This is a genomic window from Pseudomonas sp. GW823-FHT01D03 (assembly GCF_058798255.1).
Window position 1 is genome coordinate 171,574 of the sequence record NZ_JBXAKK010000001.1, and the last position, 57,671, is coordinate 229,244.

50 protein-coding genes (2 of these 50 only partly in view) are annotated in these 57,671 nt (G+C 60.4%); 17 read left to right on the forward strand and 33 right to left on the reverse strand.

What is annotated here, in order from left to right; all coding sequences use genetic code 11:
* The 3 genes in view from AC1RBR_RS00745 to AC1RBR_RS00755 are tightly spaced (at most 3 nt apart) and all read left to right on the forward strand, a layout consistent with a single transcriptional unit that may run on beyond the window.
* Nucleotides 1–421 carry the end of a metal ABC transporter substrate-binding protein gene (locus AC1RBR_RS00745; protein WP_492562514.1) on the forward strand. The gene continues 455 nt to the left of window position 1, outside the view, so only the last 421 of its 876 coding nucleotides appear in the window; the start codon falls outside the window, past its left edge; it ends in the stop codon at nucleotides 419–421.
* Nucleotides 418–978 (forward strand): gamma carbonic anhydrase family protein, encoded by a 561-nt coding sequence (locus AC1RBR_RS00750; protein ID WP_115986409.1) that lies wholly within the window; start codon nucleotides 418–420, stop codon nucleotides 976–978. The genes AC1RBR_RS00745 and AC1RBR_RS00750 overlap by 4 nt, the downstream gene beginning before the upstream one ends.
* Before the next feature lie 3 nt (nucleotides 979–981).
* Nucleotides 982–2,313: a dihydroorotase gene (locus AC1RBR_RS00755; RefSeq protein ID WP_492562516.1), complete on the forward strand. Its 1,332-nt coding sequence runs from the start codon at nucleotides 982–984 to the stop codon at nucleotides 2,311–2,313.
* A gap of 82 nt (nucleotides 2,314–2,395) precedes the next feature.
* On the opposite strand, the gene AC1RBR_RS00760 is transcribed toward AC1RBR_RS00755, so the two are convergent.
* The gene (locus tag AC1RBR_RS00760) at nucleotides 2,396–2,914 is read right to left on the reverse strand and encodes a DUF3617 domain-containing protein (protein ID WP_492562518.1); all 519 of its coding nucleotides are present in this window, start codon (nucleotides 2,912–2,914) and stop codon (nucleotides 2,396–2,398) included.
* Between the two features lie 131 nt (nucleotides 2,915–3,045).
* Here AC1RBR_RS00760 and cls point away from each other — a divergent pair, with 131 nt between their 5' ends.
* On the forward strand, nucleotides 3,046–4,485 hold the full coding sequence (gene cls, locus AC1RBR_RS00765; RefSeq protein ID WP_492562520.1) for a cardiolipin synthase: 1,440 nt from the start codon (nucleotides 3,046–3,048) through the stop codon (nucleotides 4,483–4,485).
* A gap of 38 nt (nucleotides 4,486–4,523) precedes the next feature.
* On the opposite strand, the gene cfaB is transcribed toward cls, so the two are convergent.
* The 5 genes from cfaB to hflK (AC1RBR_RS00790) form a co-directional block, all read right to left on the reverse strand.
* Nucleotides 4,524–5,711, reverse strand: coding sequence for a C17 cyclopropane fatty acid synthase CfaB (gene cfaB / locus AC1RBR_RS00770; protein ID WP_166495168.1), 1,188 nt, complete (start codon nucleotides 5,709–5,711; stop codon nucleotides 4,524–4,526).
* A gap of 210 nt (nucleotides 5,712–5,921) precedes the next feature.
* Nucleotides 5,922–7,829, reverse strand: coding sequence for a heavy metal translocating P-type ATPase (locus tag AC1RBR_RS00775; RefSeq protein ID WP_492562522.1), 1,908 nt, complete (start codon nucleotides 7,827–7,829; stop codon nucleotides 5,922–5,924).
* Nucleotides 7,826–8,887 (reverse strand): protease modulator HflK, encoded by a 1,062-nt coding sequence (hflK, locus tag AC1RBR_RS00780; protein WP_492562523.1) that lies wholly within the window; start codon nucleotides 8,885–8,887, stop codon nucleotides 7,826–7,828. The genes AC1RBR_RS00775 and hflK (AC1RBR_RS00780) overlap by 4 nt, the downstream gene beginning before the upstream one ends.
* Nucleotides 8,884–9,924, reverse strand: a complete 1,041-nt coding sequence (gene hflC, locus AC1RBR_RS00785) for a protease modulator HflC (protein WP_492562525.1) — start codon at nucleotides 9,922–9,924, stop codon at nucleotides 8,884–8,886. Before hflC ends, hflK (AC1RBR_RS00780) begins: the two co-directional genes overlap by 4 nt.
* Nucleotides 9,921–11,882, reverse strand: coding sequence for a protease modulator HflK (gene hflK / locus AC1RBR_RS00790; protein WP_492562527.1), 1,962 nt, complete (start codon nucleotides 11,880–11,882; stop codon nucleotides 9,921–9,923). Before hflK (AC1RBR_RS00790) ends, hflC begins: the two co-directional genes overlap by 4 nt.
* A gap of 210 nt (nucleotides 11,883–12,092) precedes the next feature.
* Between hflK (AC1RBR_RS00790) and lpdA the strand changes: the two genes are divergently transcribed.
* On the forward strand, nucleotides 12,093–13,493 hold the full coding sequence (gene lpdA, locus AC1RBR_RS00795) for a dihydrolipoyl dehydrogenase (protein ID WP_492562529.1): 1,401 nt from the start codon (nucleotides 12,093–12,095) through the stop codon (nucleotides 13,491–13,493).
* Between the two features lie 111 nt (nucleotides 13,494–13,604).
* On the opposite strand, the gene AC1RBR_RS00800 is transcribed toward lpdA, so the two are convergent.
* Nucleotides 13,605–14,078: an Lrp/AsnC family transcriptional regulator gene (locus tag AC1RBR_RS00800; RefSeq protein ID WP_492562530.1), complete on the reverse strand. Its 474-nt coding sequence runs from the start codon at nucleotides 14,076–14,078 to the stop codon at nucleotides 13,605–13,607.
* A gap of 144 nt (nucleotides 14,079–14,222) precedes the next feature.
* Here AC1RBR_RS00800 and AC1RBR_RS00805 point away from each other — a divergent pair, with 144 nt between their 5' ends.
* Nucleotides 14,223–14,852: a LysE family translocator gene (locus AC1RBR_RS00805; RefSeq protein WP_115986418.1), complete on the forward strand. Its 630-nt coding sequence runs from the start codon at nucleotides 14,223–14,225 to the stop codon at nucleotides 14,850–14,852.
* On the opposite strand, the gene AC1RBR_RS00810 is transcribed toward AC1RBR_RS00805, so the two are convergent.
* The 7 genes from AC1RBR_RS00810 to AC1RBR_RS00840 form a co-directional block, all read right to left on the reverse strand.
* Nucleotides 14,849–16,987, reverse strand: a complete 2,139-nt coding sequence (locus tag AC1RBR_RS00810) for a hypothetical protein (protein WP_492562532.1) — start codon at nucleotides 16,985–16,987, stop codon at nucleotides 14,849–14,851. The genes AC1RBR_RS00805 and AC1RBR_RS00810 overlap by 4 nt on opposite strands.
* Nucleotides 16,974–18,161 carry a DUF3142 domain-containing protein gene (locus tag AC1RBR_RS00815; protein WP_492562533.1) on the reverse strand — a complete coding sequence of 396 codons (1,188 nt, stop codon included), beginning with the start codon at nucleotides 18,159–18,161 and terminating at the stop codon, nucleotides 16,974–16,976. Before AC1RBR_RS00815 ends, AC1RBR_RS00810 begins: the two co-directional genes overlap by 14 nt.
* A 149-nt stretch (nucleotides 18,162–18,310) precedes the next feature.
* Nucleotides 18,311–19,138, reverse strand: a complete 828-nt coding sequence (locus AC1RBR_RS00820; protein ID WP_492562534.1) for a class I SAM-dependent methyltransferase — start codon at nucleotides 19,136–19,138, stop codon at nucleotides 18,311–18,313.
* Nucleotides 19,132–20,286: an acyltransferase family protein gene (locus tag AC1RBR_RS00825; protein WP_492562536.1), complete on the reverse strand. Its 1,155-nt coding sequence runs from the start codon at nucleotides 20,284–20,286 to the stop codon at nucleotides 19,132–19,134. The genes AC1RBR_RS00820 and AC1RBR_RS00825 overlap by 7 nt, the downstream gene beginning before the upstream one ends.
* Complete coding sequence (locus AC1RBR_RS00830; RefSeq protein ID WP_492562537.1) at nucleotides 20,283–21,161, reverse strand: class I SAM-dependent methyltransferase; 879 nt, start codon at nucleotides 21,159–21,161, stop codon at nucleotides 20,283–20,285. Before AC1RBR_RS00830 ends, AC1RBR_RS00825 begins: the two co-directional genes overlap by 4 nt.
* Nucleotides 21,158–22,462: a glycosyltransferase gene (locus tag AC1RBR_RS00835; protein WP_492562539.1), complete on the reverse strand. Its 1,305-nt coding sequence runs from the start codon at nucleotides 22,460–22,462 to the stop codon at nucleotides 21,158–21,160. The genes AC1RBR_RS00830 and AC1RBR_RS00835 overlap by 4 nt, the downstream gene beginning before the upstream one ends.
* The gene (locus tag AC1RBR_RS00840) at nucleotides 22,456–24,081 is read right to left on the reverse strand and encodes a glycosyltransferase (RefSeq protein ID WP_492562540.1); all 1,626 of its coding nucleotides are present in this window, start codon (nucleotides 24,079–24,081) and stop codon (nucleotides 22,456–22,458) included. The genes AC1RBR_RS00835 and AC1RBR_RS00840 overlap by 7 nt, the downstream gene beginning before the upstream one ends.
* Before the next feature lie 428 nt (nucleotides 24,082–24,509).
* On the opposite strand from AC1RBR_RS00840, the gene AC1RBR_RS00845 reads away from it, so the two are divergent.
* From AC1RBR_RS00845 to AC1RBR_RS00880, 8 genes are read left to right on the forward strand one after another with little or no spacing between them, the layout of a single operon-like run.
* Nucleotides 24,510–25,424: a GDP-mannose 4,6-dehydratase gene (locus AC1RBR_RS00845; RefSeq protein WP_492562541.1), complete on the forward strand. Its 915-nt coding sequence runs from the start codon at nucleotides 24,510–24,512 to the stop codon at nucleotides 25,422–25,424.
* Nucleotides 25,421–26,389, forward strand: coding sequence for a GDP-mannose 4,6-dehydratase (gmd, locus tag AC1RBR_RS00850; RefSeq protein WP_007960806.1), 969 nt, complete (start codon nucleotides 25,421–25,423; stop codon nucleotides 26,387–26,389). Before AC1RBR_RS00845 ends, gmd begins: the two co-directional genes overlap by 4 nt.
* A 3-nt stretch (nucleotides 26,390–26,392) precedes the next feature.
* On the forward strand, nucleotides 26,393–27,835 hold the full coding sequence (locus AC1RBR_RS00855; RefSeq protein ID WP_492562543.1) for a mannose-1-phosphate guanylyltransferase/mannose-6-phosphate isomerase: 1,443 nt from the start codon (nucleotides 26,393–26,395) through the stop codon (nucleotides 27,833–27,835).
* A complete protein-coding gene (locus AC1RBR_RS00860; protein ID WP_492562544.1) occupies nucleotides 27,835–28,632 on the forward strand; it encodes an ABC transporter permease in 798 nt (265 codons plus the stop codon). The genes AC1RBR_RS00855 and AC1RBR_RS00860 overlap by 1 nt, the downstream gene beginning before the upstream one ends.
* Nucleotides 28,632–29,897, forward strand: a complete 1,266-nt coding sequence (locus tag AC1RBR_RS00865) for an ABC transporter ATP-binding protein (protein WP_492562545.1) — start codon at nucleotides 28,632–28,634, stop codon at nucleotides 29,895–29,897. The genes AC1RBR_RS00860 and AC1RBR_RS00865 overlap by 1 nt, the downstream gene beginning before the upstream one ends.
* Entirely contained in the window at nucleotides 29,894–31,270 is a 1,377-nt protein-coding gene (locus AC1RBR_RS00870; protein ID WP_492562547.1) for a glycosyltransferase family 4 protein, read from the forward strand. The genes AC1RBR_RS00865 and AC1RBR_RS00870 overlap by 4 nt, the downstream gene beginning before the upstream one ends.
* Nucleotides 31,254–32,384, forward strand: a complete 1,131-nt coding sequence (locus tag AC1RBR_RS00875; protein WP_492562548.1) for a glycosyltransferase family 4 protein — start codon at nucleotides 31,254–31,256, stop codon at nucleotides 32,382–32,384. Before AC1RBR_RS00870 ends, AC1RBR_RS00875 begins: the two co-directional genes overlap by 17 nt.
* Nucleotides 32,385–33,515 carry a glycosyltransferase family 4 protein gene (locus AC1RBR_RS00880; RefSeq protein WP_492562550.1) on the forward strand — a complete coding sequence of 377 codons (1,131 nt, stop codon included), beginning with the start codon at nucleotides 32,385–32,387 and terminating at the stop codon, nucleotides 33,513–33,515.
* Nucleotides 33,516–33,659: 144 nt separating this feature from the next.
* On the opposite strand, the gene AC1RBR_RS00885 is transcribed toward AC1RBR_RS00880, so the two are convergent.
* The 19 genes from AC1RBR_RS00885 to mnmG form a co-directional block, all read right to left on the reverse strand.
* Nucleotides 33,660–35,690 (reverse strand): pyridoxamine 5'-phosphate oxidase family protein, encoded by a 2,031-nt coding sequence (locus AC1RBR_RS00885; protein ID WP_492562551.1) that lies wholly within the window; start codon nucleotides 35,688–35,690, stop codon nucleotides 33,660–33,662.
* A 60-nt stretch (nucleotides 35,691–35,750) separates the two neighbouring features.
* Nucleotides 35,751–36,377: a glutathione S-transferase family protein gene (locus AC1RBR_RS00890; protein WP_492562553.1), complete on the reverse strand. Its 627-nt coding sequence runs from the start codon at nucleotides 36,375–36,377 to the stop codon at nucleotides 35,751–35,753.
* 105 nt (nucleotides 36,378–36,482) lie between these two features.
* Nucleotides 36,483–37,409, reverse strand: a complete 927-nt coding sequence (locus AC1RBR_RS00895; protein WP_492562555.1) for a LysR family transcriptional regulator — start codon at nucleotides 37,407–37,409, stop codon at nucleotides 36,483–36,485.
* Nucleotides 37,410–37,484: 75 nt separating this feature from the next.
* Nucleotides 37,485–39,317: a glutamine--fructose-6-phosphate transaminase (isomerizing) gene (gene glmS / locus AC1RBR_RS00900; RefSeq protein WP_166495142.1), complete on the reverse strand. Its 1,833-nt coding sequence runs from the start codon at nucleotides 39,315–39,317 to the stop codon at nucleotides 37,485–37,487.
* A gap of 2 nt (nucleotides 39,318–39,319) precedes the next feature.
* On the reverse strand, nucleotides 39,320–40,096 hold the full coding sequence (locus AC1RBR_RS00905; protein WP_095137804.1) for a DeoR/GlpR family DNA-binding transcription regulator: 777 nt from the start codon (nucleotides 40,094–40,096) through the stop codon (nucleotides 39,320–39,322).
* Between the two features lie 228 nt (nucleotides 40,097–40,324).
* Nucleotides 40,325–41,692 carry a bifunctional UDP-N-acetylglucosamine diphosphorylase/glucosamine-1-phosphate N-acetyltransferase GlmU gene (gene glmU, locus AC1RBR_RS00910; protein ID WP_492562557.1) on the reverse strand — a complete coding sequence of 456 codons (1,368 nt, stop codon included), beginning with the start codon at nucleotides 41,690–41,692 and terminating at the stop codon, nucleotides 40,325–40,327.
* 117 nt (nucleotides 41,693–41,809) lie between these two features.
* Complete coding sequence (locus AC1RBR_RS00915; protein ID WP_007954164.1) at nucleotides 41,810–42,235, reverse strand: F0F1 ATP synthase subunit epsilon; 426 nt, start codon at nucleotides 42,233–42,235, stop codon at nucleotides 41,810–41,812.
* A 45-nt stretch (nucleotides 42,236–42,280) separates the two neighbouring features.
* A complete protein-coding gene (gene atpD, locus AC1RBR_RS00920) occupies nucleotides 42,281–43,660 on the reverse strand; it encodes a F0F1 ATP synthase subunit beta (protein WP_115986439.1) in 1,380 nt (459 codons plus the stop codon).
* 27 nt (nucleotides 43,661–43,687) lie between these two features.
* Nucleotides 43,688–44,548, reverse strand: a complete 861-nt coding sequence (gene atpG / locus AC1RBR_RS00925; protein WP_010565870.1) for a F0F1 ATP synthase subunit gamma — start codon at nucleotides 44,546–44,548, stop codon at nucleotides 43,688–43,690.
* Between the two features lie 50 nt (nucleotides 44,549–44,598).
* Entirely contained in the window at nucleotides 44,599–46,143 is a 1,545-nt protein-coding gene (gene atpA, locus AC1RBR_RS00930) for a F0F1 ATP synthase subunit alpha (RefSeq protein WP_047596971.1), read from the reverse strand.
* 21 nt (nucleotides 46,144–46,164) lie between these two features.
* A complete protein-coding gene (locus AC1RBR_RS00935) occupies nucleotides 46,165–46,701 on the reverse strand; it encodes a F0F1 ATP synthase subunit delta (RefSeq protein ID WP_007911956.1) in 537 nt (178 codons plus the stop codon).
* A gap of 12 nt (nucleotides 46,702–46,713) precedes the next feature.
* Nucleotides 46,714–47,184 (reverse strand): F0F1 ATP synthase subunit B, encoded by a 471-nt coding sequence (locus AC1RBR_RS00940; protein WP_011336718.1) that lies wholly within the window; start codon nucleotides 47,182–47,184, stop codon nucleotides 46,714–46,716.
* Nucleotides 47,185–47,243: 59 nt separating this feature from the next.
* Nucleotides 47,244–47,501 (reverse strand): F0F1 ATP synthase subunit C, encoded by a 258-nt coding sequence (gene atpE, locus AC1RBR_RS00945; RefSeq protein WP_003097235.1) that lies wholly within the window; start codon nucleotides 47,499–47,501, stop codon nucleotides 47,244–47,246.
* A gap of 133 nt (nucleotides 47,502–47,634) precedes the next feature.
* Nucleotides 47,635–48,504, reverse strand: coding sequence for a F0F1 ATP synthase subunit A (atpB, locus tag AC1RBR_RS00950; RefSeq protein ID WP_007960779.1), 870 nt, complete (start codon nucleotides 48,502–48,504; stop codon nucleotides 47,635–47,637).
* Between the two features lie 16 nt (nucleotides 48,505–48,520).
* Nucleotides 48,521–48,928, reverse strand: coding sequence for a F0F1 ATP synthase subunit I (locus tag AC1RBR_RS00955; RefSeq protein ID WP_003229783.1), 408 nt, complete (start codon nucleotides 48,926–48,928; stop codon nucleotides 48,521–48,523).
* Between the two features lie 148 nt (nucleotides 48,929–49,076).
* Complete coding sequence (locus AC1RBR_RS00960) at nucleotides 49,077–49,949, reverse strand: ParB/RepB/Spo0J family partition protein (RefSeq protein WP_007960777.1); 873 nt, start codon at nucleotides 49,947–49,949, stop codon at nucleotides 49,077–49,079.
* A gap of 9 nt (nucleotides 49,950–49,958) precedes the next feature.
* A complete protein-coding gene (locus AC1RBR_RS00965; protein ID WP_003229787.1) occupies nucleotides 49,959–50,756 on the reverse strand; it encodes a ParA family protein in 798 nt (265 codons plus the stop codon).
* A gap of 18 nt (nucleotides 50,757–50,774) precedes the next feature.
* Entirely contained in the window at nucleotides 50,775–51,419 is a 645-nt protein-coding gene (gene rsmG, locus AC1RBR_RS00970; protein WP_492562559.1) for a 16S rRNA (guanine(527)-N(7))-methyltransferase RsmG, read from the reverse strand.
* Nucleotides 51,416–53,314 carry a tRNA uridine-5-carboxymethylaminomethyl(34) synthesis enzyme MnmG gene (gene mnmG / locus AC1RBR_RS00975; RefSeq protein WP_492562561.1) on the reverse strand — a complete coding sequence of 633 codons (1,899 nt, stop codon included), beginning with the start codon at nucleotides 53,312–53,314 and terminating at the stop codon, nucleotides 51,416–51,418. The genes rsmG and mnmG overlap by 4 nt, the downstream gene beginning before the upstream one ends.
* Before the next feature lie 569 nt (nucleotides 53,315–53,883).
* On the opposite strand from mnmG, the gene AC1RBR_RS00980 reads away from it, so the two are divergent.
* From AC1RBR_RS00980 to AC1RBR_RS00990, 3 genes are all read left to right on the forward strand, one after another.
* On the forward strand, nucleotides 53,884–54,390 hold the full coding sequence (locus tag AC1RBR_RS00980; RefSeq protein WP_492562562.1) for a sigma-70 family RNA polymerase sigma factor: 507 nt from the start codon (nucleotides 53,884–53,886) through the stop codon (nucleotides 54,388–54,390).
* A complete protein-coding gene (locus tag AC1RBR_RS00985) occupies nucleotides 54,390–55,337 on the forward strand; it encodes a FecR domain-containing protein (protein WP_492562563.1) in 948 nt (315 codons plus the stop codon). Before AC1RBR_RS00980 ends, AC1RBR_RS00985 begins: the two co-directional genes overlap by 1 nt.
* Before the next feature lie 119 nt (nucleotides 55,338–55,456).
* Nucleotides 55,457–57,671, forward strand: partial view of a TonB-dependent siderophore receptor gene (locus tag AC1RBR_RS00990; RefSeq protein WP_492562564.1) — the 5' portion only. The gene runs 221 nt beyond the window's last position; 2,215 of the gene's 2,436 nt are visible here — the first part of the coding sequence; its start codon is at nucleotides 55,457–55,459; its stop codon lies off the right edge, out of view.

The window sequence follows — 57,671 nt, forward strand, 5'->3', positions numbered from 1 at the left end:
ACGCAACAGCCAGACCTACCTGAAACAGATCTACACCCTGCTCGCCGAAGCCAAGACCAAGCTCGGCTCGCTGCCACCGGGCAATCGCAAGATCGTCACCAGCCACGATGCTTTCGGTTATCTCGGCCAGGCCTACGGCATCGACTTCATGGCACCGCAAGGTCTGTCCACCGAGCGTGAACCTTCGGCTGCCGAAGTCGCCGCACTGATTACCCAGATCCGTCAGGCCAAGGTCAAAGCGGTGTTCATGGAAAACATCAAGGACGCACGCCTGCTCAAGCAGATCGCCGAGGAAAGCGGCGCACACATCGGCGGCACCTTGTACTCCGATGCCCTCGCCGCCAGTGGCCCGGCCAGCACCTTTACCGGACTGTTCGAATACAACCTCAACACCCTTTATGACGCACTGAGCCAGCCATGATCCGCAAAAATCCTTCCGGCGATCTGCCGCACATTGCCGAGTCGGCCTACGTCGATAAAACCGCGATCATCTGTGGCAAGGTGGTCATTGGCGAGAACGTCTTCGTCGGTCCCTACGCGGTGATACGCGCCGATGAAGTAGACGCTTCGGGCACGATGGAGCCGATCACCATCGGCGCCAATTCGAACATCCAGGACGGGGTGGTGATCCATTCCAAATCCGGCGCTGCGGTCACCATCGGTGAGTTCACCTCGATCGCTCACCGCTCGATCGTGCATGGCCCGTGCGTGGTTGGCGACCGGGTGTTCATCGGCTTCAACAGCGTGCTGTTCAATTGCGTGGTCGGTGATGGCTGCGTGGTGCGGCACAACTCGGTGGTCGATGGCCGCGATTTGCCGGACGCGTTCTACGTGCCGTCCACCACCCGCATCGGCCCCCACACCGACCTTTCGCAGTTCCCGCCGGTGAGTGTCAGCGCCTCGGAATTTTCCGAAGACGTGGCCCGCACCAACGTCGATCTGGTGCGCGGCTACAAAGCCTTGCAGAACGAGTTCTGAACCATGAGCAGCGTGCTGATTCGCAACGCCAGACTGGTCAACGAAGGTCGCGAGTTCGACGGTGATCTGCTGGTCAGCCATGGCCGCATCGTCAAGATCGCGCGCAGCATCGACGGTGAAAATGCCCGCGTGGAGATCGACGCCAATGGCCAATGGCTGTTGCCGGGGATGATTGATGATCAGGTGCATTTTCGCGAACCGGGAGCGCCGGCCAAGGGCTGCATCCACACCGAGTCGCGTGCGGCGGTGGCAGGCGGCATCACCAGTTTCATGGACATGCCCAACACCCAGCCGGCCACCCTCACCCTCGAAGCGCTGGCGGATAAAAAGCGTCGGGCGGCGATTAACTCCGTGGCCAACTACGGCTTTCACTTTGGCGTGAGTCAGGACAACCTCAACATCGTCGCCGCGCTCAACCCCTGCGAAGTGGCCGGGGTCAAAGTATTCATGGGCGCGTCCACCGGTAACATGCTGGTGGATGACCCGAAGACTCTCGAGCGTCTGTTCGCCGAAGTGCCGACGATTCTGCTGGCGCATTGCGAACACACGCCGAGCATCGAGGCCAATGCAGCACGTCTGCGCGAACGCCTCGGCGAACACTTGCCGGCGAATATCCATGCACTGATTCGCGATGCCGAGGCTTGCTACCGCTCCTCTTCGCTGGCAGTGGAACTGGCGAAACGTCACGATACCCGCCTGCATGTCTTGCACCTGACCACCGCTCGCGAACTCGAGTTGTTCGAGGACAAGCCGCTCGCCCAGAAACACATCAGCGCTGAAGTCTGTCTGCATCATCTGCTGTTTGATGACCGCGACTATCCAGCCCTCGGCAACCTGATCAAGTGCAATCCGGCGATCAAGACCCAAACCGACCGTGACGCCTTGCGCGCAGCTTTACTGAGCAATCGACTGGATTTGATCGGCAGCGATCACGCACCGCATACCTGGGTGGAAAAACAGCGCCCGTACGCCGAGGCGCCGTCCGGTTTGCCGCTGGTGCAACACGCCTTGCCGGCCCTGCTGGAGCTGGTTGCCGATGGCGTGCTGCCGATCACCACGTTGGTGGCAAAGACCAGCCATCGGGTGGCGGATCTGTTTGCGATTCCGGATCGGGGTTATTTGCGCGAGGGGTATTGGGCGGATCTGGTGCTGGTTGAGCCAGCGGCGTTAGAAGTGTCGCGGCAACCGATCCTGTCGCAATGCGGGTGGACGCCATTTACTGACAGGACTTTTCGCTATCGGGTGAATACCACGTTGGTGTCGGGACAGATTGCCTGGCGGGAGCAGCGTATCAACGAAGGATGTCAGGGGCTGGCGCTGCGATTCATGCGGTGACAACCAAGACGCCTTCGCGAGCAAGCCCGCTCCCACAAGGATTGTGCTGTCCCCTGTGGGAGCGGGCTTGCTCGCGAAGCTTTTAAGCTCTTGGCTTTACGGTACCGCAATCCTGACCCAACCACACCGCACGGGTTTCCAGACTGCCCTTCTGGTTGATGCCGATGGCGTTGAACGTGCCGTTGGCGACAGTGGTGAACTCACGATCACTGAGGAACGTCGCGACACCTGTGCCTTGCGCTTTCGGGCAACTGAAGCGGAATTTCCACTGATTGCCGGTGCGCTCGGTGATCTGCTGTTTGCAGCCCGACTGCGGATCGGCCAGCGGAATATCATTGGTCGCCACCTGCTGCGGCGTCAGGCAGGCACGAATGCCTTTACCGCCGATGTTGATCCCGTTTTTCTCCAGCGCCGCACGCTGTTGCGGGGTCATCTGGCCTTGCAACTGGCCGAGGATCGATTGCACATCCATGGGCTGGTCATCGACCTTGACGTTGCTCGAGGTCATTTCCCACAGCCCCGGCTGCAGCATTTGCGCCTGCGCAAACACCGGCATTGCCAAACCCAGGCCCAGCGCCAAACCCAGCAGACGAACGTTCATCGAAAAACTCCTGATCAGTAGTGGCCGTTAGACGTCGGCCGATTGCTTCGGTTCATGCACCAATTAAATAGCGACATTCACCTCGGAACATGGTCTGTTACGCATTGAGTCTTCAGGAGCAAGGCTGCCCCATGGATTATTTTGGACCGCATATTTTCGGTTATCTGATCGCCCTGATACATAGCCTCGGCTTGATCGCCGCGATCCACGCGGTGCTCACCGTACGCACCGCCCAAGGCTCGATCGCCTGGGCATTGTCGCTTATTTTCATTCCCTACCTGACGCTCATCCCTTATCTGGTTTTCGGTCGCAGCACCTTCGACGGCTATATCAAGGCGCGCCGTCAAGCCAACGAACAGATGCGCCAGGCGATCTCCGAGTTGAACTGGCGCCCGTGGGTCGAAGAAGCCCTCACCGCCCGCGCCTCGAAGGCCTACGCCTCGCTGCGCGCCATGCCCAAACTGGGGCGGATGCCGTGCCTGGCAAACAACCAGGTGCAACTGCTGGTGAATGGCCACGCGACTTTCGAGGCAATCTTCCACGCCATCGATCAAGCGCGCGAAGCAGTACTGGTGCAGTTTTTCATCATCCATGACGACCGCCTCGGTCAGCGCCTGCGCGACCTGTTGCTGAAGAAAGCCGCCGAAGGCGTGGCGATTCATCTGCTCTACGACCGCATCGGCAGCCACGCACTGCCCCACAGTTACGTGCAGGCGTTGCGCGATGGCGGTGTCGAGGTCAAAGCCTTCGCCACACGCAGTGGCTGGCTCAATCGCTTCCAGGTGAATTTCCGCAACCACCGCAAAATCGTCGTGGTCGATGGCGTGCTCGGCTTTGTCGGCGGGCACAACGTCGGTGATGAATACCTGGGCGAGAAACCGCCGCTGGCGCCCTGGCGCGATACCCACGTGCAGGTGCGCGGGCCGGTAGTGGCCTGCATGCAGGAGTCGTTTGCCGAGGATTGGTTCTGGGCCGCACGGACGTTGCCGCCACTGATCCTGCCGGATGTTTACCCGGAGGACGGCGTGCTCTGCCAGTTGCTGGCGAGCGGCCCGGCCGATGCCTACGAAACCTGTTCGCTGTTCTTTGTCGAAGCGATCCATGCCGCAACCGAGCGGGTGTGGATCACCAGCCCGTACTTCATTCCCGATGAAGCCGTGTTCGCCGCGTTGCGTCTGGCGGTGCTGCGCGGCGTCGACGTACGCCTGCTGCTGCCATCGCGTCCGGATCACCGAATCGTCTACGCCGCTTCCAGCCTGTATGCGTTTGAAGCGGTGCGCGCCGGCGTGCGGGTGTTCCGCTACGAGCCGGGGTTCCTGCATCAGAAAGTGGTGCTGATCGACAGCGAAATCAGTGCCATCGGCAGCGCCAATCTGGACAACCGCTCGTTCCGGCTGAATTTCGAAGTGATGCTGCTGACCGTCGACAGCGAGTTCGCCGCGCACGTGGAACACATGCTCAACGATGATTTCGAGCAGGCTTATGAAGTCGCCAAAGAAGAAAGCCGGGAGATCCACCGCCTGCAACAGCTCGGCATGCGGATCGCCCGGCTTATTTCACCGATTCTTTGACCGGCCGCTCGCTCGAATGAGCGAACGGTCGTCAGGCCTCAGGGGTGATAAATGTCGTCGCGGGTCCAGGGCAGTTCATGGCTGCCATCCGGATGCGCTTTCACCGCCAGAATCTGGTGCAGATTGATCCAGCCTCGGGCGAACGCATAGGCACACCCGGCCAGATACAGGCGCCAGATGCGCAGCGCCTGATCCGGCACCAGTTTTCCGGCCGCTTCGAGATTGTCCTCAAGACGCTCGCTCCAGTGATCCAGCGTGCGCGCGTAATGCAGGCGCAGGCTTTCGACGTCGACGATCTCCAGCCCGGCTTCGCTGATCTCGGCTGAGATCATCGCTAAGTGCGGCAGCTCACCGTTGGGGAACACGTATTTCTCGATGAAGTCGCCGGCACCGCGGCCTACCGGACGGCCGTCGGTGTGTTTGGCGGTGATGCCGTGGTTCATCACCAGACCGCCCTCCTTCACCGCGCCGAACAAGACCTTGCAGTACTCGGCGAGGTTGGCGTGGCCGACGTGTTCGAACATGCCGACGCTGACCACCTTGTCGAAACGCCCGTCCTGCGGCAGATCGCGGTAGTCGAGCAATTGCAGTTCAACCTGGTCCTCCAGCCCCTCGGCTTTGACCCGCTCGCGGGCCAATTCCAGCTGTTCCTTGCTCAGGGTGATGCCGAACACTTTGGCGCCGAATTCACGCGCCGCGTAACGCGCCAGACCACCCCAGCCGCAACCGACATCCAACAGGTAATCGCCCGGCTGCAAACGCAGCTTGCGACACAGATGGCGGAACTTGGCTTGCTGCGCCTGTTCCAGGGTTTCGCTGCCGGTTTCGAAATACGCGCAGGAATACGCCATGTCGCTGTCCAGCCACAGCTGGTAGAACGCATTGGACAGGTCGTAGTGATAGGAAATGGCTTTGGCGTCGGTTTCCTTGTCGTGCACCGAACGCACCGGCTGGGCGTCCTCATCGTCATCGAGCAAGGCGCTGCTCAATTCGTCGCAGACCCGAATGACCTCGCTGATCGAGCCCTCCAGTTCCAGCCTGCCTTCGACAAATGCCGCCCCCAGCGCGTCGAGACTTGGATGGGTGAACTGGGTGACCATCGTCGGGTCCTTGACCACGATGGTGACGCTGGGCGTCGGCCCCAGATTGAACTCATGGCCATCCCAGAGTCGCAAGCGAAGCGGAAGCTGCAGATTCTGTAAGGCCGGTGGAAGTTGCGCGAGCATGGAAAATCCCCCCTTGTTTCAGACGTCAGATCTGAGGGTAGACCATCCTTGAAAAATAGCAGGCTATCGATTTAATTAGCCGAGACTATCGTTCCAGACGCTCCATCATGCCGTCATGCACCCACTGTTTAAGCCCAGGTAACGGCAATGAAGTGTGCGCCCTCTATATAGATGACTGCCTATTCGGCGCACAGTTCGCTGAACCACACTTCAGCGATCATCCTTGAGCTTGAGCAATGGCTCCTGAAACCGCAGCAGTCGCCCGGCATTGCCCAACACCAGCAACGTACTGAGGTTGTGCAGCAGCGCGGCGATCATTGCCCCGGCCGCGCCGAGCCAGCCGAATGCCGCAAACACCACGATCGCCAGGGTCCAGCCCAGACCGATGATCACGTTGACCTGCAAGGTTCTACGGCACTGGCGACTGAGTCGCACACAGGTGCCGAGGCGCCGCAAATCACTGCCGATCAGCACGATGTCCGCCGAGGCCAGCGCAATGTCGGCACCGCCGGCGCCCATCGCCACACCGACCACCCCGGCCTTGAGCGCCAGCGAATCATTGATGCCGTCGCCCACCACCATCGGCCGGAAGCCGTTGTCGATTTCCTTGAGCACGCGGTTGAGCTTGTCCTCAGGCAGCGCCTGCGCTTGCAGCTCTTGTAGGCCGACCTCACGGGCCAGGGTCTGCGCGACACTCTGGCGGTCGCCGGTCAGCAGCAATTGGCGACCCAGGCCGAGTTCGCGCAATTCAGCGAGGGCAAAGCGTGCTTCCGGTTTGACGCTATCGGCCAGCAGCAACCAGGCGACAAATTCGCCGTTTAGTGCCAATCCGGCAATCGGCCCGTCGTGCTCGGGAACGGTGGTGGTGACAATGCCCAGTTGCGCGAACAGTTCGGGACGGCCCAGTGCCGCCTCGCCCTGTCCGGTCATGGCGACCACCCCGAGCCCCTGACGCTCGTGGATATCAGTCAGCGGCAGGCTCTGCTCCTGATTGACCAACCCCGCCAACGCCCGGCTGACCGGGTGACTGCTGGCCGCACCGAGACTGGCCGCCAATGCCATCACCGAAGCCTGATCCAGACGCGGGCTGCTGATCGATTGCAAACGCAAGGTGCCGTAAGTCAGGGTGCCGGTCTTGTCGACCACCAGTGATGTGAGATCTGCCAGCTCCTCAAGAAACGCCGAGCTGCGAATCAGAATGCCGTGACGCGCCGCCACCGCCACTCCGGCAATCGCCGTGGCCGGTGCCGACAGCACCAAGGCGCAGGGACAGGCCGCAACCAGCACCGCGAGCATCGCTTGCGCGTCATTGGTGACAAACCACGTCACCGCCGCCAACAGCAACACCAGCACCATGTAGCCGCCGGCATAGCGTTCTAGCAGACGAGTGATCGGCGGTTTCGAGCGTTCGGCGTTTTGCATCAGCGCGATGACTTTGCCCAGCGTCGACTGATCGCCGGTGCGGGTCACCTCAACGCGCAGCAAGCCGTCGAGGTTGATCGCGCCACCGAACACCGTCATGCCCACCGCCGTTTCCACTGGCACCGACTCGCCGGTGATCGACGCGGTGTCGAGGCTGGCCTGACCGAACAACACCCGGCCATCTGCCGGCACCCGATCGCCCGCGCGTACCTCTACAGTGTCACCGGGTTTCAGCGTGCCGTTATCGATTTCGATGATCGAGCCGTCCGCCTGAATCTTGCGGGCGTGACTGCGAGTCAATTGGCCGAGAGCGTGAATCGCTTCCTGCGAGCCGATCACACTGCGCTCTTCCAGCACGTGGCCGAAGATCATGATGATCGGCAGCAACGCAGCCGTCAGCAGATCGCCGGTCGCCCATGCGCCGAGCATCGCCAGGGCAATCAGTTGATCAGTAATGCCGTGCAGACTCGGATAACGCAGGCTGTACCACGCCGAACGCATCACCGGCACCGCCACTAATAAGGAAGCGAAGCCCAACAGCAACTGACTGACCCCGGTTTGCTCCGGCACCAGCCAGCGCCAGATCAGACCGAGGCCGAGCAAGCCAAGGGCGAGCATCGCCAGGGTCAATTGCCGTGCGGCGCGGCGCTGTTCGGCCGAGGACAACAGGCTCGGTGCAGCAGTGGTCGCAGTCATTTACTGGCTCCCTGAATGATCAGGCGTGAATCGTCTTTCGGATCGACCGTGGTCACTGAACCAGCCTGACCAAGAATCTTAGGCATGCGTTCGCGGTACAGCCGCAGGAGCATCTGCGGATCGGTACCCTGTTGTTGCGCCTTGGCCAGGCTCATTACCGTGGCAGTGTCGGCAGAGGCTTTCGCCAACCGCTCACCGGCCTGGGCATGGGCCACTTGCAGGGAACGGTCGGCTTGCTCATTCGCGGTCTGGGTGAGTTTTTCCGCCTCGGTGCGTGCATTGGCGACGGCTTTGTCGGCCTGCTGACTGGCGGTCAATACCGCATTGAAAGCGCTGACCGCCGGATCCGGCAGACTCGACTGCACGTCGACCCGCGCCACTTCGATGCCGATGCCCTGCCCGCTCGTCTTCAATTCAGCCAAGCGCTTGTTGATGCCTTGCACCAGATCACCGCGCAGACGCTCGCGGCGCTCGGCGGCCTGATTATCCGCACCGATCAACTCCGGGCGGGCAACCAGAATCGTGTCCAGATCCCGGGCGGCGGTCAGGGCCACGGCGCTGCGGGTGACCAGCCGATCCAGTGCTGGCAGCACATGATCACCCTGCTGCACGAAGTCATAGGGATCGCTGACTTTGTAGAACACCCGCACATCCAGTTGCACCACGCCGGCGTCGCCGGTGAGCAAATAGCCGGAACCGGCCAGCGCATCACTCAGCGGTGTGGCGAAGGTCGCCACACGATCAGCCTTGATCGCCTCACTGCTGCGCAGCAGGTTTTCCACTCGGCGCTCGATGACACGATCCGCTGCCGGCAGCAAAACCACCTGCTCGAACGGCTGCGGCCAGGCCAGTAACAGCCCGGCATTCTGGATGCGCTGCGGTGCGCCAAAGTGCAGAACCACCGCGCGATTCTGCGGATCAATCTGCCGCACATTGGAGAACGCCCACGCCAACGCAGCCAAAACCGTCACTGCGTACAAGGCGAAAAAAGCCAAGCGTCCGGCCTGAATCCACGGACTGCTCAACGAATGTGTTCCACGTGGAACTTCATCACTCATGGCTGTGATCCGGGTTTATTTGCAACAGTCGGCGGGCCGTCCACCAGCACGCGGAATGGCGCGGCGTCGGTGCGCAGGATCAGCTTGGTGTCCGGCGTCACGATGGTGCCAAGGGTATCCAGTGAGCGCAGCAGATTGTACAGCTGCGGTGAGCCAGCGTACGCACGACCATAGATTTGCGCGGCTTCGACCCGCGACTGTGCTTCGATTTCTGCGGCCTTCACCGTGGCATCGGCCTGGACAATTCGTGCATCGCGCTCGGCGGCCGAGCGAATCTGCGCAGCCTCACGCTTGCCAATGGCGGTGCGTTCGGTGGCGATTGTTTCACGCTCGGCGCGCATCCGGTCGACCGTGGCAGTGAGCGTCACCGAAGGCAAGGTCAGCCGTTCGATCCCCACTTGCACCACGCGCACGCCGTAAGTGGCGAGCAGTTGCTGGTCGATCTGCTGACGCAGTTGCGCTTCGAAATCGGCGATACGCACTTTGCTGGCATCAGTATTCACCAGATCCGCCAGGTCGAAACTGCTGGCGGTGGTTTCCAGCGCCGAGCCGACAAAGGTGCGAATCTGTCGCGCCGCTTCGTCCGGCTGGTTCTGCACCGCGCGCATGAAACGCTGCACATTGTCCGGGTCACCCTGCACCTGCCACGCCACATAAGCCTGAACGATGATGCGCAAACCGTCGCGGGTGCCGACATCCTGCAATCCGCTGGAGGTGGTACGCAGGCGCAGATCCACCGGGATCGCCGCTTCGAACGGAGCCGGCCAGCGCCAGCTCAAACCCGGTTCAAGCAGTACCCGCGACGGATTGCCAAAACGGGTAATGACCGTGGCCTCGCCCGAGCGCACTTGCACTAGGCTCGCCGCCGCGATGGCGAACCCCACCAGCAATAACGCCCAACCCATGCGCCGCCACGGGAACGGCCCCGCCTGCTCCGGCGCACCGTGGTGGTGATGCCCATGATGATGGTGATGCCCGGCGTGGCCGTGATCGTGGCCGCTGTGGTCATGCGAATCGTGAGTGTGCGACTGGCTCAATGGGCAACTCCTGGTTGAGCGGTGGTGCGCGCAGGCGTCGGATCAGCCGGCAGTGTGAATGTACGCAAATCGATGGTCGGCGCATTGCTGCTGCCGCCTAGACGGTGGTCGAGTACCAACAGTTTGGCCTTGCTCAAGCCGAGGCTGAGCTGACTCAGATATTGCTCGAGCACGAATGCCTGGCCGGCGCTGGCATAGGCTTTCTGCTCAGCGCTGAACTTTAGATCTGCCGCCTGCGCCGTCGCATTGATTTCACGGGCGCTGGCACTGGCCTGATCGCGAGCGAGGCTGGCCTGCAATTGCGCCTGATTACTGGCTTCTGCCGCAGCGCCGCGCTCACGGGAGATCAACGCCTGCGCGCCGATCTGCGCCGCCTGTACGCCGTGATAAGCATTGGCTGCACCGGCGGGTGGATGAATCGCTTCGACCACGGTGGCGAGAATTTCCACGCCACTGTCGAGCTTCTGCAGATCGCCTTGCACCGCTCGACCGATTTCTTCGCCCAGCCCTACCCGATCGGCACCGAGCAAACCGTCGAGGGTGCGCGAGGCAAAATCGTGCACCAGAATCCGGCTCGCGGTACTGCGGATCAGCGTCGGCACATCGGCATTGTTGTAGGTCGCCGCCAAGGCGTCCTGATCCCGCAGGCCGATGCGATAGACGAAGCGCACGTCCATGTTGACGATCTGAAAGCTCTGCTGATCGCCACGGCTGCTGGCGATCACTTGGGATTTGTCGTTGACGTGGCTGGCATCCCACAAGCGGTTGGCGGTCATCGGTGCCGGGCCTTCGGCAGGCTCAGCCTGGGTTGGCGCCGGAGCATCGCCGACGCTGGTCGCCAATTCATGCACCACGCCATTCTCGACGCTCAACACACGGCCCAATGGCCACGGCAGACCGGCATGCAATCCGGGGCCGAACACTTGCACCGGTTTGCCGAAGCGCTCGTAGATACCGCGCCCCTGCAGCGGGATTTCGTGTACTCCGGTCAGCAGCCAACCGACCGCAGCAACCAGCGCCAAAACTGGCAGAAAGGCCCGGCGCATGTAGCTGAACGCCCAAATCTGGCGCAGATCGATGCCGAAACGGTTGTGCAATTCGTGCTGCAAGGCGAGCAACGGCTGCGGTGGCCAACGCAGCATATCGGCAACAAAACTGCGCGCCAGCAGGGTCGGTTCGAGCTGCTCGAGTCGAGGGCTGAACACCGACAGAAATCCGCGCAATAGCAACTCGATCGCGACCAATCCCGGCAATATCCCGATCAACACCGCAAGCCGTACTGGCCACACCGAAGCCTCGCTGGCGAACAGCAGGCACAACGCGCCCAGCACCAGACTGATGATCGCCACCCGCGCCAGTTGCGCGAGGGATCCGGCTTCCGGCCATTGCGCCGGATTTTCCTGCGCCAGTTGCCGCTCCAGCACCAGCAAGCCGAAACCCAGCAGCAACATCAGCGCCGCGCCCACCGTGGCCGACAACCCGACCGCAGCGGCCGGCAACGTCAGACTCCACACCTGCCCGATGGCGAGCACCACCAGCACTGACCAGCCGCCCAGCCACAACGTGGCCGCACCAATCTGACCGAGCAGGTGCAAACCGCGCTGACTCAAACGCTCCAGCAACCGTTCGTACCAGCCATCAGGTGCGGTTTGCTCGACCTCGTTCAGCGGTTCCTGCGCCATTGGGTACATGACCCGTGCGCGCCATTGCGTCACCCACCACGCCGACTGCAAACCGGCGACCAGCACCAGCAACGCCGCGCCCAGATTCACCAGCAATGCCGACCATATCGATTGCGCGGCAAACAGCTCGACAAACAACGCCAGCACCCACCCTGCCCCGGCCAATCCGCCGAGGCCGATGGCCAAACGACGCAAGCGCCGTCCCTGTGTGGCCGCTTGTTGAAAGCGCGGCAACCCGGTCACTTGCGTGCCATCGATATCCAGATCGACTTGCATATCACCTCAAAGCCATTGATTCAGCGGTCTTATCGTTACGATATAACGAAAAACGTGAAATATTTGTACACAAATACGCTTATCTAAAGATGTGCGACCTGTCGCTTGCCTGAAGCCTTGACCGAAATGTCTGGAAGCGCACATATTACGCTCGTAATTTTATCGACCGACTACTTTTAGCGATCCGCATCCCCAACGAGGAGCAACAGCATGAGCAACTACGACGTGGTCATTCTGGGCGGCGGCCCCGGCGGTTATAACGCGGCGATTCGCGCCGGCCAGTTGGGCCTGAAGGCAGCCTGCGTGGAAGGCCGCGCCACCCTCGGCGGCACCTGCCTGAACGTCGGTTGCATGCCGTCCAAGGCCTTGTTGCACGCCTCGGAGCTGTACGAGGCGGCCATGGGTGCGGAATTCGCCAACCTCGGCATCGAGGTCAAACCCACGCTCAACCTCGCGCAAATGATGAAACAGAAAGACGAAAGCGTGAGCGGCCTGACCAAAGGCATCGAGTTTCTGTTTCGCAAGAACAAGGTCGACTGGATCAAGGGCTGGGGCCACATCGATGGCCCGGGCAAAGTCAGCGTGACCGACGAGCAGGGCAACAAGACCGAACTGAGCGCCAAGGACATCATCATCGCCACCGGCTCCGAACCCGCGCCCCTGCCCGGCGTCGAGATCGACAATCAACGCATCCTCGACTCCACCGGCGCGCTGTCGCTGAGTGAAGTGCCCAAGCATCTGGTGGTGATCGGCGCCGGGGTGATCGGCCTGGAGCTGGGTTCGGTCTGGCGCCGCCTCGGCGCCCAGGTGACGGTGGTCGAATACCTCGACCGCATCTGCCCGGGTGTTGATGGCGAGGCCGGCAAAACCTTGCAGCGTTCGCTGAGCAAACAAGGCATCAGCTTCAAATTGAGCTCGAAGGTCACCAGCGCCACCACCTCGGTCAACGGTGTGCAACTGAGCGTTGAACCCGCCGCCGGTGGCACCGCTGAATTGCTCGAAGCCGACTACGTGCTGGTCGCGATCGGCCGGCGCCCGTACACCAAAGGCCTGGGCCTGGAGAACGTCGGCCTGACCACCGACAAGCGCGGCATGCTCGCCAACCGCCAGCACCGCACCGAGGCCCCCGGCGTTTGGGTAATCGGTGACGTAACGTCCGGGCCGATGCTCGCTCACAAGGCGGAAGACGAAGCGATGGCCTGCGTGGAACAGATCGTCGGCAAGGCCGGCGAGGTCAACTACGACTTGATTCCCAACGTCATCTACACCCGGCCGGAGCTGGCCAGCGTCGGCAAGACCGAGGAGCAACTGAAGGCCGAAGGTCGCACCTACAAGGTCGGCAAGTTTCCGTTCACCGCCAACAGCCGGGCGAAGATCAACCATGAGACCGAAGGCTTCGCCAAGGTTCTCGCCGACGAACGCACGGACGAGATCCTCGGCGTGCACCTGGTCGGCCCGAGCGTCAGTGAAATGATCGGTGAATACTGCGTGGCCATGGAGTTCAGCGCCTCGGCCGAAGACATCGCGCTGACCTGCCATCCGCACCCGACCCGCTCCGAGGCGCTGCGTCAGGCGGCGATGAATGTCGAGGGGATGGCGACGCAGATGTAGTCAGCAAAGGTTTGGGTGACCGGACGACCGCTATCGCGAGCAGGCTCACTCCTACAGGGGGGATGCGCCCAAATGTAGGAGTGAGCCTGCTCGCGATCAAGACGACTCGATCTACAGCGGCAGATGCCCCAACGGCAACGCCCCCGGGGTCTTCACCGTGTGAATTGCAAAGTTGCTGCGAATGTCGCTCACCCCCGGCAGCTTCAGCAGGCAGCCGCTGAGAAAACGGTCATATGCGCGCAGGTCCGGCACCACCACCTGCAACAGAAAGTCCGACTCCCCCGACACCAGAAACGCCGAGATCACTTCCGGCAGCGCCGTGACCGCCGCGTAAAAGGCTTGGGCCTGCTCATCGTTGTGGCGCTCGACCTTGACTCCGACAAACACCGTCAGCCCCAGCCCCACTTCATCGCGATCAAGGTTGGCCTGATAGCCACGAATCACCCCGGCTTCCTCCAGCATCCGCACCCGGCGCAGGCAAGGAGACGCCGACAGGCCGATCTCGTCTGCCAGCTCGACATTGCTCAGCCGGCCGTTGCGCTGCAGCGCGGCGAGAATCTTGCGATCGAAAGCGTCGAGTTTCATGTTTGGCAGATCCCGATGGTGAAGGCGCAAAAAGAAAGCAGGTTATGCCAATACCGAAGCTTTTTGAAGCTGACTTCGCACGCACCTGCCTCGCCCTTCGGCCATAGACTTTGCTCACCGAATCGACAACGAAAGGGCTGCGACATGGCGAGTATCTGGATGTTTTTTCTGGCATTGGCGGTGGTCTTCCTGCTGCCCGGCCCGGACATGATCCTGCTCCTGCAAACCGGCGCCCGCCAAGGTCGTGGCGCGGCACTGGCGACCGCCGTTGGCCTGGCGATCGCCCGAGGCTGTCACGTGGCATTGGCGGCATTGGGTCTGGCGGCGCTGTTCAAGGCAGCACCGTGGACGTTTGATCTGGTGCGCCTGGCCGGTGCGGCGTACCTGCTGTGGATTGGCATTCAATGCCTGCGCAGCAGCTTGCTGCCGAACCTGGATACGGCTGCCGTGACTGACACCCAAGGACAATGGCGCGAAGCGATTCGCCGTGGCCTGCTGACCAATCTGCTCAACCCCAAGGCCTTGCTGTTCTGCTCGGTGCTGTTGCCGCAATTCATCGTCAATGACGGCGCAGCGGTACTGACCCAATTTGCCACCCTCGGCGTGTTGCTGGTAGCAGTCGGGCTGCTGTTCGACAGCGCCTACGCCCTGACCGGCGCGGCGCTGGGCCGTTGGCTGCAACACAGTCCAACCGCCCAACGCGTTCAGCAATGGCTGTTCGGCAGCCTGCTGATCGGCTTCGCCGTACGCCTGACGTTTATCCAGCAGGCCTAGGGTTTGCGGGACTTGCGTTGGCGCCGGCTGATCAGCGCCAATGCAACGCCGACCCCCAGCACGATCGCGCCGATCTGTACCGGCCATTTGTAAGGCCGCAGGGCCGTGCGCGCGGCATCGGTCACCTGGGTGACGTAACGCTTGTCGGCGTTTTCGAAATCCGGGTACGGGCACTGATTGCCAAAGTCCACCGCCCAAGGCACGTACGGCCCTTCGTTGACGTAACGCCGATAGAGCGCGCTCTGCTCTTCGAGGCTGCTGTTGAAACCGGCGGCATTGCACAACACCGCAGCAAACGCCTGACTGGTGTGCGGCAAATTATCGGCGGCCCGGCTGGCCAGCGCGGTGGCGACAAAACGGTAGTGATAACGCTCGTCCGGCTGGGCCTGGCTGGCCTTCTGACGCTGTACTTCAGCCTCGGCCACCAGCGGCCCGACTTTCAGCTCAGTGTTTTCCAGACTGTAGTTGCCGCCAAACGTGGCGTAGTCCGGCGCCATCTCATAGCCGAGAATGTCCATGCCCCATTCGCGCGCGGTCCACGCCGCGTTGTACAAGGCGCTGGCGCGTTTGCTCGGCCACCACGCAGCGTCGGCCTTCATCCGTTGCTCGCCGTACAGACGGGCCTTGTGCTGCAGATCGGGATTGTCGAAATAGCCGACCGCTTCCTCGTAATGCCCTTCACGCAGCAAGCGCCGCCCCAGCAGATTGCGCAGGCTGGCGGCGACCGGCAGCGGCACGTAGTTGTCGCGCTGCTGCTGGGTCAGCGCCGGCGGCGCCGGCACGTTGTCATCGACATAGCGCTTGAGCTCATCGACCGTCAGCACGCGCTCGGCCACCGTCGCCGCATCGAACCAGTAGATGCTGTTGCTGCGATACAACTGCACGAACGCTTGCAGGTACTCGCCGCGCTGCAGCGCGAGAATCGCGCTTTCGCCCTCGACCCGACATTTCGGCTGGACGGTTTCGAAGTCCCAGTCCGGAGTACGCCGGTAGCCCCAATCCTCGCTCTGCGGGAAAGCCTGCGCGGCTTTGGCATAGGCGGCAGCCGCGGCATTTTTATCGCCGTCACGCACTGCCAGCTTGGCCCGCAGCCACCACGCCAGTCCGCCGTCATCGGCGTTTTCAAGGAAGGCCTTGGCGCTGGCGTAATCACCCTGTTGGTAATTCATCGCCGCCAGTCGATCAGCGTTTTCCAGGCTGCCACGGGTGCTGTTCTGCAGCAGCTTGATGAGTTTCTTCTCGTTCGGCGGTTGCTCGTCGAATGACCAACCCATGCGGCTGATCAACGAAGCGGTAACCAGTTGCTGCACGGCTTTGCGCTCCAGCAGCTTGGCCAGTTGCGGTTCGGGTAGTTCGACCAGCTCATTCATCAGTTGTTTCAGCGAGGTGTAACCCACGGCCGAGCCGTGCAGGTTCTGCGCTTCGTACAGTTCGATGGCGCCGTTCCAGTCACCAGCGTTGCGCAGTACCCGCGCCTCTTCACCGAGGCTGGCCACCCCTAGCTCCAGCGGGTCGCTGAAGCCATCGATGCTCAGTTGTCGAGCCTGACGGAAGGCCGCGCGCGCATCCTCCAGCACTTCAATGACATCGCCCGCCTCGGCACTCGTGGCAAACCAGGCACGGCCCAGGGAATACGCCGCCCAAGTGCTGCGCAGCGGGCGCTGATCGGCCGGCAGCGCCAGCACTTTGTTGAAATATTCGATCGCCAGCGGATGATCGCCAGTGGCAAACGCCACCGCACCGGCCACGTACAAACGGATTTCCGCCGGCAGACTGGCGCCCTGCGCCTCGACCTGACGCGCATCGCTCAGGCCACGCAGTTGCTTGACCAGCGCCTGTTGCTCGGCGCTCAGACCGACCTGCTCGGCTTTTTCACGAAGCGCAGCAGGCTCGCTTGCGTCGCCGTAGATATCGTCGGGATTGTGCATCGCCGCTGTGACATTCTTCAGCCCGGCAATGGTCTTGCCGAGGCGGCTGATCTCGAAGTTGAAGTTGCCCTCCGGCAATTCGGCCAGGCTTTGCCCGCGATTGTCGAGCAGGCGCATCGGGAAGTCCGGGCCGCAGGCCAACGCCGAACCCAGCGGCAGGCTGAGGCTCAGGCAGAGCAGATGGCGGGGCCAGTTACGGGTCAACATGCGAACCTCCTTGATCAATAAATGCACAGCGCGCCCAACCGATGGCGCGTTGTCCGCCCGCCGGCAGACGACCGTCGCGCAGGCGGGTGAAGGTAAGCAGATCGGCGCTCTGTTGCAACGAGTAACCGGCGAGTGCATCGGCGCCTTCGCAAGCGCTGGCCTTGACGGTGATACGCGTGGGCCAGGCACTGTCGAGGTTACCGGCATTGCGCAGGGTGATGTCCTGCAGGCCATCGTGGTCGTTGAACGTCAGGCCGAGTTGGCTGCTCAAGGCATCGCCGCGGGCCACGGCGCGCAACGTGGTCAGGCTCCAGGCCCGACGATCATTGGCCAGCGGCAGGCGAAACCAGATCAGCCCGGCCAGGTGCGCTGGCGGGTCTTCGCGCAGGTCTTTAGCCAGTCCGCTCAGTTGCTGCGGATCGGCGAGCAGTTCACGGCGTTGCCCGTCGCGCTCGAGTGGCACTTCACTTTCCACCACCGGGGCGCCATCGGCATCCGGCAGCAGCGCCACGCCATAGGCCGGCAGCGCCAGATAAAACGGTTTGTCGGTCAACCGGCCCCAGGCCTTGGCCCAGCGTCGTGCCTTCTCGGGGTCGAACAGACCACGACGCGGATCGCTGACCGCATGCACCTGCAGCACACTGCTGTCGACGCTGGCCAGCAGCGCCGGCAGTTGCGGACTGTCGAGCCAGGCCGGCAACGCAGTGATGCTCAGCGGCAGGTTGGCCGGCAATGCGCCACGCAGATTCACAAGGAAATCGGTATAGGCCGGCAGACGCGCATTACCGGCGTCATGATCGATCTCGACCCCGCTCACCATCAGCCCCTGCGCTTGCCAGTCAGCCAGCATCTGAAGGATCTGTGCGCTCACCTGCTGCTGATCGAGCGCCTTGAGCTGACCGTCGAGGCGAATCACCGCGATCAGAGGCCGGCCATCGTGCTGGAGCAACGCCGCGTCGATACGCGCCCGATGCCAGCCGTCATTGGGGAATGCCTGCAAGGCCAGCACACGCAGTGTCGAGAAGCTCTCGCGGCTATCGCGCAGGGCAGCATCATGGGCCGGGGTCCATTGGCGTTGCCAGATATACAGTTGTTGATCGAGGGCGGGGGCGTCATGCCGCTCACAAGCAGCGAGCAGCATTGCCGCGATCAAAATCGAAAAGCTGAACCGCATGAAATGCCTATTCCCTGCCGATGCAAAAATGCAGGGTACACAAATCCCTGTAGGAGTGAGCCTGCTCGCGATGACGGAGTAGCAGGCAACATCGATATCGACTGTTAGTGCGCCATCGCGAGCAGGCTCACTCCTACAGGGAGAGCGACTCAAGGCTTGCGGGCAATGATCACCTGACTCTTCGCCACCACCGCATCCAGCGCCTGCTTGATCTGCGCACCACGCGGCGAATCGAGCACCGCTTGCCAGGTGTTGGCCCAATGCTCGAGCAACGGGTGATCCGGGTTGCTGAAATCGACCTTGGCTTCCCAGAACAGCAGCATCCACATCGACCAGTAAAAACCGTACTGGCTGTGGCTGATAATCTCCAGCCCGGCGTCGCTGACCATGGTCTTGAACTGCTCTTCGCTGATGATGCGAATGTGGTTGGGCTTCTGGAAATACTCCGGCGCCGCAATGTCCTTCTGCAAATCTTCTGAGCTTGGGTGCGGCACGCTCAGCAGGTACAGCGCACCGGACTGGCCGACCCGCACCAGCTCGGCAAGAAACTGCGCCGGGTCGTCGACGTGCTCGACGACTTCGGTGGACACCACGCGGGTGGCGGTGCCGTCGGCAATCGGCAACGGATTGCAGTCGGTGACGTAGCACTCGACGCTGCGCGCCGGGGTATCGCTCAGGCGCTGGCGAGTAGCTTCGACCTTGGCCCCGTCGATGTCGGCAATGATGATCTTCGCCCCGCGCATGCCGCAGAAATGCACGTTGCCGCCGTCACCACAGCCGACATCGAGCAAGGTGTCATCGGCGGTCACCGCAAAGCCCTTGAACAGCTCGCCGGTCTCCTGGTTGAACCAGCCGCTGAGCTTGGCATCGTAGAGGCCGAGCATGTACGGATCGACCTTGTCCGCCACCGGGGCGACGGGCTGCGCGGGGGCCGGTGCAGGCGTCGCCGCCGTGAGTTTTTTCAAGAGGCTCAGCATGAGGTGGCTCCGGGGGTTGAAACGGCGGTTCGGGATGTATCGAGGCGCCGCACCAGGGCAGCGCCGCGATTGCGCATCGGCATTTCGATAAAGCGGTAGTTCAGCTCGCTGAGCAGCACGATCAGGCCGCAGGCGATCAGCACGGTGAGAATCGGGTGCCCGGCCGGACTCGGCAAACCGGCAGCCTGCAAACGGAAGATCAGCTCACGCACCAGCAGATAGGCCGGGATGTGAATCAGGTAAATGCCGTAGGAACGACTGCCGATCCACGCCATCAACCGTTGCAGGTGGCCTGCCGGCAGCAGGTAATCGCGGTTGTACGAGGCGATCCACACCAGCAGCGCGCCGAGCACGGCAATCGAGCCGATGCGGTAAGGCGCGAAGGTAAAACGGTCGGTGGCGATAAAACTCATCAGCAGCGCCACGCCGATCAGCACTGATATCCCGGCCCACGGGCGCCGCAGAAACGTCGGCTGCCAGCGCTGCCAAGACGGTTGCGCACTCCACAGCGCCAGCAGCACGCCGAGCGCCAGCGCATCGGTGCGCACCACCATCAGCAACGGCGTGCGCAGGGTGAACAGTTGCACCGCGACCAGCGCCAGCAAGGCCCAGACCAGATGCTTGCGGCACAGCACAATCAGCAGCGGAAACAGCAGGTAAAACTGCTCCTCCAGCGCCAGGCTCCAGTAGACGAAACTGCTGCCGTATTCGTAATGAAAGAAGCTGTCGGCAAAACGGAAATTGGCGTACTGCAACAGCCCCGCCAGCGTCGCCTGCAGGTTGGCGTGCAAGCTGCCAAAGGCACCGGAGCGGTTAAGAAACACGCACGCGAGGAGGATCAGCGCCAGCCACAGCCAGGCCGACGGCAACAGGCGAAACACCCGCCGCAGCCAGAAATTGCGCGTCTGCTGCCAATACTCTTGACGCGTCGTGCAGCCTTGCAGCGCGGGGATCAGGCTGCGCGCGATGACGAAGCCGGAGATCGCGAAAAACAGATCGACGCCCCACCACGGTTGCGCCCAGGCGTGGATTTTTTCCAGCAGCGGCACCGTATCGGTGAACAGGCTGCCCTGGAGGTGATGGAACAGTACGCCGAGGACGGCGATGGCGCGCAGCACCTCGATGTCCATGATCCGCCTGGCGCTCATGGCTGACTCCGGGATTCGCCAGCCAGCGGTTTGCGGGCGATGATCACCTGGCTCTTGGGCATGAAGCGGTCGAGCATCTGCTTGATCGCCAAACCGTCGGGCTGCGCCAGCAGGTCTTGCCAGGTGCGCGCCCAGCTCTCCATCAGCGGCGGATACGGCGCCTGAATCCGGTCGCGCACCGCGCCACCGAGGTCACGGCCCGCAGCGCGTTCGCTGGCCCAGAAGAAAATCATGCCCATCACCCAGAAGAACCCGCTGGCCTGTCGATGCTCGATCACCAGCCCGGCGTTCTCCACCAGTTCGGCAAAGCGCTGCTCGGTGAAAATCTGCACATGATTGGGCGTCTGGTAATAACTGGCCGGGGCGATGCCCTGTTGCAGGTGCTCGCCTACCGGTGCCGGAACACTCAGCAGGTACTGTGCGCCCGGGCGGCCCATGCGCACCAGTTCAGCCATGAACGGTTCGGGCTGGTCGATGTGCTCCAGCACTTCCATGCACACCACTTTGCTCGCGCAACCAGCGGCCAGCGGCAATGGCAGGCTGTTGCTGACCAGTCCCAGATTCAGCTTGTTACTCTGCGCCTCAACCTGCCGGGCCAGATCGCGAACCTTGTCATGTTCGCTGTCGGTGAAAATTACCGAGGCGCCCTGCCGCACCGCGAACAGCGTCGCCACGCCTTCGCCGCAACCGACGTCGAGCAAGGTGTCGTCAGCCGTGATCGCGAAGCCCTTGAGCAACTCGCCGCTGCCCTGCAAAAACCAGCCGTCGAGAATCGCATCATGCAAACCCACGTCCCGTGGCGAAACCTGGCCGGGCGGCTCAGGTGCAACAGGCAAGGGTGCCGGGCGCAAGCGTGCTAGCAGGCGCCGGATCATGCGCTCGCGGCTTCCACGGACGATGCTTTGATGGCTTGCGCACGCTGGTCAAAAAATGTCCGCAGACGCTCTTCGGCACTGGCCTGACTGCAGAATTTCTGCAGGTTGTGCACGGCATGCCCGGACATCCGCGCATAGCGTTCGACATCGTTTTTCGCCACCGCGTAACTGTCGCGATACGCCGCGCACAGCGAGTCCCAATCGGTCATATAGCGCAGGGTGCGGTAGGCCGCCCGTGGGTCGTGGGGCCAGGCCGTGAGTTCATCGGTGGAGTCGACGATGAACGCGTTGTCGCTGTCGACATAGTCAGCCATCGCCGTGTTCAGCGGCGCAATCGCCGGTTTGCCGCAGGACATGAACTCCATCAGCGGCAGGCACTGCCCTTCGCCATAGGAACTGTTGACCACGTAGCTGGTGGCCTGCACCAGCGCTTCATAATCGGCGTCCGCCAGATACCCGTGAATGAGCACGATCCGGCACTGGTAGGACTGGTTCTTGTACAGGTGATGCAGCATGTCATTCAGGGCATTGGCGATGTCATGGTGCGTGAGCTTCAGCACCAGGGTCGCATCGGCGACATCACGAAACGTGGTGCAGAAGGCACTGATCATGTCCTGCCAATTCTTGCGCCCGTCGTACGGGTTGAATACCGAGGTGTAGACCACGCCGTCCAGTTGCAACTGGCAGTCCTGCGGCGGCCCGGCAAACGACAGCGGCGTGCCTTCGCACAACCCCGGCGGACCGTACGCGCGCAGATCCACCGTGCGACTGTCGAGCAACAGGCCGCGCAACGTCAACTGCACCGCTTCGACCACTGGCTGCTTGCGCAACTGCGCACCGCGTGCGGCGAAGCGATCCCACACTGGCGCAGGAATCGCGCAGATCGGGTAGTCCGCGCCCATCACGTCGCAGACCGCGTTCACCGTGAAACTCGAATGGGTAATCGCCATCCCGCAGGCGTTCAACACCACGCGCCAGTCGTGACGCGGCTCGCCGTGCCAGCTCTCGGTGGGGATGGTGCTGAACTCCCAGGCAAATACCGGGATGGTCGGGCAGGCGTAATGAATCGGCGTGCGATGCGGCGGCGAGAACGACAGAAACACGCACGCCTCGCCGCGACTCAGGCAATCGAAGTACAGGCGATCGACCAACTCGTCCGGGTTGCTCACTTCAATCACTTGCCCGATGCGCTCCAGCACCGGGCGGAATTCCTTGAGGACAAAGTAGTAGCTGTATTCAGGCCGGCCGAGGTTCTGCTGGATATTGCTCTTGTTGGTTTCGGAATGAATGATGATCAGCATGATGCAGTCCCCGCCTCGGCGATCAGCTGCGGCGTTGCACTCGGCGTCAATTGAAGAAACTGCGCCAGACGCTGCTGCACTGGAGCAAAACTGCAGTACTCGCGCATGCGCTCATTGGCAGCATGAGCCATGGCCTGATAGGCCTTTGGATCGTTCCTGGCCATGGCGTAGCTGTCCTCGTAGGCCTTTTTCAACGAGCCCCAGTCCGGACGATGACGCAGGGTGCGGTAGAGGATCCGCACATCATCCGGCCAGATGGTCGGCTCACGGCTGGACTTGACGATGAAACCGACGCGCTCGTCGATGTAGTCCTGCATCGCCGTATGGTCCGGCGCAATCACCGGACGCGCGCAGGACATGAACTCCATCAGCGGCAGGCACAGACCTTCGCAGCGCGACGCATTGACGTAGAAACTGGCCGCACCATAAAGCCTGGCGAACTCTTCGTCCTCCAGATAGCCGTGCATGACCACCACCCGGCAGGCGAACGGTGACAGCTGCGACAACAAGGTGATCAGGTGCACGTAGTAGGTCGCCAGATCGTTCTGCGTCATCTTCAGCACCAGCGTGGCATCTTCGACGTCGCGCATGGCCCAGCAGAAGGCCGTGATCAGGTGATGCCAGTTCTTGCGCCCGTCTTCGGGGTTGAACACGCTCACATACACCACGCCGCTGACCTCGGTCTGCAGCGTGGCGCTGGTGTCCGGCAGGCAGGCCTGTGGATGCTCGGCCACCGTCGGTGCTTCGACACTGACCGTTGGCGGCAATGGTTCGGGGGCTGGCGTACGCAACCGGAAGAGCTGGCGGCGCAGAGCGACCGGCAGCAAATCGCGCACAGCTTCGCGGTACCACAGCAGCAAGTTGTGCTTGAGCAGAAACAGCCGTGGGTGTTCGTTGGAGGCCGCTGTCGCTCGCCAGCCTTCGCGCAGGTAATGCTTGGTGATGAACGCGCGCCGGCGCAGGGTCAGTTCCGGTGGTGGTGGGACAGGTTCGGACGGCGCAGCGATGTCGACCGGCTCGCAGGCCTCCACTGCCTGCTCGTTGGGCGTAGGTGCAATCAATCCGTCGGCGGACAAGCCGAGGGCTCGGCTGTCGATGATGCAGCCCTTGATCTGCAACACCGCACCCGGGTTCACCGGCGCAGCAGGGTATTGCTGGCGCACTGCGGCGAAGCCTTCCCACAACGGGGTCGGCAATACCAGCACAGGGAAGTCTTCACCCATGGTCCGGCGAATGGCTTGCGCCGTGTGACTGGACAAGGTGATCGCCCGACTGTGGCGCGCGAGAATCCGGCTCCAGTCATGGTGAGCGTCTTCTTCGCGAGGGGCGACCGGGATCGAGTCGTACTCCCACGCGATCACGCAGACCACGGGGCATTGCAGGTCGGTCGGGGTTTTATGCGGCGGAGCGAACGAAAGGAAGAGACAATCCTGACCGGCCAGTTGCAACTGGCGGTACAACGGGTCGACTTCGGCCGCCGACGCCACCACGTGCACTTGCCCAAGGCTTTCCAGCACAGGACGGTAGGCCTTGAGCACGAAGTAATAGCTGTATTCCGGACGTCCCAGACTCTGGCTGATGGAGCGATCGTTGACGTCCGAGTAAAGAATGAAATTCATGGCATCCCACGGTGAAACCACCATCCCGGAAGTTTCACGCTATGACGGCCAAGCGCCGGATCGAGTCGGGATCACCGCTGCTCGTCCTTCGTCCTGGAACTCGTCTTCGTTCTTGTTTTAGTGGCTGTTTTCACCCTGTTGCGCAACAACCCCGGCGAACCTGGGGAGATGGCGACGAGGGCCATTCTAAACACATCCGTCGCGAGTCCGGGAACCGCCCGACGAGAATAAATCGGGCTACGCTGATGAGAACTGACCGGTCACGGTTTGCGCTGTTGAAATTGCCGAGCAATTGGCACAGATTGGTAACAAACAACTACAACAACGACTTCGCCCGCTGTCATGTCGGTCTTTTTCATCCGGCCTGACAGACTTCTCCTCAAAGCCTGTGGGAAAGTGGCGAAAGTTAAAGACCAAGGGGTCGCTGTTTGAAAAAGCGTCTGTTCATCACGGGCCTCAGTGGATTCGTGGGACAACATCTCCAGTCGCGTCTGGCTCAGCCTGACTCGACATGGGAACTGCTGCCTGCCGCTGCACCTTACGATCTCACGGCACCTGCCAGCCTCGTCGACCTGTGGCCACAATTGCCCGACGCGGTGATTCATCTGGCCGGCCAGACCTTCGTTCCCGAAGCCTTCCGCGATCCGGCCCGCACGCTCGAAATCAATCTGCTCGGTACCCTCAATCTGTTGCAGGCGCTCAAGGCCCGCGGATTTCAGGGGACCTTCCTGTATGTCAGTTCCGGCGACGTCTATGGTCAGGTTGCCGAAAGCGCCCTGCCCATCACCGAACTGCAACCGCCCTGCCCGCGCAATCCGTACGCGGTGAGCAAACTGTCGGCGGAGTTTCTCAGCCTGCAATGGGGCCTGAGCGAAGGCTGGCCGGTGCTTGTAGCGCGGCCGTTCAACCATATCGGCAGCGGGCAGAAAGACAACTTTGTCATTGCCAGTGCTGCACGCCAGATCAATCGCATCAAACAGGGCCTGCAAGCCGCGCAACTGGAAGTTGGCGACATCGACGTCACGCGCGATTTCCTCGATGTCGGCGATGTGATCTCGGCGTATTTCGCTCTGCTGGAAAAAGGCACGCCGGGGCAGGTGTACAACATTTGCTCGGGCCGCGAGCAAAGCATCCGCAGCCTGATCGAACAGCTGGGCGACCTGGCCGAGGTCGACCTGCAACTGGTGCAGGATTCGGCGCGTATGCGCCGTGCGGATCAGCGTCGCGTTTGCGGCAGTCACGCAAGGCTGGCCCAGACCACGGGTTGGACGCCGGAAATTACAACACAACAATCCCTGCGGGCGATCCTGTCCGACTGGGAGCAGCGAGTACGACAAGAATGAAAAGTGCACTGATCACAGGGATCACCGGCCAGGACGGCGCTTATCTGGCCAGACTGCTGCTCGACAAGGGCTACAAGGTTCACGGTCTGGTCGCACGGCGCAGCAGCGATTCACGCTGGCGCCTGCGCGAGATGGGCGTCGAAGGTGACATTGTCTACCTGGACGGTGACATGGCCGATGCCTGTTCGGTGCAGCGTGCGGTGATCAAGTCGGCGCCGGACGAAGTCTACAACCTGGCTGCGCAAAGCTTTGTCGCCGCTTCCTGGAATCAGCCGGTGACCACCGGTATCGTCGATGGCCTGGGCGTGACCCACCTGCTCGAAGCGATCCGCCAGTTCAGCCCGCACACGCGTTTCTATCAGGCCTCGACCAGCGAAATGTTCGGCCTGATCCAGGCTGAGCAGCAAGATGAGAACACCCCGTTCTACCCGCGCAGCCCCTACGGCGTGGCCAAACTCTACGGCCACTGGATCACCGTCAACTACCGCGAAAGTTTCGACCTGCACGCCAGCAGCGGCATTCTGTTCAACCATGAATCGCCGCTGCGTGGCATCGAATTCGTCACCCGCAAGGTCACCGACGCCGCCGCCCGCATCAAACAGGGCAAGCAGCAGGAACTGGCCCTGGGCAACATCGACGCCAAACGCGACTGGGGCTTTGCCGGTGACTACGTGGAAGCCATGTGGCTGATGCTGCAGCAGGACAAGCCTGACGATTTCGTGGTCGCCACCGGTGTCACCACCACCGTGCGCGAAATGTGCCGCATCGCCTTCGATCACGTCGGTTTGAACTACCGCGATTACGTAAAGATCGACCCGGCGTTCTTCCGCCCGGCCGAAGTCGAAGTGCTGCTCGGCAACCCGGCCAAGGCGCAGCGTGTACTGGGCTGGAAGCCGAAAACCGACCTCGACACCCTGATCCGCATGATGATGGATGCGGACATGAAACGCGTCGCCAAGGAGTAGGTCATGCTGATCCCCGTGATTCTGTCCGGCGGTGCCGGTACTCGTCTGTGGCCGGTGTCCCGCGAGGGCCATCCCAAGCCGTTCATGACCCTGCCCGACGGCCAGTCGCTGCTGGGCAAGACCTATCAGCGTGCCGCCGCATTGCTCGACGGCTGGGGCGACATCGTCACGGTGACCAACCGCGAGTACTACTTCCAGAGCAAGGATCACTATTTCGCCGCTCATGTGTCGCGCCATCGCGGGCATTTCCTGCTGGAGCCGACCGGGCGCAACACCGCCCCGGCGATTGCTGCGGCAGCCCTGTCGCTGCAGGCGCTGCACGGCGACGATGCGATCATGGTGGTGATGCCCGCCGATCATCTGATCGTTAATCAGCAAGCCCTCAAGAGCGCCGTCGAACACGCGGTCAACCTGGCGAAGGACGGTTACCTGGTGACCTTCGGCGTGTTGCCGACCGCCCCGGAAACCGGCTTCGGCTACATCGAAACCGGCGCGCCCCTCGACGCCAAAGGCGCGGCGAAAGTGCAGCGCTTCGTGGAAAAGCCCGACCTGCAAACGGCCACGCATTACCTGGAAAGCGGCAACTTCCTGTGGAACTCAGGCATGTTCTGCTTCACCACCGCGACCCTGATCAACGAACTGCAACTGCACGCCCCGGAGCTGCTGGAACAGACCCGCGCCTGCATGGAGGCCAGCGCCGCGGTGGAAACCGTCGGCTGTCTGCAACAGGAACTGTCGCCGACACTGTTCGCTGAAATCACCGACATCTCCATCGATTACGCGTTGATGGAGCGCTCCGACAAAGTCGTGGTGGTGCCCGCCGGTTTCGACTGGAGCGACATCGGTTCGTGGGGCGCCGTGGCAGCGCTGGTACCGGCCGATGCCGACAATAATCGCGCCAGCGGCGAAGCGGTCTTCATCGACAGCCACAACAACTTCGTGCAGAGCGAAGGCCGACTGGTGGCCGCCGTCGGTGTGGATAACCTGATCATCGTCGACACCGCCGACGCGGTGCTGGTGGCCCATGCCGACCGTGCCCAGGATGTGCGACGCGTTGCCAAACAGCTCAAGGACAAATCCCACGAAGCCTACCGCCTGCATCGCACGGTCAGCCGTCCGTGGGGCACCTACACCGTGCTCGAGGAAGGCCCGCGCTTCAAGATCAAGCGCATCGTGGTCAAGCCCGGCGGCAAGCTGTCGCTGCAGATGCACCATCACCGCAACGAACACTGGGTGGTGGTCGAAGGCATGGCCAAGGTCACCAACAACGGCAGCGGCACGCATCTGGTGGCCAAGAACGAATCGACGTTCATTGCCGCTGGACACCGACATCGTCTGGAAAACCCCGGGGTGATCGACCTGGTGATCATCGAGGTGCAAAGCGGCGAATACCTGGGTGAAGACGACATCGTGCGCTTCGAAGACCAATACGGCAGGACGGTTTGATGCTGCTTTCGCTGTATCGCTCGCTGCGCAGCTACCGCGGATTCATCCTCGGCAGCGTCAAGCGGGAGTTTCAGGCGCGTTATCGCAATTCGCTGTTCGGCGCGCTGTGGACCGTGCTCAATCCGTTGTCGATGATCGTCGTGTACACGGTGATCTTTTCCCAGATCATGCGCGCGCGCCTGCCGGGCGTAGACGACGGCCTGGCCTACAGCGTGTACCTGTGCGCCGGCCTGCTGACCTGGGGGCTGTTCGCGGAAATCACCTCGCGCAGCCAGAGCATGTTTCTGGAAAACGCCAACCTGCTGAAGAAAATCAGCTTCCCGCGCATCTGCCTGCCGGTGATTGCGCTGCTCAACGCCGGGATCAACTTCGCGATCATCCTAGCGCTGTTCTTCGGTTTTCTGCTGATCAGCGGACGCCTGCCGGGCATGGCCTTGCTGGCGCTGATCCCACTGTTGCTGGTGCAGGTGATCTTTGCGGCCGGGCTGGGGATGATCCTCGGCATCCTCAACGTATTCTTTCGCGATGTCGGGCAGATGTTCGGCATCTGCCTGCAGTTCTGGTTCTGGCTGACACCTATCGTTTACCCGCTGTCGATCCTGCCGCCGGGCATCCAGCACCTGATCAGCCTCAACCCGATGACGGCGCTGATGACCAGCTACCAGAACCTGTTCCTCTACAACCAGTGGCCGAACTGGCCGTCGCTGCTGCCGTTGCTGATCCTCGGCCTGCTGTTCTGCGCCCTGGCCCTGCGCCTGTTCCGGCAGCGTGTCGGCGAAATGGTGGATGAACTCTGATGGGGCATATACGCGTCAGTGGCCTGGGCAAGGCCTACAAGCAATACCCCAATCGCTGGAGCCGGCTGTTCGAGTGGCTGGTGCCGTTTTCCGGCATCCGGCACCACTTGCACTGGGTCCTGCAGGACATCGATTTCGAGATTCAACCCGGTGAAGCGGTCGGCATCGTCGGGGTCAACGGCGCAGGCAAAAGCACGCTGCTGAAGATGATCACCGGCACCACGCAACCCAGCTGCGGGCAGATTCAATTGCAAGGCCGCGTCGCCGCGCTGCTGGAACTGGGGATGGGCTTTCACCCGGACTTCACCGGCCGCCAGAACGCGTTCATGGCCGGCCAGTTGCTGGGTATGCAGGTCGAAGAGATCGAAGCGCTGATGCCGCAAATCGAGAGCTTTGCCGAAATCGGTGAAGCCATCGATCACCCGGTGCGCACCTATTCCAGCGGCATGCAGATGCGCCTGGCCTTCAGTGTTGCCACCGCCCGGCGTCCGGACATCCTGATCGTCGATGAAGCACTGTCGGTGGGCGACGCCTACTTCCAGCACAAAAGCTTCGAGCGCATCCGCAACTTCCGCAAGGCCGGCACCACGCTGCTGATCGTGTCCCACGACCGCTCGGCGATTCAGTCGATCTGCGACACCGCGATCCTGCTGGAAAACGGCCGCCTGGCCATGCGCGGCAAGCCCGAAGAAGTCATGGACTACTACAACGCCATGCTGGCCCAGCGCGAAGGCCAGATCGTGCGCCAGGAAATGCTCGCCAACGGCCAGGTGCAGACCATTTCCGGCACCGGTGAAGCGGGGATTGTCAGCGTGCGCCTGCTCGACGCTCAAGGGCGCAATCTGGAAGTGGCGGAAGTCGGCCAACCCGTGGTGCTGGAAGTGCAGACCGCCGTGCGGAAGGACATCGAACGGCTGGTGCTGGGTTTTCTGATCAAGGACCGCCTCGGCCAGGCGATCTACGGCATCAATACCCACCGGCAGGATCAGGCGATCAACGACCTGAGCGCGGGGGAACAGGTGACGTTCCGCTTCGCCTTCGACATGCGCCTGGGCAAGGGCAGCTATTCGGTGGCGCTGAGCCTGTCGCGCCTGGATTCGCACCTGGACCGCAACTTCGAATGGCGCGATTACGGTCTGGTCTTCCACGTCATCAACAACCGCCAGGAAGACTTCGTCGGCTGCTCGTGGCTACAGGCCCGAACCGAGATCAGCCGTTCCATTGAAACTACCGCGCAGCAGCCGGACAGGGAGATCTCGCGATGACACGACTGTTGATGGAGTGCACCTACGTTTTCGAACACCCGTCCGCCAATTCGGGGATTCAACGGGTGGTGCGCAACGTTATTCAACAGTTGCCCGAGACCAACGCCGAGCGCGAATGCATCCCGGTGGTAATGCTCGACGGTGCCTTGTATCAGGTGAAAAGCCTGGCGCCGATCAAAACCCCGACAATCAATCTGACCAGCCTGCGGGTGAAGCTGGAACAGTGGGCCAACGGCTTCTGGCTGCGCCATCGCGCGCTCGAACGACGCCGGCCTTTCAGCCAGTCGCATTTCGCCCGGCGGGTGTTGTACGTGCTCTGCCGGCTCACCGCGTTCGCCTGTTTAAGCCTGCCGATGCGCGTGCTCGGGCGCCTGCTCAAGGGTAAAGCGATTCCGAAGCGTTGCGTGCCGTTGCAACATCGGGCCGGCGATCAACTGGTGTTGCTCGACTCCTCCTGGCACGCCAACTTTTTCCCTTTGGCCGAACAACTCAAACGCGATGGCGTCGGTATCGTTTCAGTGATCTACGACCTGATCCCGCTGACCCATCCGCAGTTTTGCGACGAGGGTCTGGTCAAGGTGTTCAACGACTGGTTCGACTGGATCGCGCGCACCGCTGACGGCTATGTCGCGATCTCGACCACTATCCGCGATCAGGTGCGCCAGGAGATGCTGCGCCGGGTCGGCACGCAACAGGTGCAGCAGCGCTGGTTCGATTATTTCCACCTCGGTTCCGAACTGGACCTTAGCGACGCCGCAGCGGAGGTCGATCGCCACCTGCTGAACTTGTTCAAGACCCCGGAGCCAGTATTCCTGATGGTCAGCACCATCGAGCCGCGCAAGAACCACGCCTACCTGCTCGATGCATTCGAACAGGCCTGGGCTGCCGGCTCCACGGCGCGCTTGTGCATTGCCGGGAAAATCGGCTGGAAGTGCGAGGCGCTGATCGAGCGGATTCGCCAGCATCCTCAACTGAACCGTCGCCTGTTCATGTTCAACTCACTGTCGGACAAGAGCCTCGAGCACGCCTACTCCCACGCCACTGCGCTGGTGTTCCCGTCGCACGTCGAGGGTTTCGGCCTGCCTTTGGTGGAAGCCATGCAACGCGGGCTGCCGGCGATGGCCAGCGACATCCCGGTGTTCCGCGAAATCGGCGGCGATTACATGGCGTATTTCGATCTGCACAACCCGCAGAGCCTTACCGACCTGGTGCTCGGGATGGAGCGCTCGGGGGAATTTCCGGCGCCCATGAGCCTGGATCAATGGCGCTGGCTGAGCTGGCGCGAAGCAAGCGCGCAACTGGTGCAGCGCATCGAGCGCAACCTGAACCATCCACTGCCCGCATCCGAAGGCCAGCATGCGCATTGCTCTTAACGCGCGGATTCTTCAGGCGCCACGCACCGGCATCGGCCATTACGTCGCCGAACTGGTCCGCGCCTTGCGCGACACAACCGATATCGAAGTGGCGTTGTTCCACGGCTGGGGCTGGAGTTCGGCCTTACCGGAGGCGACCATGCCCGGCTACTCGCGCCTGACGCCATTGCTGCGGCAGATCCCCGGGGCCTATCAGGCGCGGCGCTGGCTGGAGCAGAAACGCTTCGATCAGGGCCGGGCGCAAGGCATTGATCTGTATCACGAGCCGAGCCTGTGGCCGCTGGCCTTCGACGGCCCGACCGTGATCACCCTGCATGACCTGACCCATCTGCATTTTCCTGACACCCAACCGGCGGCGCGCCTCAAGGAAATCGAACGGCGCCTGACCGTTGGCGTGCAACAGGCGCAACGGATCATCACCGACTCGCAGGCGATTGCCAACGAGGCCCAAGCCTGGTTCGGTCTGCCGGCCGAGCGCTTTGTGGTGGCACCACTGGGTGTGGCCGAACGCTTCCACCCACGAGAACCGGACACCATCGACGCGGTGCTCAAGGCGCATGCCGTTGCCCCGCGTGAGTATTTCCTGTGTGTCGGCACCCTGGAACCGCGCAAGAATCTGAGCCTGGCGCTGCGTGCCCACGCTCTGCTACCGGAGGCCGTGCGCCAGCGTTTTCCTCTTCTGATCGTCGGCATGGCCGGTTGGCAACAGACGCAGTTCAGCGATGAACTGCGCCAGGCCCTGGCCTCAGGGCACGTTTGCCTGCTTGGTTATCTGCCGGATGAACAGCTCGCACAACTGCTGGCAGGCGCCCGTGCGCTGGTGTTTCCGTCGTTGTATGAAGGCTTCGGTTTGCCGGTACTGGAAGCCATGGCCAGTGGCACCCCGGTGATCCTCACCCGTTCTTCAGCCATGCCGGAGGTCGCCGGGGCGGCAGGCAAATACATTGAACCTGACGATGCACACGGCTTGCGCGATGCGCTCAACCGTCTGATCGATGATCAAGCGCATTGGCAGGCCTGCCGAGAAGCCGGATTGCACCGGACGCGGCTTTTTTCCTGGGAACGTTGTGCACAGGCCACCGCCAGTGCCTACCGCCAGGCCATGGGAGGCTGAATGCGAGTTCTTCATTTCTACAAGACGTACCTGCCAGATTCGGTCGGCGGCATCGAACAAGTGATCTTCCAGTTCTGCGAAAGCGGCGCGCGTCACGGCATCGACGGCCAGGTGCTGACCCTCAGCGCCGACCCGACCCCGCCCGTAGTGCAACTGGGCCGACACGAAGTGCATCGCGCCAGACTCGACATCCAGTTCGCCTCCACCGGGTTTTCCCGGAGCGTGTTCAAACAGTTTCGCGAGCTTGCCGCCGAAGCCGACGTGGTCAACTACCACTTCCCGTGGCCGTTCATGGATCTGGTGCATTTCGTCAGCGGCATGAACAAACCGAGCGTGGTGACCTATCACTCGGACATCATTCGCCAGAAACATCTGCTCAAACTCTACAGGCCGCTGATGAACCGTTTTCTCGCCAGCGCCGACCGGATTGTCGCGGCCTCGCCCAACTATCTGTACACCAGTGACGTGTTGCAGCAGTTCCAGGACAAGACCCGGGTGATTACATACGGTTTGAACAAGGCCGGTTATCCACAGACTGACAGCGAACGGATGAATCGCTGGCGCCAGCAGCTTGGGGATAAGTTTTTCCTGTTCGTCGGAGTCATGCGTTATTACAAGGGCTTGCACATCCTCCTCGATGCCTTGAAGGACGTGGACTATCCAGTGGTCATCGTCGGTGCCGGACCACTGGAACTGGAGTTGCACGCCCAGGCTGCGGCGCTGGGCCTGCGCAATATCCACTTCCTCGGGCGCCTGGGCGATGAAGACAAGGTCGCCCTGTTGCAACTGAGCTACGCCATCGTCTTCCCGTCGCACCTGCGTTCTGAAGCGTTCGGCATTTCGCTGCTCGAAGGCGCGATGTACGGCAAACCGATGATCTCCAGCGAAATCGGCACCGGCACCAGCTACATCAATATCCACAACGAAACCGGGCTGGTGGTGCCTCCGAGCAATCCACAGGCATTTCGCGAGGCGATGCGTAGCCTCTGGGAAAACCCTGAACGCGCAGCAGCCATGGGCATAAAGGCCGAGGCGCGTTACCGGCAGTTGTTTACCGCCGACGAGATGGGCCGCAAGTGGACCGAGTTGTATCAGGAGCTGCTGGAAGAGAAAGACCTGTCTTACGCCTGATCCCGTTGCTGAAACACATCACCCTGTGGGAGCGGGCTTGCTCGCGAAAGCGGTCTTTCAGTAAACAATGATGTCGACTGATCTGACGCCTTCGCGAGCAAGCCCGCTCCCACAGGGGGGGTGGTAGTGATTTCAGATGATCCGTCAGAGATCCAGCACCAGCAATTGCTCACTCTGCGCCGGCACCGCGCAACAAATCAGCACGTGCCCCGCTTCTGGCATGTCTGCCGGTGCCTGTGGATAATTCACCGCGCCACTGACCAGACGTGTCTTGCAGGTGCCGCACGAACCTCCCCGGCAACTGAACTCAGGGCGCAGTCCCCGGCTTTCTGCGAGCTCCAGCAAACTGCCGCCATCCGGCTGCCAGCGCGCCTCTTTGGCAGAACGCTCGAACATCACCGGCACTGAGGTGATGGCGGCCGGTGGTTGCTCAATGACCAGCGCATCCGGGTCCGGCTGGCGCTTGAGCGTCGAGGGGCCGAAGGTTTCGGCGTGAATCTGCGCATCGCGCACATCCAGCTCGCGCAGGCTGTCGTAGACACTTTGGGTAAAAGCGCCGGGGCCACAGACAGCAAAATCGATCTGGTCGTAATCCTCGACCTCCAGCAGATCGCGCAGCAGTGCCCCATCAATGCGCCCATGGCGGTCGAAATCTTCGCCCTCGTGCACATCGGCTTCCGGCTGGCTGAGCAGGCGAATCACCCGTACCGCGTCGCCAGCACTTTCCAGCAAGCGATCGATTTCTTCGCGAAACGGCTGATCGGCCAGGCTGCGTGAACTCTGCAGCAACCACGTCGGCCGAATCCGCCGCGTGCGCAGGCCTTGGTACATCACCTCACGCAGCATCGACAGCAACGGCGTGATGCCAACCCCCGCCGCCAGCAGCACCAACGGCCGGTGTTCCAGCGGTGCCACAGTAAAGTGCCCCTGTGGTGCCCGAGCCTCAAGAACATCGCCGACCCGGATCTGCTGGTGCAAGTGGCCTGAAATCAGGCCCTCGCGTTTCACACTGATGCGCAGGAAATCATCCGATGGCGCACTCGACAGGCTGTAAGTGCGGATATGCGTTTCACCGTACAGAGTGAAACGCAGCGGCAGATGCTGGCCGGCCTGAAACACCGGCATTCCTGCGCCATCGTCCGGTTGCAGATAGATCGAACGAATGTGCTGGCTCTCCCTTTCGATGCGGGTCACCCGCAGCGGCCGCCAGCGGTCACCCAGCGCTTTGGCCTGCAAGCGTGCATCGGCCTGGGCCCAGGTGCCGGTCAGCAGGCTGGTGGGTGACATGCCGTCGAAGCGCCAGCGCAAGGCCAGTGCCGCCGGACGCCGCACCAGTTTCTCCACCTCGAATGTCCACAGGCGCTCGGCGCCCTGGAACGCTTCGATCTGCGGCCCGTCGAGGATGATCTCGGTTCGCCCGCTCAGTTGCAGCACATCGCCTGTGGAAAAATCGATGAACAGCAGGCCAGCCTTGGGATTGAGCAGCAGGTTGCCGAGCGTGTTGAAGTGCAGGTTGCCGGCAAAATCCGGGATGGTCAGGCGATTACCTTCAACCCGGACAAACCCGGCCTGCCCACCGCGATGCGAAACATCCACCGCACGTTGTCCCTCCGCATCGACGTAACTGGCGACAAAGAAGGTATCGGCGCCTTCGATCATGACTCTGGCCGCATCATCAAGACCATCGCGGTGCTGCGCTGGCCGCGTCTGCGGATCGGTCAGCGGTACGCGCTGAAACTGGCGTAGCTGGATGTATTGCGGACAGTTGCCGAAAGCCTGATCCACGCTCACCTCGAAACCCTGCACGGTCAGATTGTCGACATGACCGTTGAGGCGATTGCGGCGGCGGGTATGCAATTCAATGCCGAGCAACCCGATCGGCTCGCCATTGCGCAATTGCGCCGGATCATCGGCAGCGGGTTGGCTGGCGAAATGCAGATGCTCGGGATCAGGCGAATGCGCAAATCCCGGCGCGCCTTCGAGCACACTGGCCCAAGGACGCCCGTCGGTATCGACCGCGCCGTACAGCATGAACGGTAACTGCTCATAAAAGGCGCGGTGCTGATCCGGCATCCAGTCACGAATCACTTTTCGGCCGAAGGCCTCCATGCGCTCGGCAACGCCGACATGGGCCTGCAGTTGTTGCTCGCCAGCGTGCCACGGTGAACGTTCCATCACGCATCTCCCCGCGCCACCGGCGCATTGTGGATAACTCGATCAGATCGGGCCGACCTCTCAGGCAGTCTTTTGCAGACCGGCGACCGTGCGCGGCATTCCGACAAAACCGGGCAAGGCTTCGATACGCGCCAGCCAGGCACGCACGTTGGCGTAGTCGTCCAGCGACACGTTGCCTTCCGGCGCGTGGGCGATGTAGCTGTAGGCGGACACGTCGGCGATGGTCGGCTCGCTGCCGGCCAGATACGGGGTTTTGCCCAGCTCCACCTCCATCACCTTGAGCAGGTTGTGCGCACGGGTAATCGCTTCTTCAGCATTCAACTGTGCGCCAAATACCGTCACCAATCGTGCAGCAGCAGGTCCGAAAGCAATCGGCCCTGCTGCGGCCGACAACCAGCGCTGCACCCGTGCCGCACCGACCGGATCGCTTGGCAGCCAACGACCGTGGCCGTACTTCTGCGCCAGATACACCAGAATCGCATTGGAATCGGCCAGCACCACGCCGCCGTCGTCGATCGCCGGTACCTGGCCAAAACTATTGATCGCCAGATATGCCGGCTGCTTGTGCTCACCCTTGGCCAGATCAACGAAGATCAGCTCGGTCGGCAGTTGCAGCAGGGACAACATCAGCTCGACACGGTGGGCGTGGCCGGAACGTGGAAAGTTGTAGAGTTTGATCGCTTGCATGGTCGACTCCGCTGAACAGGGGCGCCGCTGCGGGAATGAGAGCGCCGATGGAGGCCATCTTCCCCCTATCGCGAAAAGAACAGAATCACCAGAAACTGCAATCGATTATTTCATTGGGCGCAATAACGCGGCGCCTTTCAAAGCAGGGTGTTCGCGTAAAGCCTCGGCAGTGAAATCGACAAAACTGCAAATCCGCGCTGGCGCTTTGCGCCCGCCCTGATACACCACATGGATCGGCAGCGGCGGCAGTTCAAATTCGGCGAGGACGATTTCCAGCTCACCGGTCGCGATTTTGCTGGCGACCTGATAAGACAGCACCCGGGTCAAGCCCAGCCCCATGCAGGCTGCGGTAATCGCTGCCTGATTGGCGGTCACGATCAGACGCGGCTCAGGACGCACGCTGAGCGGTTCGCCAGCGTCGAGAAACGGCCAACTGCGTTGCTGGCCAATGGCCGAAGTCGCCACCACAGGCGCACCCGACAACGCGTGAGGATGAACCGGGCGGCCATACTCGGCAAAATATTCGGGAGAGCCGCAAATGACCCGACGCACCTCACCCACGCGAATCGCATGCTGGTTGCTGTCCGGCAGATCACCAATGCGCACCGCAACATCGATGCCCTCCTCGACCATGTTGACGATCCGATCGACCAGTACCGCGTTGATCGTGACGTCTGGATACTGCGCGAGATAACGCGCCATCAACGGCGTCACAAACAAGTCACCGAACAGCACTGGCGCCGTCACCGTCAATTGCCCACGAGGCTGGGCATGACTGCCCGCCGCCGAATCCTCGGCTTCCTGCACCTCGGCAAGAATTCTCCGACAGTCTTCCAGATAACGCTGACCGGCCTCGCTCAGATGCACAGTGCGCGTGGTACGAATCAACAACTGCGTACCGATACGCTGCTCCAGCGCCGCCACCGCTCGGGTGACACTCGCTGCGGACAAGCCAAGACGTCGCGCCGCTGCCGAGAAGCCTTGCTCCTGAGCCACGGTGGCGAAGATCTGCATTTCCTGGAAACGGTCCATGGACGGCCTCGATTCAGATACAAAAATCGCAGCCGAGGCTGCGATTTTTGCGGGTCAATGTCAGCTGTGGATAACTTATTCCACCGTCACCGACTTCGCCAGGTTGCGTGGCTGGTCGACGTCAGTGCCTTTGAGTACGGCGACGTAGTACGACAGCAACTGCAGCGGGATGGTGTAGAGGATCGGCGAGAGGATGTCGTGGATATGCGGCATCTGCACCACGTGGGTGCCTTCGCCGTTGGACATCCCGGCCTTCTCGTCGGCGAACACGATCAGTTCACCGCCACGGGCGCGGACTTCCTGCAGGTTGGACTTGAGCTTCTCCAACAGTTCGTTGTTCGGCGCCACGGTGACCACTGGCATGTCGTTATCCACAAGCGCCAGAGGGCCGTGCTTCAACTCACCGGCCGGATAGGCTTCGGCGTGGATGTAGGAGATTTCCTTGAGCTTCAAGGCCCCCTCCATTGCGACCGGGAACTGCGCGCCACGGCCGAGGAACAGGGTGTGGTTCTTCTCGGCGAACAGTTCGGCGATTTTTTCCACGGTGCTGTCCATCGCCAGTGCTTCGCCCAGACGGGTCGGCAGACGACGCAATTCTTCCACCAGCGTGGCTTCAACGTCTTTGCCGAGCGTGCCGCGTACCTGACCCAGCGACAGGGTCAGCAGCAACAGGCCAACCAACTGCGTGGTGAACGCCTTGGTCGAGGCCACACCGATTTCGCGACCAGCCTGGGTCAGCAAAGTCAGGTCGGATTCACGCACCAGCGAACTGATGCCGACGTTGCAGATCGCCAGGCTGGCGAGGAAGCCCAGTTCCTTGGCATTACGCAGCGCGGCCAGGGTGTCGGCGGTTTCGCCGGACTGGGAAATGGTGACGAACAGGGTGTCCGGCTGCACCACCACTTTGCGGTAGCGGAACTCACTGGCGACTTCGACCTGACACGGAATACCGGCCAGTTCTTCGAGCCAGTAACGCGCGACCATACCGGCGTGATAACTAGTACCGCAGGCGACGATCTGCACGTTGCGCACTTTGGCGAACAGTTCGGCAGCCTGTGGACCGAAGGCCTGCACCAATACCTGATTCGGACTCAGACGGCCCTCCAGGGTGCGTTGCACAACGGAGGGTTGCTCATGGATTTCCTTGAGCATGTAGTGGCGGAACTCACCCTTGTCGGCGGCTTCGGCACCATCGCTGTACTGCACGGTCTGGCGCTCGACGGTTTGACCATTTACATCCCAGATCTGCACGCTGTCGCGGCGAATTTCGGCGATATCGCCCTCTTCCAGGTACATGAAGCGGTCAGTGACCTGGCGCAGGGCCAACTGGTCGGACGCGAGGAAGTTCTCGCCCAGGCCCAGACCGATCACCAGCGGGCTGCCACTGCGCGCGGCTACCAGACGATCCGGTTGTTGTGCATTGATCACCGCCAGACCGTAGGCACCGTGCAGTTCCTTGACGGTGGCTTTCAACGCTACGGTCAGGTCAGGTTGATCCTTGAGTTTGTGGCTCAGCAGGTGCGCGATGACTTCGGTATCGGTGTCCGAGGTAAACACGTAACCCAGCGCCTTCAGTTGCTCACGCAGGGCTTCGTGGTTCTCGATGATGCCGTTGTGCACCACGGCAATATCACCGGAGAAATGCGGGTGCGCGTTACGCTCGCAAGGTGCACCATGCGTCGCCCAACGGGTGTGGGCGATACCGAGACGGCCAACCAGCGGCTGTGCAGCCAATGCTGCTTCCAGTTCGCTGACCTTGCCCGGACGACGCATGCGCTCAAGCGTCTGCTCGTTGGTGTAGACCGCCACACCGGCGCTGTCATAGCCGCGGTATTCAAGGCGCTTGAGGCCTTCGAGCAAGATAGCGGTGATATTACGTTCAGCTACTGCGCCGACAATTCCACACATGCTTATTTCTCCTGACTGACAGCCGCGCAAATCAAGGTGATACCGCGGGCCTGAATCTGATCGCGGGCCTCTTGTGGCAGGCGATCATCGGTAATGAGGGTATGGACACTGCTCCACGGCAGCTCCAGGTTGGGAATCTTGCGACCGATCTTGTCGGCCTCGACCATCACAATCACTTCCCGCGCCACGTCGGCCATCACCCGGCTCAGACCGAGCAACTCGTTGAACGTGGTGGTGCCGCGCACCAGATCGATACCATCGGCGCCGATAAACAACTGGTCAAAGTCGTAAGAGCGTAGTACCTGCTCAGCCACCTGGCCCTGGAAGGACTCCGAATGCGGATCCCAGGTGCCGCCGGTCATCAGCAGCACCGGCTCGTGTTCGAGTTCGCTCAGGGCGTTGGCAACATGCAGGGAATTGGTCATGACGACCAGACCCGGCTGCTGGCCAAGCTCGGGGATCATGGCGGCGGTGGTGCTGCCGCTGTCAATAATGATGCGGGCATGCTCGCGGATGCGTTTGACGGCAGCACGGGCAATCGCCTGTTTGTACTTTGAAACGCTTTGGCCCGGTTCCGCGACCAACTCCTGCGGCATGGTGATCGCCCCGCCATAACGACGCAGCAACAGACCATGGCTTTCCAGCGCAGCCAGATCCTTGCGGATCGTAACTTCCGAGGTTTCGAAGCGCTTGGCCAGTTCATCCACACTGACTTCGCCCTGCTCATTCAGCAAAGCGAGGATATTGTGTCGGCGTTGGGGCGTGTTGCGTTTCGACATGACGGTCTAAGTTTCGATTCGAAAGATAACGGAAGCAATCAAAACCTATCGGCCATAAATCGTCAAGCGACAGATCGAAAATTTTAGAAACGACACAGACGAATGTGGGAGCGGGCTTGCTCGCGAATGCGGAGGGTCAGTCACTGAAATGTGAAACTGAAACACCGCATTCGCGAGCAAGCCCGCTCCCACATTTGGATTCAAGCATTAAGTGCAGCTGTGGATAACTCAGCTCCTCTTGATCTTCTCCGGCCGCTTCCAGCCATCGATATTCTTTTGCCGCGCCCGACCAACGGCCAACTGGGCGTTATCCACATTCTGGGTGATGGTCGAACCAGCCGCGGTGGTTGCCCCGGACGAGATATCCACAGGAGCGACCAACGAATTGTTGGAGCCGATGAACACATCTTCGCCCAACACGGTTTTCCACTTGTTGGCGCCATCGTAGTTGCAGGTAATGGTGCCCGCGCCAATGTTGGTGCGGGCGCCGATTTCCGCATCGCCCAGATAGGTCAGATGCCCGGCCTTGGCGCCCTCACCCATGCGCGCGTTTTTCAGTTCGACAAAGTTACCCACATGCGCGCGCGCTTCTAGCACAGTGCCCGGACGCAGACGGGCAAATGGACCGGCATCACTGCCTTCACCAAGAATCGCCCCTTCGATGTGGCTGTTGGCCTTGATCACCACGCCTTTGCGCAGGGTGCTGTCCTTGATCACGCAGTTCGGACCGATCACCACGTCGTCTTCGATGACAACATTGCCTTCGAGGATCACGTTGACGTCGATCAGCACATCGCGACCGACGGTGACTTCGCCACGCACATCGAAACGCGCCGGATCACGCAGGGTCACGCCTTGCGCCATCAGCTGGCGACCAGCGCGCAACTGGTAATGCCGCTCCAGCTCGGAGAGTTGCTTACGATCATTGGCCCCCTGCACTTCCATCGGGTCGTGCGGTTGCTCGGTAGCCACGACCAAGCCGTCATTAACCGCCATTTCGATTACGTCGGTCAGGTAGTACTCGCCTTGCGCGTTGTTGTTCGACAGGCGGCTCATCCAGTCGGCGAGACGATTGGCCGGGACGGCAAGGATGCCGGTGTTGCCTTCGGTGATTGCGCGCTGGGCTTCGCTGGCATCTTTATGCTCAACGATGGCAGCGACCTTACCGTCAGCGTTGCGCACGATGCGACCGTAACCGGTCGGGTCTTCCAGCTCGACGGTCAACAGGCCCATCTGGCCCGGTACGACGTGCTTGAGCAGGCGTTGCAGGGTTTCGACTTCAATCAACGGCACATCGCCGTAAAGAATCAGCACGGTGTCGGCGCTGATAAACGGCACAGCCTGAGCGGTGGCATGACCGGTGCCAAGCTGTTTGTCCTGCAATACGAAATTCAGATCATCAGCCGCCAGGCGCTCACGCACCACATCGGCGCCATGGCCAATGACCACATGGATGCGCTGCGGATCAAGTTGCCGCGCGCTGTGGATAACATGACCAAGCATGGAATTGCCGGCGACCGGGTGCAACACCTTCGGCAATGCCGAGCGCATACGGGTGCCTTGACCGGCCGCGAGGATAACGATTTCGAGAGACATGACTGGCTACCAATCCTGGGTGGTCAGCAATTGCGACCGGGTTGTAAAAATCGGAAAAGAAAAAAGGGTAGCCGAGGCTACCCTTTTTTATCAATCGCACAACAAGTGGCTGACGGATTAACCGCCAAACTTCTTGCGGATCTGCTGGACGGTGCGCAGCTGAGCTGCAGCCTCGGCCAGACGTGCGGACGCAGCTCCGTAATCGAAATCTGCGCTCTTCTCGTGCAGAGCAGCCTCGGCAGCCTTGAGAGCTGCTTGAGCCTGAGCTTCATCCAGGTCGGCGGCACGTTGCACAGTGTCGGCAAGAACCTTGACCATGTTCGGCTGAACCTCGAGGAAACCACCGGAGATGTAGAACACCTCGGCTTCCCCGCCTTGCTTGATCAGGCGGATCGGACCTGGCTTCAGATTAGTGATCAGCGGCGCGTGACCCAGAGCGATACCAAGATCACCCAGTGCACCGTGCGCAATCACCATCTCGACCAGGCCGGAAAAGATTTCCCCTTCCGCACTGACGATATCGCAATGGACTGTCATAGCCATCTGATTGCCTCAACCTAAATTAGCGCCCGTTGCCGGGCGCCGGGATTACAGTTTCTTGGCTTTCTCGATCGCTTCTTCGATGCCGCCAACCATGTAGAACGCTTGTTCTGGCAGGTGGTCGTAGTCACCGTTGAGGATGCCTTTGAAGCCAGCAATGGTGTCTTTCAGGGAAACGTATTTACCCGAAGCACCGGTGAAGACTTCAGCCACGAAGAACGGCTGCGACAAGAAGCGCTGGATCTTACGAGCACGGTTAACCAACTGTTTGTCGGCTTCCGACAGCTCGTCCATACCCAGAATCGCGATGATGTCTTTCAGCTCTTTGTAACGTTGCAGAACGTACTGAACGCCGCGAGCGGTGTCGTAGTGGTCCTGGCCGATTACGTTCGGATCCAGCTGGCGCGAGGTCGAATCCAGTGGATCTACCGCTGGGTAGATACCCAGGGAGGCGATGTCACGGGACAGAACGACGGTGGCGTCCAAGTGGGCGAAGGTGGTCGCTGGCGACGGGTCGGTCAAGTCGTCCGCAGGTACGTATACCGCCTGGATCGAGGTGATCGAACCTTCCTTGGTCGAAGTGATACGTTCCTGCAGAACGCCCATCTCTTCAGCCAGGGTCGGCTGGTAACCTACTGCCGAAGGCATACGGCCCAGCAGTGCGGATACTTCAGTACCGGCCAGGGTGTAACGGTAGATGTTGTCGACGAACAGCAGAACGTCGTTACCTTCGTCACGGAACTTCTCGGCCATGGTCAGGCCGGTCAGGGCTACGCGCAGACGGTTTCCCGGCGGCTCGTTCATCTGACCGTAAACCAGTGCCACTTTGTCCAGAACGTTGGAGTCCTTCATCTCGTGGTAGAAGTCGTTACCCTCACGAGTACGCTCACCCACACCGGCGAACACGGAATAACCGCTGTGCTCGATGGCGATGTTACGGATCAGTTCCATCATGTTTACGGTTTTGCCTACACCGGCACCACCGAACAGACCGACTTTACCGCCTTTGGCGAACGGGCAAACCAGGTCGATAACCTTGATGCCGGTTTCCAGCAGGTCGTTGCCGCCTGCCTGTTCAGCGAACGAAGGTGCTGCGCGGTGAATGCCCCAGCGCTCTTCGGTGGCGATCGGACCGGCTTCGTCGATCGGGTTACCCAGAACGTCCATGATCCGGCCCAGAGTCGCTTTACCGACCGGTACGGAGATGGCTGCGCCAGAATCGGTAACTTCCAGACCGCGCTTCAAGCCCTCGGTGGAACCCATCGCAATGGTACGAACCACGCCGTCGCCCAGCTGTTGCTGAACTTCCAGAGTGGTTTCGGCCGCGCTGACTACTTTCAGCGCGTTGTAGATGCTCGGTACGCTGTCGCGTGGAAATTCCACGTCGATAACGGCGCCGATGATTTGAACGATACGTCCGCTACTCATAGCTGGATCCTCTGAATATTTGAACCGTTAAACCGCGGCAGCGCCGCCGACGATTTCCGAGATCTCTTGGGTGATCGCAGCCTGACGCGCCTTGTTGTAGATCAGCTGCAAATCGCTGATCAAATCACCTGCGTTGTCGGTAGCGTTCTTCATCGCGATCATCCGCGCAGCTTGTTCAGCCGCGTTGTTCTCGACCACCGCCTGGTACACCTGCGACTCCACGTAGCGCACCATCAAGCCGTCAAGCAGCTCTTTGGCGTCTGGTTCGTAGAGGTAGTCCCAGTGGTGCTTGAGTTCTTGATCCGGGGTTGCCACCAGTGGAATCAACTGCTCCACGGTAGGCTGTTGTGTCATGGTGTTGATGAACTTGTTGGATACCACGGACAGGCGATCGATACGGCCCTCCAGGTAGGCATCCAGCATCACCTTGACGCTGCCGATCAAGTCATTGATCGACGGCTCTTCACCCAGGTGGCTGATAGCTGCAACGACGTTACCGCCGAAGTTGCGGAAAAAGGCCGCACCCTTGCTACCGACTACACACAGATCAATCTCGACGCCGTTTTCGCGGTTTACCGCCATGTCCTTGACCAGGGCCTTGAACAGGTTGGTGTTCAAGCCGCCGCACAAACCACGGTCACTGCTCACGACGACATAACCAACGCGCTTTACTTCACGGTCGATCATGAACGGGTGGCGGTATTCCGGGTTGGCGTTGGCCAGATGCCCAATTACCTGGCGGATACGCTCCGCATAAGGACGGCTGGCTGCCATGCGCATTTGTGCCTTGCGCATTTTGCTCACCGCCACTTTTTCCATGGCGCTGGTAATTTTTTGCGTGCTTTTGATGCTCGCAATCTTACTGCGAATCTCTTTTGCGCCTGCCATGTAACACCTATCAGGTTAGCAAGCGGGAGCCTTGCGGCTCCCGCTGCGGCTTACCAGGTTTGGGTGGCCTTGAACTTCTCGATACCGGCTTTCATGCCAGCGTCGATTTCGTCATTGAAGTCACCTTTAACGTTGATCTTGGCCATCAAATCGGCGTGATCGCGGTTGAAGAAAGCAATCAGCGCTTGTTCGAAGCTGCCGATCTTGGCGATTTCAATGTCAGTCAGGAACCCACGCTCAGCGGCATACAGCGACAGCGCCATGTCAGCGATCGACATTGGTGCGTATTGCTTCTGCTTCATCAGCTCGGTAACGCGCTGACCATGCTCAAGTTGCTTGCGGGTCGCTTCGTCCAGGTCAGAAGCGAACTGGGCGAATGCCGCCAGTTCGCGGTACTGAGCCAGGGCGGTACGGATACCACCGGACAGCTTCTTGATGATCTTGGTCTGAGCGGCACCACCCACACGGGATACCGAAACACCGGCGTTCACTGCAGGGCGGATGCCCGAGTTGAACATGGCCGATTCCAGGAAGATCTGACCGTCGGTGATGGAAATCACGTTGGTCGGAACGAACGCGGAAACGTCGCCAGCCTGGGTTTCGATGATCGGCAGTGCGGTCAGGGAACCGGTTTTGCCGGTCACTGCGCCGTTGGTGAACTTCTCTACGTACTCTTCCGAAACGCGGGATGCACGCTCCAGCAGACGGGAGTGGAGATAGAACACGTCGCCTGGGTAAGCTTCACGGCCTGGTGGACGGCGCAGCAGCAGGGAAATCTGGCGGTAAGCCACTGCTTGCTTGGACAGATCGTCATAAACGATCAGCGCGTCTTCACCGCGGTCGCGGAAGAATTCACCCATGGTGCAACCGGAGTACGGTGCCAGGAACTGCAGCGCAGGAGATTCCGAAGCACTGGCAGCCACGATGATCGTGTTGGCCAGGGCGCCGTTTTCTTCCAGCTTGCGAACCACGTTGGCGATGGTCGATTGCTTCTGACCGATGGCTACGTAGACGCAGAAAATGCCGCTGTCTTTCTGGTTGATGATCGCGTCGATCGCCAGAGCGGTTTTACCGATCTGACGGTCACCGATGATCAGCTCACGCTGGCCACGGCCGACAGGGATCATGGCATCGACAGCCTTGTAGCCAGTCTGTACAGGCTGGTCTACCGACTTACGCCAGATCACGCCCGGTGCAACTTTCTCGACCGCGTCGGTCAAGGTGTTGCCCAGTGGACCTTTGCCATCAACAGGGTTACCCAGTGCGTCGACTACGCGACCCAGCAGTTCCTTACCAACCGGAACTTCGAGGATGCGGCCGGTGCACTTGGCGCTCATGCCTTCAGCCAGACTGGTGTATGCGCCCAGTACAACGGCACCTACGGAGTCTTGCTCCAGGTTGAGGGCCATACCGTAGACGCCGCCCGGAAACTCGATCATCTCGCCGTACATGACGTCGGCCAGACCGTGAATCCGCACGATGCCGTCAGATACGCTGACGACAGTGCCTTCGTTACGGGCTTGGGAGGTCACATCGAGCTTGTCGATGCGGCCCTTGATAATTTCACTTATTTCGGAAGGATTGAGTTGCTGCATTGCTCTGCTGCCCCTTCAAACTCAAGATTTCAATGCTTCGGCAAGTTTCGCGATTTTGCCGCGAATCGAGCCATCGATAACCAGGTCGCCGGCGCGGATAACGACACCCCCTATAAGGGCAGCATCCTCCGCAACTTGCAGGCGCACTTCCCGGTTGAGTCGTGCACTGAGAACCTTGGCGAGTTTGTCTTGCTGTTCTTGGTTCAATGCGAAAGCACTGGTCACTTCAACGTCTACCGACTTCTCTTGTTCGGCCTTGTACAGGTCGAACAGAGCGGCGATCTCCGGCAGAAGCGGGAGACGGTCGTTTTCGGCAACGACATTGATGAAGTTCTGTGCCTTGGCATCAAACTTGTCGCCGCACACGTCAATGAACGTGGCGGCCTTTTCTGCGCTCGTCAGTCGCGGGGCCTTGAGCACGCGCTGCATGGTGTCGTCTTGCGACACCGCTGCAGCCAGGCCGAGCATGGCTGACCAATTGGCCAGTTGCTGGTGGGCCTGAGCGTGCTCGAAGGCCGCCTTAGCGTAAGGTCGGGCCAACGTGGTCAGTTCTGCCATGATCGCCCTCGCTTAGATTTCAGCAGCCAGTTGGTTAACCAGCTCTGCGTGCGCGTTTTGATCGATTGTGGCACCCAGGATCTTCTCGGCGCCGCCGACAGCCAGCAAGCCCACTTGGGCACGCAGCTTGTCTTTGACACTGTTCAGTTCCTGTTCGATCTCGGCTTGAGCCTGAACCTTCACACGGTCAGCGTCGATACGGGCTTTTTCAACAGCCTCTTCAACGATCTGGTTACCGCGTTTCTTGGCTTGCTCGATGATTTCAGCTGCCTGAGCTTTCGCTTCGCGCAGTTGCTGACCCGCTTTCTCTTGGGCCAACTCCAGGTCGCGAGCTGCACGGCTGGCAGCGTCCAGACCATCAGCGATCTTCTTTTGACGTTCGTGCAGTGCCGCGATGACCGGAGGCCATACGAACTTCATGCAGAACAGTACAAAAATCAGGAACGCAACGGACTGGCCAATCAGGGTCGCATTAATGTTCACGCCAACACCTCGCAGTTACGTTGTCCATCACACCAAATTACTCGGAAGAATCCGGGTAATTAGCCAGCGATCTGACCAACGAACGGGTTCGCAAAGGTGAAGAACAGAGCGATACCAACACCGATCATGGTTACGGCGTCGAGCAGACCGGCAACGATGAACATTTTAACTTGCAGCATTGGAACCATTTCTGGCTGACGCGCTGCGCCTTCCAGGAACTTGCCGCCCAGCAGGCCGAAACCAATTGCGGTACCCAGTGCGCCCAGGCCGATCAACAGTGCAACAGCGATAGCGGTTAGACCAACTACAGTTTCCATCTTTCCTCCCGACTTTTACGTCGTATGGTTTAGGTTTTTTAGATTAAAGCGGTAAAACAAATCGTTTCAGGTGCCCTGTGAAGAGCCCCTTCCCGTTTGACCGGGAAGGACATCAGACTAGTCGAGACTGGTCTTAATGGTTTTCTTCGTGCGCCATCGACAGGTAGACGATGGTCAGCATCATGAAGATGAACGCCTGCAGTGTGATGATCAGGATGTGGAACACAGCCCACGCCCACTGCAGAACAACGCCCAGGCCGCTCAGCCAGAGCAGGCCGCTGCCGAACATCACAGCGATCAGAATGAACACCAGCTCACCGGCATACATGTTGCCGAACAGACGCAGAGCCAGAGAGATCGGCTTGGCGATCAGGGTCACGAATTCCAGCAGGAAGTTCACCGGGATCAGCAGGGCCTGAACGAAGATGTTCTTGCTGCCGAACGGGTGCAGGGTCAGTTCGCCGATGAAGCCGCCGATGCCCTTGACCTTGATGCTATAGAAAATGATCAGTGCGAAAACCGAGAACGCCATGCCCAGAGTCGCGTTCGGGTCGGTAGTCGACACGGCACGGAACGGGATGTGGTGGTCGCCGGTGATCAGGATGGCCAGCTGAGGAATCCAGTCGACCGGTACCAGGTCGACGGCGTTCATCAGGAACACCCAGACGAAGATGGTCAGTGCCAGCGGTGCAATCACCGGGCTACGGCCATGGAAGCTGTCTTTCACGCTGCCATCGACGAATTCGACCAATACTTCAACGAAGTTCTGCAAAGCACCTGGCTGACCCGAAGTCGCTTTCTTTGCCGCCATGCGGAAAAGGAAAACGAAGATCAGACCCAGCGCGACCGACCAGCCGAGGGTATCGACGTGGAAAGCCCAGAAGCCCATTTCCTTGGCTTCTGCTGCGGTATGGGCAAAGCCCCAGCCGCCGTTAGGTAGCTGACCGAAGGTCAGGTTCTGCAAGTGGTGCTGGATATAGCCCGAAGCGGTTGTTTCTGCCATGGTTGCCTCAAACGCCCTAAGGTCTCGAAAGTCTTGTTCTCATCAGCAGGGGAGCGAACCAGCTGACCGACTGAGTCAGCACGAAAGCGCCGAATACTGCGATCGGCGCCAATGGCTTCACACCTGCAAACACCAGTGCAAACAGCACTGCCGTCAAAATCAGTTTGCCTGCCTCGCCGGCATAAAATGACCGGACGATGGACTGGGCTGCTCGGGCGCCGGAAAACCGAAATGCCTTGTGAGCGAAATAAACATTGGGCAGCAAGGCTATCAGGCCTCCGCAAAGTCCCGAGTATCCGGCAACGACTCCATGCCATTGCCAGAGCGCCAAAGCGGCAATGAGCAAAATGACAAATTGAGCCATCAACACCGGAAAAACCGCCAGGCGATGGAACGGCAGGCGGTTTGGCTTGCGGGTTTCCATCACGTTCGCTCTCCAATGGTCGGCTGCCAGAATTCAATAACTTGGCATAATTTGTGCCGACAAAATGCGCGCAGAGTATAGGGGCGGTTCTGCCCCTATTCAACTGTCAGGTAGTGATTTCCGACTGCGCGCTACATGAGGAAATGTTTCAGCGGATGTGTGCGAGCACACCTTGAAGCTCATCGAGTGAGTTATAACCAATCACCAGTTGGCCTTTTCCCTTCTTCCCGTGGCGAATCTGCACCGCAGAGCCTAGGCGCTCGGCCAGACGCTGTTCGAGCCGCGCGATATCCGGGTCGGGTTTGGCCGCTTCCACAGGCTCCGGTTTGCCACTCAACCACTGGCGAACCAGTGCCTCGGTTTGGCGCACTGTAAGGCCGCGTGCGACAACATGTCGCGCCCCTTCCACCTGTTGATTGTCCGGCAGACCGAGCAAAGCACGGGCATGACCCATTTCCAGGTCACCGTGGGACAGCATGGTTTTGATGACTTCGGGCAGTGCAATAAGTCGCAACAGGTTAGCCACAGTCACGCGGGACTTACCCACAGCCTCGGCAACCTGTTGCTGAGTGAGCTGGAATTCCTGCTGCAGACGCTGCAAGGCGACGGCTTCTTCAATCGGGTTCAGGTCTTCACGCTGGATGTTCTCGATCAGCGCAATGGCGATCGCGGTTTCATCCGGCACATCACGGACCATCGCCGGGATAGTCTCCTGGCCAGCCTGCTGGCTGGCGCGCCAGCGGCGTTCACCGGCGATGATTTCGAAGCGGCCACCGCCAATCGGGCGCACGACGATCGGCTGCATCACGCCTTGCGCCTTGATCGACTGCGCCAGCTCTTCCAGCGCCTGCGGATCCATGTCGCGGCGTGGCTGGTATTTGCCACGCTGCAGCAGATCCAGCGGCAGGTGTTGCAGTTCACGGGTATCGGCCTGCGCCGCCTGCTCTTCCAGCGCGCTGACGGTCGGACCACTCAGCAGTGCATCCAGTCCACGTCCGAGACCTCGTTTCTTGACGGCCATGGGGATTCCTTAAGTTGGCTGGGCAGCGGCGATGCGTGAATTTTTGCGCTGACGGCGAACCATCTCGCCCGCCAGGGCCAGGTAGGCCAGCGCGCCGCGCGATTGCTTGTCGTAGGCCAATGCCGGCATCCCGTAACTCGGCGCTTCGGCCAGACGGATGTTGCGCGGGATCACCGTGTCGTACAGCTGTTCGCCAAAGTGTTCCTTGAGCTGCGCCGAAACATCGTTCATCAGGCTTAGACGCGGGTCGTACATGGTGCGCAGCAAACCTTCGACCTTGAGGTTGGGGTTCAGCAGTTCGGCGATGCGCTTGATGTTATCCACAAGGTCGCTCAAGCCTTCGAGCGCAAAGTATTCGCACTGCATGGGGATAATCACCCCGTCAGCGGCGACCAGTGCGTTCAATGTGAGCATCGACAGCGACGGCGGGCAGTCGATCAAAATGTAATCGTAGTTTTCACGGATGGGCGCCAGCGCGCTTCGCAGACGGCTTTCCTTCATCTGCATTTCCAGCAGAACCACTTCTGCCGCGGTCAGGTCGCGGTTGGCCGGCAGCAGTTGATAACCGCCGTGCTCGGAGTAGTGCATGGCCTGGGCCAGATCGCATTCGCCGATCAGCAGGTCGTAGACCGAGTTTTCCAGGCCATGTTTATCCACACCGCTACCCATGGTGGCGTTGCCCTGTGGATCGAGATCGATCAACAGCACCCGGCGCTTGGTCGCGACCAGGGATGCTGCGAGGTTGATGCAGGTGGTGGTCTTGCCCACACCACCCTTCTGGTTCGCTATCGCGAATACCTTAGCCATTCTTGCTTGTGTTCCCAATCATGCCGTGCGGCGCAGTATCAGCAGATGGCGTTGGCCTTGGCAACCGGGTACGGCCAGGGCGTGTTCGCTATCGAGTTTGAAGTCTGCCGGCAATGCTACCAGCTCATCGGCCGGATGAACGCCCTTCATTGCCAGCCAGCGCGTGTCGGCATCGCCGAGGTGGCGAGTCCAGTTGGTGAAGTTCTCCATGCTGCTGAATGCCCGGGAAATGATCCCGTTAAATGGCTGGGCAGGCTGGAACGCTTCAACGCGACTGTGGATAACTTGCAGGTTATCCAGTTTGAGTTCGAGTTTGACCTGAGTCAGGAAGCGGGTTTTCTTGCCGTTGCTGTCCAGACAGGTCACTTGCGAATCCGGATACAGGATCGCCAACGGGATCCCCGGCATGCCGCCGCCGCTGCCGACGTCGAGCCAGCGGCCGTTTTCGATGAACGACATCACGCTCAAGCTATCGAGCAGATGCCGCGAAACCATTTCGTCAGGATCGCGAACTGCAGTCAGGTTGTAGGCCTGGTTCCATTTGATCAACAGGGCCAGGTAGCCCAGCAACAATTCGTGCTGGGCTGCGCTGAGATTGACACCGAGCTCGCGGGCTCCTGTGGATAACTCTTCGGAGTGTTGCGAAGTGACCTTAGAACTCAAGCGCTTTGCTCCAACTGACGGCCCGCGCCGCGTTTTTTCAAATGAATCATCAACAGCGAAATCGCTGCCGGGGTCACGCCCGGGATCCGCGAAGCCTGACCGAGCGTCTCCGGACGCGTCGCACCGAGCTTGCTCTGGATCTCCTTGGAGAGACCGGAAATGTTGGTGTAATCGATATCCACAGGCAGTTTCGTGTCTTCACTGGCGCGCAGACGGGCGATTTCGTCCTGTTGACGGTCGATGTAACCGGCGTATTTGGTCTTGATCTCAACCTGTTCGGCGACCTGTGGGTCTTCTGCACCGTTGCCGGTCACTTCGACCAGACCAGCGTAGTCGATTTCCGGACGGCTCAAGAGGTTGAGCAAGTTGTATTCGTGAGTCAGCGGCGTGCCGAATTTTTCGGCAATCGCATCGCCTTGCTGAGTGCCCGGGCGAACCCAGGTGCTCTTCAGGCGCTGCTCTTCGAGTTCGATGCTTTCGCGTTTCTTGCAGAAGGCCGCCCAACGCGCGTCATCGACCAGACCCAGTTCGCGACCTTTTTCGGTCAGACGCAAGTCGGCGTTGTCTTCACGCAGGATCAGGCGGTACTCGGCACGGGAAGTGAACATGCGGTACGGCTCTTGGGTACCGAGAGTGATCAGGTCGTCAACCAGCACGCCGATGTACGCCTCGTCGCGACGCGGGCACCAGGCTTCTTTGCCCTTCGCGCGCAGCGCAGCGTTGGCCCCGGCGAGCAAACCTTGCGCACCGGCTTCTTCGTAACCGGTGGTGCCGTTGATCTGACCAGCGAAGAACAGCCCGCCGATAACTTTGGTTTCCAAGCTGTATTTCAGGTCACGAGGGTCGAAGTAGTCGTACTCGATCGCATAACCCGGACGCACGATGTGCGCGTTTTCCATGCCGCGGATCGATTGCACGATCTGCAATTGCACGTCGAACGGCAAGCTTGTGGATATCCCGTTCGGGTACAGCTCATGGGTGGTCAGGCCTTCCGGCTCGATGAACACCTGATGGCTTTCCTTGTCGGCAAAGCGATGGATCTTGTCTTCGATCGACGGGCAGTAGCGCGGACCAACACCCTCGATTTCGCCGGCGGCGGAATACATCGGCGAACGGTCGAGGTTCGCCGCGATGATTTCGTGGGTGCGGGCGTTGGTGTGGGTGATCCAGCAACTGACCTGGCGTGGATGCTGTTCCTTGTTGCCCATGAACGACATCACCGGAATCGGCGTATCGCCCGGTTGCTCGGTCATCACCGAGAAATCCACAGACTTGCCGTCAATGCGCGGTGGCGTACCGGTTTTCAGGCGACCAACACGCAGCGGCAGTTCACGCAGACGATGTGCCAGGGCAATCGACGGCGGATCACCGGCGCGACCGCCGGAGAAATTCTGCAAACCGATGTGGATAAGTCCACCGAGGAAGGTACCAGTGGTCAACACCACGGAATCAGCGAAGAACCGCAGACCCATTTGTGTGACGACACCACGTACCTGGTCCTGCTCAACGATAAGGTCGTCAGCGGCCTGTTGAAATATCCACAGGTTCGGCTGGTTTTCCAGAATTTCGCGGACAGCGGCCTTGTACAGAATGCGGTCGGCTTGCGCACGGGTCGCCCGTACGGCCGGACCTTTGCGGCTGTTCAATACGCGAAACTGGATGCCGCCCAGATCGGTAGCCATGGCCATCGCGCCGCCGAGGGCGTCGATTTCCTTGACCAGATGGCTTTTGCCAATACCACCGATGGCCGGGTTGCAGCTCATGGCACCGAGGGTTTCCACGTTATGCGTCAGCAACAGGGTTTTTGCCCCCATACGTGCTGAGGCCAGTGCTGCCTCGGTACCGGCATGACCGCCGCCGATGACGATCACTTCAAAACGGGAAGGGAAATCCACCACGCACCTCGTGCCTGCTTAAGTAGGTCATTCAGGAATAGTTTGAGATCAGGTTTCTGAACCTGGTCGACAAGTATAGGGACTTCGCCCTTCCTAAAGAACCCTTTGCACAAAAATTAACCAGCTGTGGAGAACTCGAGGTTAAAAGAATAAAAAAGAGAGAAATTTATAAAACCTTTGTTTTAATGCTTATTCTTACTGAGCGACCTTTCTGTGGATAGATTGCTACAGGCCTTATTATTCAAAGTGTACAGAGTTTAAAAACCCTGTTATCAGGTGACAATGAGGCCCTTGGATAACCGCTTTAAGCCTGTGGATGAATGGGATGGTTATCCACAGAGGCAGTTATATCCAGTTTTCAGGCCCTGTTATCAACTGACCTCAGAGGCAGTTATTCACAGGGCTTAATCCACAGAAATTCAACCAAACGGTTTTTTCAGGATGCAGTAAAACGCCACCGAGAGATCGGAGACGAGCATGAAGCCGATAATGGGATGTGTCAGGGCTATTGTGAGAGAACGTAACAGAGGCTAATAATAGCCATTATCATTAACTCGCCAGTTTCTCCCATGTCCCTACCCTCCCATCATGCTGCGATCGAGCAAATCTACGAGCAACACCATTCGTGGCTGTATGGATGGCTCAAGGGCAAACTGCATGACGCCTGCGATGCTGCCGATGTCGCGCATGACACGTTCGTGCGGATCCTCGCGGCCCGTAATGCCTCACAGATTCGCGAACCTCGGGATTATCTGGCGACCATTGCACGCGGCCTCGTCATCGATCGTTATCGAAGACAGGCCATCGAAGTCGCCTACTTGCAGACCTTGGCTGCTCGACCAGAGGCCACCGCCATCAGCGAAGAGGATAAGGCGCTGATCATCGAAACCCTGGTCGCTGTGGATAAAGCCTTGGCTGGTCTGGGCGCGCGAACGCAGAAAATCTTCATGCTTTCGCAGGTCGACGGTCTGACTTATCAACAGATTGCTGTGCAGTTGAATGTCTCACTGACCACAATAAAGAAGCACATGATCCGCGCCCTGACGGAATGTGCCCTGATCATGGCGCAGCCTTGATGGCCATTGCACCGAACCGTAAGGTTTTCGAAGCGGCTGCCAGTTGGTACGTGCAGTTTCAGGCCGATCCGCCGACGCTCGCCGAACAAAAAGCCTGGCAGCTGTGGATAGATAGCGATCCAGCGCATCTGGCGGCCTGGAACCAGATGGAGCAACTGCAGCGTCAGCTCGGCACTTTGCCGCAGGATTTGAAACGTCGCGCATTGAATACTGGCCAACAACGGCGCCAGGTAATTAAATTGTTGCTGCTCGCGACCGGGACGGGGATTCTGGGTTGGAACGCCCAACAACATACCTCCCTTGGAAATGCCTGGGCTGATTACAAAACCGGCGTTGGCCAGCGTCGCAACATCTCATTGGCGGATGGCAGCCAAATCCAGCTCAATACCGATACGGCCATCAATGTGTCTTTCGACGCAACGCAACGGCTGATTCGCTTGCGCTCGGGTGAAATCCTCATTCAGACCGGCAAGCTCGGCGATCAGCGGCCGTTTTTGGTCGAAACCGGGGATGGCCAGATTCAAGCATTGGGTACCCGTTTTTCTGTGCATAAGTTGTCGGGCTCAACGCGGGTCGGCGTGCTGGAAGATCGGGTCAGCGTGCAACCCGCTGATCGTTCAACGAGCGCGTTGATCTTGAAAGCAGGTGAAGGTGCGGATTTCGATCGTCGGCATATCGGGCTCCTGCACCCCTTCAAATCTTCGGCAGTGGCGTGGACCAATGGCCAGCTGATTGTGCTCGATGCGCGGCTGGGCGAGGTGATCGAAGAGCTGGGGCGTTATCGCAGCGGTGTTCTGCACTGCGATAGCCGTGCCCGGGATCTACGGGTATCCGGCACCTTTCGGCTCGATTCCACCGATGCCGTGCTGGCCAATCTTCAGGCCTCGTTACCGATCAATGTCCGCTACTTCACCCGTTATTGGGTCTCGATCAGCCATAGCGTCTGATTGAAAATCACCTGGGGAAAAATAAATCGAAAACAGGGTTATCTTTTTTTGCCCTGGCCCGGCCCTACAGGTAATCGCGATAAACGCGGCTCTTCGCCACCTTCAGGGCTTATCCACACATGCGTCTTCCCACGTTCCGTCAGCGTTTTTCCCACCGCTGCATTGCCTACAGCCTATTGATGACCAGTGCCACGTCCTGCCTGGTAATGACCCATAACGCCTTCGCGGCGACGGCCGCCCAGCGCTACACCATTGCTGCCGGCCCGCTGGACAATGCTTTGAGTCAATTCGCCTCCGCCGCAAGCGTGATTCTGTCGTTCTCGCCGCAGCAGACCAGCCGTTTAACCAGTACCGGACTGAACGGCAACTTCACCGTTGAACAGGGATTCGCCCAACTGCTGCAAGGCTCAGGTTTGCAAGCCGTACCGCAAGCGCCGGGTAGCTACATTCTGCAGGCGCTACCCAGTGGTGATTCGCTGGAACTGGCCCCGACCAACATCAACGGGCAATTGGCCAATCCGATGGACCTGGATTACGCCGCCGACGTCGGCTACAAGGCGCAGAACAGCCGGATCGGTACGAAAACCAGCACGCCGTTGTCGGAAACACCGCGCTCGGTGTCGGTGGTGACCGCACAGCGCATGAAAGATCAGAAATCTCAGACGCTTACCGAAGTACTCGGCTACGTGCCGGGGATCTTTGCTCCACCGTTTGCCGCCGGCGACAGTCTGGCCGGCGATCTGTTTTTCATTCGCGGTTTCAATGCCACCGATTATGGCTACGGCCTGCTACGTGATGGCTTGCGTGTACAAGGTAATCGGTATGACACCAGCACCGAACCTTATGGCCTGGAGCGGGTGGAAGTTTTCCGTGGCCCGTCCTCGCTGCTCTATGGGGAAAACGCACCGGGCGGCCTGGTGAATCTGGTGAGCAAGCGGCCGACCGCAGCTCCTCGCGGCGAAGTGCAACTGGGTTATGGCTCGAACGATCGCCGGCAGATTGGCGTCGATGTGTCCGGGCCACTCAACGACAGCGGCAATGTGTTGGGGCGAGTGGTGATGCTCGGGCGCAAGTCCGACACCCAGACCGATCACGTACCGGATGACCGCATTTACATCGCCCCGTCGCTGACTCTGAATTTCGACGACTTCAACACCTTGACCTTGCTGGCCAACTACCAGAAAGATCACACCAACATGGAACTGGGTCTGCCGGCGGCTGGCACATTGTTGAGCAATCCCAACGGCAAGCTATCCAAAGGCACCATGCTTGGCGACCCGGACTGGAACACCTTCGAACGGGAAACCTGGAGCACCGGTTATGAGTTCAGCCATTCCTTCAACGATGACTGGCAGTTCCGCCAGAACTCGCGCTACATGCAGTCGCGGATCACTCGCCATGAAACCTGGCCGGGCAACCTCAATAACGCAGGCTTCGGCACGCGCCTGAACATGACCGCGTACGATCGCTTCAACAAATCGATGGTGTACTCGCTGGATAACCAACTGGAAGGCAAATTCCAGGTCGGCGAGCTGGAAAACACCGTGCTGTTCGGCGCCAGCTACGACCGGACTTCGTTCAATCAGGACTGGAATGCCGGCATCGTCGGGCCGATCGATATCTACAACCCGGTGTACTTGCGCGATCCGACTACACCGATTGCGGTGCAGAACACCTTGCTCGAACAACAGATGAAAGGTGTTTATGCACAGATCCAGAGTAAGTATGACCACTGGCTGTTTCTGCTTGGCGGTCGTCAGGACTGGGTCGACAGTGACTTCCGCGACAAGGTGGCCAAGAGCAGCAACATCAGTTCCGAGGACAAGAAGTTCACCTATCAGGGCGGTGTGATGTATCAGTTCGACAACGGTATGACGCCGTATGTCAGCTACTCCACGTCGTTCGTGCCGGTACAGCAGATTTCCAATGCCGGTGCGCCGCTCGATCCGATCACCAGCAGCCAATACGAAGTGGGATTGAAATACGAGCCGATCGGCTGGGATACCGCGTTCACTGCGTCGGTGTATGACCTGCGGAAAAAGGACGACACCTACTTCGACTCGACCACGTCGACCTATCGCCAGGTCGGCGAAAGTCGTTCCAAAGGTGTGGAGCTGGAACTCAACAGCAATCTGACCCAGAACCTCAATGTGACAGCGGCATATACCTACACCGACGCGCGGATTACCAAGGACGCGGCGACCTCGTTGGTCAAAGGCCACCAGATGACCGGCGTTCCACGTAATCAGGCGTCGGTCTGGACCAAGTACCGTTTCCTCGATGGCGATTTGAAAGGTTTGTACGTGGGTGGTGGCGTGCGTTACTTCGACAGTG

Coding starts and splice junctions, on each gene's coding strand:
- AC1RBR_RS00750 (WP_115986409.1), top strand. CDS start 418: ATGATCCGCAAAAATCCTTCCGGCGATCTGCCGCACATTGCCGAGTCG.
- AC1RBR_RS00755 (WP_492562516.1), top strand. CDS start 982: ATGAGCAGCGTGCTGATTCGCAACGCCAGACTGGTCAACGAAGGTCGC.
- AC1RBR_RS00760 (WP_492562518.1), bottom strand. CDS start 2,914: ATGAACGTTCGTCTGCTGGGTTTGGCGCTGGGCCTGGGTTTGGCAATG.
- cls (WP_492562520.1), top strand. CDS start 3,046: ATGGATTATTTTGGACCGCATATTTTCGGTTATCTGATCGCCCTGATA.
- cfaB (WP_166495168.1), bottom strand. CDS start 5,711: ATGCTCGCGCAACTTCCACCGGCCTTACAGAATCTGCAGCTTCCGCTT.
- AC1RBR_RS00775 (WP_492562522.1), bottom strand. CDS start 7,829: ATGACTGCGACCACTGCTGCACCGAGCCTGTTGTCCTCGGCCGAACAG.
- hflK (WP_492562523.1), bottom strand. CDS start 8,887: ATGAGTGATGAAGTTCCACGTGGAACACATTCGTTGAGCAGTCCGTGG.
- hflK (WP_492562527.1), bottom strand. CDS start 11,882: ATGCAAGTCGATCTGGATATCGATGGCACGCAAGTGACCGGGTTGCCG.
- lpdA (WP_492562529.1), top strand. CDS start 12,093: ATGAGCAACTACGACGTGGTCATTCTGGGCGGCGGCCCCGGCGGTTAT.
- AC1RBR_RS00800 (WP_492562530.1), bottom strand. CDS start 14,078: ATGAAACTCGACGCTTTCGATCGCAAGATTCTCGCCGCGCTGCAGCGC.
- AC1RBR_RS00805 (WP_115986418.1), top strand. CDS start 14,223: ATGGCGAGTATCTGGATGTTTTTTCTGGCATTGGCGGTGGTCTTCCTG.
- AC1RBR_RS00810 (WP_492562532.1), bottom strand. CDS start 16,987: ATGTTGACCCGTAACTGGCCCCGCCATCTGCTCTGCCTGAGCCTCAGC.
- AC1RBR_RS00815 (WP_492562533.1), bottom strand. CDS start 18,161: ATGCGGTTCAGCTTTTCGATTTTGATCGCGGCAATGCTGCTCGCTGCT.
- AC1RBR_RS00820 (WP_492562534.1), bottom strand. CDS start 19,138: ATGCTGAGCCTCTTGAAAAAACTCACGGCGGCGACGCCTGCACCGGCC.
- AC1RBR_RS00825 (WP_492562536.1), bottom strand. CDS start 20,286: ATGAGCGCCAGGCGGATCATGGACATCGAGGTGCTGCGCGCCATCGCC.
- AC1RBR_RS00830 (WP_492562537.1), bottom strand. CDS start 21,161: ATGATCCGGCGCCTGCTAGCACGCTTGCGCCCGGCACCCTTGCCTGTT.
- AC1RBR_RS00835 (WP_492562539.1), bottom strand. CDS start 22,462: ATGCTGATCATCATTCATTCCGAAACCAACAAGAGCAATATCCAGCAG.
- AC1RBR_RS00840 (WP_492562540.1), bottom strand. CDS start 24,081: ATGAATTTCATTCTTTACTCGGACGTCAACGATCGCTCCATCAGCCAG.
- gmd (WP_007960806.1), top strand. CDS start 25,421: ATGAAAAGTGCACTGATCACAGGGATCACCGGCCAGGACGGCGCTTAT.
- AC1RBR_RS00855 (WP_492562543.1), top strand. CDS start 26,393: ATGCTGATCCCCGTGATTCTGTCCGGCGGTGCCGGTACTCGTCTGTGG.
- AC1RBR_RS00860 (WP_492562544.1), top strand. CDS start 27,835: ATGCTGCTTTCGCTGTATCGCTCGCTGCGCAGCTACCGCGGATTCATC.
- AC1RBR_RS00865 (WP_492562545.1), top strand. CDS start 28,632: ATGGGGCATATACGCGTCAGTGGCCTGGGCAAGGCCTACAAGCAATAC.
- AC1RBR_RS00870 (WP_492562547.1), top strand. CDS start 29,894: ATGACACGACTGTTGATGGAGTGCACCTACGTTTTCGAACACCCGTCC.
- AC1RBR_RS00875 (WP_492562548.1), top strand. CDS start 31,254: ATGCGCATTGCTCTTAACGCGCGGATTCTTCAGGCGCCACGCACCGGC.
- AC1RBR_RS00880 (WP_492562550.1), top strand. CDS start 32,385: ATGCGAGTTCTTCATTTCTACAAGACGTACCTGCCAGATTCGGTCGGC.
- AC1RBR_RS00885 (WP_492562551.1), bottom strand. CDS start 35,690: ATGGAACGTTCACCGTGGCACGCTGGCGAGCAACAACTGCAGGCCCAT.
- AC1RBR_RS00890 (WP_492562553.1), bottom strand. CDS start 36,377: ATGCAAGCGATCAAACTCTACAACTTTCCACGTTCCGGCCACGCCCAC.
- AC1RBR_RS00895 (WP_492562555.1), bottom strand. CDS start 37,409: ATGGACCGTTTCCAGGAAATGCAGATCTTCGCCACCGTGGCTCAGGAG.
- glmS (WP_166495142.1), bottom strand. CDS start 39,317: ATGTGTGGAATTGTCGGCGCAGTAGCTGAACGTAATATCACCGCTATC.
- AC1RBR_RS00905 (WP_095137804.1), bottom strand. CDS start 40,096: ATGTCGAAACGCAACACGCCCCAACGCCGACACAATATCCTCGCTTTG.
- glmU (WP_492562557.1), bottom strand. CDS start 41,692: ATGTCTCTCGAAATCGTTATCCTCGCGGCCGGTCAAGGCACCCGTATG.
- AC1RBR_RS00915 (WP_007954164.1), bottom strand. CDS start 42,235: ATGGCTATGACAGTCCATTGCGATATCGTCAGTGCGGAAGGGGAAATC.
- atpD (WP_115986439.1), bottom strand. CDS start 43,660: ATGAGTAGCGGACGTATCGTTCAAATCATCGGCGCCGTTATCGACGTG.
- atpG (WP_010565870.1), bottom strand. CDS start 44,548: ATGGCAGGCGCAAAAGAGATTCGCAGTAAGATTGCGAGCATCAAAAGC.
- atpA (WP_047596971.1), bottom strand. CDS start 46,143: ATGCAGCAACTCAATCCTTCCGAAATAAGTGAAATTATCAAGGGCCGC.
- AC1RBR_RS00935 (WP_007911956.1), bottom strand. CDS start 46,701: ATGGCAGAACTGACCACGTTGGCCCGACCTTACGCTAAGGCGGCCTTC.
- atpE (WP_003097235.1), bottom strand. CDS start 47,501: ATGGAAACTGTAGTTGGTCTAACCGCTATCGCTGTTGCACTGTTGATC.
- atpB (WP_007960779.1), bottom strand. CDS start 48,504: ATGGCAGAAACAACCGCTTCGGGCTATATCCAGCACCACTTGCAGAAC.
- AC1RBR_RS00955 (WP_003229783.1), bottom strand. CDS start 48,928: ATGGAAACCCGCAAGCCAAACCGCCTGCCGTTCCATCGCCTGGCGGTT.
- AC1RBR_RS00960 (WP_007960777.1), bottom strand. CDS start 49,949: ATGGCCGTCAAGAAACGAGGTCTCGGACGTGGACTGGATGCACTGCTG.
- AC1RBR_RS00965 (WP_003229787.1), bottom strand. CDS start 50,756: ATGGCTAAGGTATTCGCGATAGCGAACCAGAAGGGTGGTGTGGGCAAG.
- AC1RBR_RS00980 (WP_492562562.1), top strand. CDS start 53,884: ATGTCCCTACCCTCCCATCATGCTGCGATCGAGCAAATCTACGAGCAA.
- AC1RBR_RS00985 (WP_492562563.1), top strand. CDS start 54,390: ATGGCCATTGCACCGAACCGTAAGGTTTTCGAAGCGGCTGCCAGTTGG.